We start from the raw sequence: 57,671 nt of genomic DNA, 5'->3' as shown, positions 1-57,671 counted from the left end.
TGCGTTTCGACATTGACGGACTGACGATTATGCGTTGTACCGCTTAATGAAAATTGTGCTGCTTTCTGTTCGGTTATTTCGTAAGTCGCATTTACATTTGAAAGCTCTTCACCATAAAAACCTGCAAGGCTTGCGATCGACGCATGCACAGAAATAGCCGTTTTTCCACCTGAATTGGAATTTTGCGTTTTACCCAATTGCTGGATTAGCGCACGCCCGTCATAGCTCTTTCCGGATGCCTCTATATGGTATGATTTTCCTGAACTTATAACTTTTAGTGTGAGATCATCGTTTCGACTTAAATTGGCTTTGGTAAATTCTGCTCCGAATAGTTGCTTATCCTTGATATGGATTTGCCCTGCCACATCCAGATTTTGCCCTGATAACGAAAAATTTTCGATCGTATAATCAGGTTTGTCTTTTATATTGGACGGCATATCGAATTGCGCATGGGCAGCCATGCCCTTACCCTTTTTCCATCCTGCCCACGAAAATTCGAGATCTGCATTGGTTAAATCGGCGTTGAAATGGCGTTTACCGTTATTGTCTTCACCAACCTCGACATTTACAGGACCTGTGAGAAAATTGTTGAGAAACGCAAAATGTTTCGAGCGAATACTGTCATCGAGATTGAGAGTGATTTTCTCGCTTTTTTGCAAATCGGAATTTTCGAATGGCTGAACAAGTTTTATCTGCGCTGGAAGCTCATTGAGTAAACCGTTTGCTTGCAGGATAATTCCCGATTTATCAACGTCTGCAGTACCAGAAGCGTTGCTCACTATGTTGTTTTTAATTGGATCCGGCATAGAAAAATCGCTGAAATTAACGTGGGCACTATAGGTAATTTCTCCTTTCGGCTCGTCGTGGGTGACGGGAAAGCGAAGTTTTATATCCGCCTCGACATTCCCGTGCGCCTTATCCGTGTTGAAAGGTAAGCGATGGCGAGCATTTATCGGCGAATATCCGATCATTTCTCCGGCTGCATCTATCTCTCCGCGAGCAACCAGATCCATATCGGCAAAAACTGGTCTTTGCGGGCCCCACGGAATCACCAAAGTTCCTTCCACTGCTTCTACTTTGCGTCCATTGGAAAGATAGCTCGCTCCACTATCAAGCGTTATGGTGGTTGTCATGCCATCTATCGCAACATTTCCCGATGCGTCGCGTAAAGCCGGCAACTCTCCAACAAGGTCCGAACGCGTATTGACGATATCCGTTCGTATTTTTACTTCATTGCCGGAAAGTGTGCCTGCAGGAATTCCCGATTGGAAATAACCTTGCGGCAAGGCAATTTCGATCGAACCATTTTTTAATTGTCCACCAAAAATATGCGATGCAACCCATCTTCTCGCGCCAGGGGAAATATTTACCGGCCATAGTTGCTTGGCCTCAGCAACGTCCATTTGCGGAACATGAAGAACGAAGATGGTTTCCGGACTCCCTGCACCAAATTTCAAGCTTCCCTGTCCCATCAGATTCCCATGTGGCGTGTTGATGGTGATTTCATCCATTAATGCTTTTTTATCGGCGAGGTTATATTGGCCGGCTAGTTTCATCTCGAACCGGAGAGCTACATCCGGCACTTCATTCGAAGCACTCACCGCATGTTGGGCAACAATTTCAAAACGATAATCATTAACCGGTCTACCTATTTTCGGGTCTACCGGTGTTAACCCTAGAGCTCCGTTAAAAGGAATGACCAAGCCGCCGATTTGAATAAGCGAAGTCTCGAATTCGATCTTGTTGCTGTGAGGCGTGTGCAGCAAATTGAAGTCAATTTTTGACGGTATATTCTGCTCTGTGCCAAAATCCATAATGCCATCAGGCATCGTAAGCTGGGTACGTACTATTGGTTCATCGTCTGTATTGCTACGGTGTGCCTCGACAATGAAATTGGCTTTACCTTTTAATCTGAAATGCCCGTTATTTGTATGACCGTTTGGCAAAAATGGTGAAACATCGTCAGCCGCGCCCAAATGAAGCGGAAATGATTTTACATTAAGTGTTATATCATTGGCACGCCGATTGGCGTAATTTGCGTTGGCTTCGACACCGATTTTCTCGCCGTTCCAGGTTAAAGAGGATATGAGCGTTGCCGTTTTCCAGCGCATACGCAAATCTAGATCTTTTATGCCAAGAATGGTTCCATTTTCACCCGGCATGTGGAGCGAAATATTTTTCAAAACAAGAACGTTGATCGACATTGAGCGCAATTTTTCCGCGCTAGTATCGAAAGCCGGAAATAAAATATTGGCTGTCGCATCCGGATCAATCCGTCCGTATTCATCTTTTGGTAGCTGGTCTAGCAGGCCTGGCCCTTGCGACTGAGGTAATAACACATTCGCATCGTGGAGTTCGATCTGCGCAATCTGGAGTTTTCCAAAAAGCAGAGCCCATGAAGAAAAGCCAACACGAAAGACACCGATTTGATCGACTTTCACGCCATCTTTAATATCGTCCAACATGACGTTCTGGGTTTCGAGAGCAAGATGATAGTCTTCATCCAGCGAAAGTCGTGCGTCGTTTATTTTTACGCGTGCGTAATCTCCCAGTTGTTGGGATAATGTCGCCTGCATTTTTCGCGTGAGATATTCGCCGCTAATCCCCACTTTCAACAGCGAAAACAACACTCCTAACACTATGACGACAATCAATATTGCCCAGAATACTATATGGAACAGATGTCTTAGCAGTCTTTTACGCCGACGCGGGGTATCAACTTTCACCCCGTTCCCGTCTCGGGATGACGGAAATTGGTCGAGGCTTTTTATTTCGCTTTTTTTAAAGCGAATCTCTTCATGCGGATCTGTCAAATTACAACCAATCCCGTTTTTGCTCGCTGCATCAAGCGCCGTAAGTTGAATAATATGAGACTCGTTATAGCACCAATCAATATTGATTCCTGTGCTTTATGATGTCATTTTATTTGTTCCCACAGAAGAAAGGTATTTCAATGACCATGTTAAATAAAGGGGATATCGCTCCCGATTTCAAATTACCGGGCGATAGTGGAAAAACACAAACACTGTCCGAACTTCGCGGACACCCTGTTGTTCTCTATTTCTACCCGAAGGACGATACTAGCGGCTGCACTCTTGAAGCTCATAATTTTTCAGAGTTGAAGCCCGAGTTCGACAAGATCAATGTTACAATCGTCGGAATGTCCCCTGATAAACCGGAAAAACACGACAAATTCAAATCCAAACATGATCTAAGCATCATTCTGGTTTCCGACGAAGAAAAAACGACTTTGCAGCAATATGGGGTATGGGTAGAAAAGTCGATGTATGGCCGAAAATATATGGGGGTCGAGAGAAGTACATTTCTGATCGACAAAAACGGTAAAATTGCTGAAATCTGGCGCAAAGTTAAAGTGCCGGGGCACGCAAAAATTGTGTTGGAAAGCGCAAAAGCAATAGCTTGATTTTACGTGGTTAGGAATTTGTTAACTTTTTGGTGTGCTAATAGTTGCCATAAAGGACGTATGGCAAAATGAGAAATCTGGTAAAAATTTTTGTTTTATCATTTGTTTGTATAGCTGGTGGCACCGCTGCACCTTTTGCCAAGGATACTGTCAACACACATGCCCTTAGCACATCATCTGTTCGTCAAACGCTTCCTTCTATGCCTAAATTGTCTGCTCCAACAACAGAAAACATCGTCTTCAAACCCTATGCTGGCATTGACCCGATTGTAACAGGTCCTCGCGGTTAATCTTAGTCAAAACAGTTTTTTGAAGGTTACTCGGACTGCGAATAATCAGTCCGGTTTTAAGCTTCACCCCAAAGCCGCCATCGGAGATGTACAAAGGGTGAAGCAATTTATTATTTTGTTTGATAAGATAAGTGAGAAAGCCTGTAAAATTCGAAAAGTAACGGGCTCGACACAAAACATTCAAGTTCTTAGGTGACATCTTCCACGTGTTCAACGCCGCCTTTAATCTTTTGAGCAAGAGCTGCCTCCATGAATTGATCAAGATCACCATCAAGAACTGCTTGCGGATCTGTATTTTCGACTCCCGTACGTAAGTCCTTCACCAATTGGTAAGGCTGCAAAACGTAGGAGCGTATCTGGTGTCCCCAACCTATTTCGGTTTTTGAAGCTTCAAGCGCATTGGCTTCATCTTCGCGACGCTTCAATTCTTCCTCGTAAAGCCGGGCTCTCAACATAGCCCAAGCTGTTGCGCGGTTTTTATGTTGCGATCGTTCCGCCTGACATTGAACAACGATGCCCGTTTTAAGGTGCGTGATTCTTACTGCAGAGTCGGTGGTGTTAATGTGCTGACCACCCGCACCCGACGAACGGTAAGTATCAATTCTCACATCCGCTTCCGAAACGTCGACTTTGATATTGTCATCAATCACCGGATAGACCCAGACACTGGCGAAGGAAGTGTGGCGCCTCGCGTTAGAATCATAAGGCGAAATTCGAACCAGACGGTGCACTCCGGATTCGGTTTTCAACATGCCATAAGCATTGTGCCCTTTAACCAGTATCGTTGCCGATTTTATCCCGGCTTCTTCACCGTCATGGACTTCCAATACTTCCACTTTCATAGAATGTTTTTCCGCCCATCTTATATACATGCGCAAGAGCATCGACGCCCAATCCTGACTTTCCGTGCCACCGGCACCGGCATGAATTTCAAGATAGGTATCGTTACCGTCGACTTCGCCCGATAACAGCATTTCAATCTGGCGTTTATCAAGTTCACCCTTCAATGCATGGATCGAGGCTTCTGCATCTCTGACGATATCGTCATCCCCCTCTTCTTCTCCCATTGCAATGAGCTCGACACTATCATTAAGTGTTTGTGTCAAATGCTTGATATTATTAATCCCGTCATCCAGCTGCTGACGTTCGCGCATCAATTCCTGTGCTTTCGCAGCGTCATCCCAGAGGCTTGGATCTTCAGCCTTTTCATTGAGATATTCCAGACGTTTTACCGACTGATCCCAGTCAAAGATGCCTCCTCAGCAAGGCAATAGCTTGCTTGATTTCTTCGACCAAAGTTTCAATTTCTGCTCGCATAACTGTATCTTTTTCCGATTTTACTAATCTAAATTTTCATAGTTGGCATGGAAATTTTCGCGTCGTGTAACGTTTCCAATTTCTGTCAATAGGCCTTTTATCAATCTATAATTTTGTTGCAATATTCACTTCTCGTTTTTTTGACGAAACTCGAATTTTAATAAAGGCCACTGGAACCGCTTTGAATGGCTTTGTTAACCTGAGGAGAGGTCGGTGCAGTTGGTACACCTTCTTTGAATGAAGTCGTTCCACCGATAACCTGATAAACGTCGGCCGGTCCGGTGCCGGGTTTAAAAGCCTCTACAATTACATTGCTATTTCCGGGTTCTGCCCGCATACCGGTTTTCCGATCAATTGCAATCTGCATCATACCATCAGGAATTTTGAAGTCGACATCCGGAACGCCTTTCATGGCATTTTCCATAAACTCTCCGAAGACCGGGACTGCAAGTGAACTACCAGTGCCGCCATATCCCAAAGTTGCCGGTTGGTCATATCCGATAAAGACACCAACAACGATATTGGGTGTAAATCCCATGAACCATGCATCTTTTGAATCATTTGTCGTACCCGTTTTGCCGGCAATATGACGGTTCAAATATGAAAGTCGTGCAGCTGTACCTCGCTGAACCACGCCTTCCATCATGGACGTAATCTGATAGGCTGTCATCGGATCAAGCACTTGATCGCGCTCGTCTATCAATGTCGGCTCGGGTTGGTTATCCCATGCTTTGACATTGCAACCATCGCATTTACGCTGGTCGTGACGATAAATCGTTCTGCCATAGCGATCCTGAATTCGGTCAATCAACGACGGTGAGATGGAGCGACCACCATTTGCAATAACCGAGTAAGCGGTCACCATGCGCAAAACTGTTGTTTCGCCTGCTCCTAATGCCATAGGAAGATACGGTTGCAATTTATCATAAATTCCGAAACGTTCAGCATATTCGGACACAATCGGCATACCAAGATCGTTTGCCAAACGTACTGTCATCAAATTACGCGAATGTTCGATACCGTAACGTAAAGTCGACGGTCCGGCAAAAGTCCCGCCGTAATTTTTCGGCCGCCAGACTTCCCCGTTCGGCTGTTTGATTTCCACAGGCCCGTCAAGGACAACCGAAGCAGGCGTATAGCCATTATCAAGTGCTGCTGCATAAACAAACGGTTTGAATGAAGAACCCGGTTGTCTATAAGCTTGGGTTGCGCGATTGAATTCCGATTCGGAAAATGAAAATCCGCCAACCATAGCAAGAACGCGGCCGGTTCGTGGTTCCATGACCACCATCGCCCCTTCGATCTTCGGCGGTTGACGTAACAAATAGCTACCCTCGCTGCCGGCTTTCTTTTCGACAAAAACAACATCGCCAACTTGCAAAACGCCAGCGGGACTTGTCGCCGAAGAATGTCTGTCATTTTTACCAACCATGCGATAGGCCCATCGCATATCGCTAGCATTAATTGTTGCAACATCACGTTCCGCCGAGAGTGCACCGGAAACTTCCCGCTTCGGTTGTAAGCCGATTTTCACTTTATCCGACGCAACGTTGAGCACAACAGCCAAACGCCATTCCGGAACATCGCTAAATCCGCTAACATCACCAAGTGCAACACCCCAATCATCTGCAATATCGATGTGTTTATACGCTCCACGCCAGCCGTGATTCTGGTCGTATTTGACCAGACCGTCTTGCAAGGAACGGCGAGCCATAACTTGTAAATTCGGGTCAAGCGTGGTGCGAACCGACAAGCCGCCTTCATAAAGTGTTTTCGAGCCATAGCGATTGATAAGCTGGCGACGGACTTCCTCGGTAAAATAGTCGGCAGCAAAAATATAGGTATCATCACCACGCAAAGTTACACCGAGGGGCTTGACTTTTGCCTGCTCGCCCTGAATTTGCGTTGCATAACCGTTTTCGACCATCCGGTCTATCACCCAATTACGCCGGTCCAGCGCACGTTGTGTGTGTTTGAACGGATCATAGTTGCTTGGTCCCTTCGGGAGAGATGCAAGATAAGCACATTCTTCCAATGTAAGTTCATTTACGGACTTATTAAAATATGTAAGAGCAGCGGCAGCAATGCCGTAAGCGCCGCGCCCGAGGTAAATTTCGTTCAGATAAAGTTCGAGAATGCGATCCTTCGAGTAAGCCCTCTCGATACGCATCGCCAGAATTGCTTCTTTGATTTTGCGTTCCATTGTTGCGTCGGAGCTCAAAAGAAAGTTCTTTGCAACCTGTTGGGTAATTGTTGAAGCCCCCTCGGGACGGCGCCCCGAGCCAATATTTTTGACGTTGCTCACCAATGCACGGGCAAGGCCTTCCGGATCAAGCCCGAAATGGCTATAAAAATTTTTATCTTCAGCTGAAATAAATGCTGATTTTACGAGATCCGGAACAGATTGGATAGGCAAATAGAGACGACGATTGGTCGCAAATTCTGCCATGAGACCACCGTCGGCGGCGTGAATACGAGTCATCACCGGTGGTTCATAATCAGCGAGCACCTGATAATCCGGAAGTTCATCATCCTGCTGTTCATTTTCGGCTATTGCCGACCCCATCAGGGTTACACCAAAACCAACAGCAACGCCGGCGGCTAGAAAAAAATTAAAAAACTTCATCATAATACCCGGATATCGCTTTCTCCCGAACTCGCACAATGCGAGAGATTCCAATGGTGAGCCTCGTTGCGTGTGCACCGGAATTGCGATAGAAACAAGGCTAAATTGCAATATTTAGTATTTTAATGTCAAAGTTAAGACTGGCGATACAGTTTTTCTCATACATTTTTCAAGGCTGTGGATTACTTCCACTTCCATTCCGGTATTTTGCAAATTGCTGCACCGCATTTGAAATCGCCACTGCGGCTTTTTTACGCCATAACGGATCGGTAACAAGCCGTTCGTCCTCTTTGTTCGATAAATACCCGATTTCGATAAGCACAGAAGGAATGTCCGGTGCTTTCAAGACCTGAAAACCGGCGTAGCGATGCGGATTTTTGATGAGATTGATGTCACCTTGAAGAAGGCTGGAAATCACTCTATCGGCAAAATTAACCGAGAAAGACAGAGTTTCTCTGCGAGCAAGATCAATCAGAATGTCTGTAACTTCCGGCGATTCATCAGGAGGTAACCCATCAACAAGATCAGCCTTGTTTTCGCGATCGGCCAAAGCCTTTGCCAGATCATCCGACGCCTGATCGGAAATCGTATAGACTGTCGCACCACGCATTGCAGCCATATTGATTGTGTCGGCATGAATTGAAATAAACAGATCCGCACCATAACCGCGCGCTTTTTGCACACGTTCGTTAAGTCTTAAAAAGACGTCGGAATCACGGGTCAGAAATACCTCAAGATTAACATTTTTTTCCAGTTCATCGCGCAATGAACGGGCAAATGCCAAAGTGACATTTTTCTCGAATACTCCGGAAATACTTTCTGCCCCGCTGTCAATGCCTCCGTGTCCGGCATCAATCACAACACGGAAAGGTCTTTGTGCGATTGGTTTAGTATCTGTTTTTCGCGTGTTATCTACGTTCTGATTGTTTATTGTTTTTTTAAAATTCTGTTCATTGTCTTTTGTGAGGTCGATAACCAGTTGCCAAAGTCCACTATCCAATTGTTCAATGTTGTTCTTTTCGATCGAAAAAGGAACCTTGGCTGTGAGGATAATTCTTGATGAGCCTGGACCGGATGTACCATAGCGCAAATCGGAAACCATTCCGAACGTTTGCGGCTGCTGTTTTTGAGAAGAAAAATCGACACTTGGAAGATTAATGACCAGACGATACGGTCGATCAAGAAATTGGATAGAATAAGCAGGATTTGCTGAAAATACGGCAACGAGCCTTGTACGGGTGTTGTCCCCGATCGCCCGTATATTTATGAGTTCCAAGGTACCGGCTGCTTCAACATGCGAAGCAACAAAACCCGAAATACACATAAATAGTGAAACGAGAAAAACAATCCATCTTGTATTACGTATTGCGGCAATGAACCTTATATTTTGTCTTTGTTGATTCATTGCAAAAAATCCTCGTTTTCCAGTGATTTTAAATTCAACGACCTGCTGAGCGGTAAAATGGTTGTTTGGCAATTTTAAGATTGCATAAATGCCACATGATTGAAATCCGCATAAACCGGCAAAATCGTCTTTTTCAAGCGAATAAGTCAAGTGCCCCTATAAAGTTACTTGTGTTAGACACAATATCGACTTAAAAGCGTAAATGTCTTAAATGGTCAGAAAAGAAAATGGACAAAAGTTCTTATAAACAGGTTCATTCAAAAATTTCTGTCCAAAAAGTCTACAAGCGATGCGCTTTCTACATCATTTTACACATGAGAAAAGTGGAGTGGAAACGAGCTTGTAACAGTTAAGTTTCGCTGGTTCGGTCATCCGGACTATTTCAAAAACGTTTTGCCGGAGACTCGATGAATATGAGTCAAACAAAACTGACAATGGAAAATATTTCAATAGCGGCACATGCAAGCGGGAATATGCGCGCCCATTCCACTTATAGTTCGTTGGCAAAACCTATTTTCATCGGCAGACAGTATTTTTCGACTTCCGGAGGGCTTTCAAAGCTTCTTATCGGCTCTACGATACGTGTCGCCTGCAGGATTTTCTATAATGTCAAACAAAATGCTTATCGATGCCTCCCACCCGGAGGAAACGCGAGTTGTCGTTGTTCGCGGTAATCGTATTGAAGAATTCGATTTCGAATCCGAACACAAAAAGCTGTTAAAGGGGAATATTTATCTCGCCCGTGTAACAAGGGTAGAGCCGTCGCTGCAAGCAGCTTTTGTGGAATATGGCGGCAATCGTCATGGTTTTCTCGCGTTTTCGGAAATACACCCCGATTATTATCAAATTCCTGTTGCTGACAGGCAAGCTCTGTTAGAGGAAGAAGAAAAAGCGGCTCTCGTTGACGAAGAAGAAGATCAGGAAAGCGAGAAAATTTCCAAAAACAACCATCGAAAAAAAGTTAAATCGGCACCAGCAAATGTCGAAAATGAAACGACCGCCGAGGCGGCCGATGATGAAGATGATGTAGAGCAAGCCGTAGAAGACACTGAAGATAGTGTAGAGCTCGTCGGTGCTGAAGATGCATTGGAAGAGGTGCCAACTCGCGAACGTTCGCCTCGTCGCCAATATAAGATTCAGGAAGTCATCAAACGTCGCCAAATTCTTCTTGTTCAGGTTGTAAAAGAAGAGCGTGGCAACAAGGGCGCTGCTATGACAACCTATCTGTCTCTTGCGGGCCGATATTCCGTACTTATGCCGAATACAGCGCGTGGAGGCGGTATTTCCCGTAAAATTACCAATATTCAGGATCGCAAACGCCTCAAGGAAGTTGTCAAAGATCTTCACGTTCCAAAAGGCATGGGCGTAATTTTACGCACTGCCGGTGCAAATCGCACAAAAGCTGAAATCAAGCGTGATTATGAATATTTGATGCGTCTTTGGGAAAATGTCCGTGCGCTGACGCTTGAATCAGTGGCACCTTGTCTTGTTTATGAAGAAGGTAGCCTCATCAAGCGGTCCATCCGCGATCTCTATAACAAAGACATTAGCGAGATACTCGTTTCAGGCGAGCAAGGCTACCGTGAAGCCAAAGATTTTATGCGTATGTTAATGCCCAGTCATGCAAAAGTTGTGCAGCCATATCGTGAGCAGTTGCCAATTTTTGCACATAACGGCATTGAAGGCCAACTTGACGCAATGCTTCAACCTGAAGTTACACTGAAATCCGGCGGATACCTCGTCATAAACCAAACCGAGGCTCTCGTTGCGATCGACGTGAACTCGGGTCGCTCGACCAAAGAACATTCCATTGAAGAGACTGCCTGCCAAACCAATCTTGAGGCAGCAGAAGAAGTGGCCAGACAATTGCGATTACGCGATCTTGCCGGTCTTGTTGTCATTGATTTCATTGATATGGAAGAAAAACGCAATAACAGACTGGTCGAGAAAAAACTCAAAGATTGTCTGAAAGACGATCGAGCACGCATACAGGTCGGACGTATTTCGCATTTTGGGCTTATGGAAATGAGCAGGCAGCGTATTCGCGCTTCCGTTCTGGAAAGCACGATGCAGCCCTGCCCGCACTGTAACGGGACGGGTTATATACGCTCCGACTCTTCGTTAGCGCTCCATGTTCTGCGTTCAATTGAGGAATATCTTTTGCGTAACCCGCATTTCAACATCATTGTGCGGACATCGGTTGCAACTGCGTTATATGTGCTCAACCACAAACGACAAGCTTTATCGGATTTGGAAAATCGTTTCGGTCTCACAATCAACATTGAGGCTGATGACGAAGTTGGCGCACAAAATCTGGCTATCTATAAAGGTACAGCCGCAGAAGGAACTCCTGCTGTTATTCCTCAGTTGCCACCCGTTGAGGAGACTGAAGAAGACGACATTGCCGAAGATGAAGTTGTTGCAGAGACAGACAACGAAACGAAAGACGACAATAATAACGAGAACAATCAAAGACGCAGAAGGCGTAACCGCGGTAAATCAAACGACCGCAATGAAGAAAAGCCTCAACGTGTCCGTAATGATGATGAAGTTGTACATGGCGAGGAAGACAACAGACGTCGGCGCCGTCGCGGACGTCGTGGCGGCCGCCGCTATCGTGATAACGATTTCGAACGCCGTAGAATTCCCTATGCTGAACCGGTAGGTGATTTTGCTGAACGCGCATTGGCCGAAGTCATTGCTGCAAGGCGCCAACGCCGTGTTCCTCATGCAGAACCGGTCGGTTTCTCAGCAACCGAAATTGCGGTTCAGGTCACGCCCGTTGCGATAAAAGAGCAGCAGGAACCAGAAACTTCTCCGGAACCGGAAGTTTCTAACGAAGAACAAAAGATAGAGCAAAAAAAGCCCGCAAAAACTCGCAAGAGACGGACGAAAAAAGCTTCTACCGAGGAAGACAAAGCAGTTTCCGAAACGAATGTGGACACAAATGTCGAAAGTACAGAAGTTGAGAAACCGGCAAAACCTGCTTCACGTGGACGCAAGCGGAAAACAAAAACGGCAGAAAAAACAATTGAAACCGTTTCGGATGATACAGAAAATGCTGTAACGTCGACAGAAATTGATATGCCGCAAGAAGCTCAAAAACCCGCTAAAAAGACTACAAGGCGCTCACGGAAAGCTAAAGTCGAAGAACAATCAAACGAAACGGCGAGTGGAAACGCAGCGGTCAAAGCGGAAAAACCGGCAAGAAAATCTACGCGTAAAACAACCCGGGTAAAAACAACAACAGCTAAAAATAACGAAACGGCTACGACAGAACCGGTCGTGACATCTTCGGATGAAAATGAAGATAAAAAACCGAAACGCGTCGGTTGGTGGCAAAGAAAAGGATTTTTTTGATACCTTGAAAACTGAAATTCTTTAAATTTAATGTCGAGCCCCATAATGCGATCGAAATTTCTGCATTATGGGGTTTTTACTCAGTCATAAAAACTTGTTTTCGGCACCATTTACGATCCGGTCTTCGTGCCAGAATTCATGCTCCGTCAATTTCAGCCGAAAATTTCTTTCATTTTGACTACGCGTCAATTTTTGGAGATTTAAGTCTGATTCCCATGAACCATAATCATCAGACATAAATACCCTGACGTAATTCACTAACTTTTTCGTACCCTTTAGCCGGTCCACTTTGAGCAGTCAGATACCTAATTAAAAAAACTCATTACCTACTTTATTCATAAAATTTTTCTGTTCTCAATGTAATTTATGTTAAATGAGAAATAGGTATTGAATTTATTTTATATAAATGGATTTCGGATTAACCACTTTAATTAACAGTAAAACAATACTTCAGGATCGTTCTTATATATGTCATTAATAAATATCAATTATTACAATTTAAATAAATTTTTTATAATATTAAAACATAAATTTTATTTTTTTATTATTTAATAATATGAATTATAATTCTAATATATCTGACTAATATTAAAACTTTCAATATTCATATCCGTTCTAATAGTCAACAAATTTCCTTCTATTTCATAGAAAGTGGAGCTACTGTACATCCAATTTCCAGTACCTTTCTCCCATTCAAAGTATACTTTCGAACGAACATTCCTACAATAATAAATATAACCTGACTCACTTTGATATCCCTGATAGCCTTCTCGTGTTAACGACTTCATATTCTTCGGATATTTATTTAAAAAGAAATAAACTTTCATTGACGCTTTACATATTTTATCATTCATCTCTTGGTCTTCCAGCTGAGCAGATACTGCACACTGAGAAAAACAGATAAAGGAAAAAATGGAAATCAACCCTACCAAAAAAAATTTCATAATTTTCCTCTTCAAACTGTCCGCATTATTTAATGGACCCTACTTATAGTACAATATAATAAGCAGAAAATTATGCAATTTAGTCAATATTTCTATATTATTTTTTCTAAGTTTTCACCTTAATTTATTTTATAAATATTTTATTTTAAAAACGTTTTAATATTTTTTATTTTAAAAAAGTTATTTTTTTCATTGATACCCATATATTTAAAATTAACTTTTATGTTTTTCTGAAGCATTATTGTTCAATAAAATCAACTAAAAGCCATATACTTTCAATTCGTTTTTAAAACCATCCCCCCGCTCTGTTATGTGGACCAACAAACAATAATCTTCGAGGTTAAAAATCAATTTTTTCAAGGTGGTGCTAAATTGTCACGCGGATTGTAGCAACGGAAAAGTGTCTTCCCATTGGTATTTTTCAACTAAATAGCTTTTGCGTGCATCTCACACAAGAATATTAATCCTATCGGAAGTCCATAAGTACAAATTATAACTAAAGAACTTCTTTGAAAACAACATGGAACGTGCACTGAAATTTTTATATTAATTTTATAGAAGAGTATTATTTAACATTACAATTGTGTTTTTTTAAACAATACATATCATATTTTTATTTTTTGTAATAAACTGTTTTATTTTTAACATTATTAATATATATATTTATTTTTTATTATATTAATATATTAAAAAATAAAATCTACATAATGCAAATTTTCAAACAGTTTTTCTAAAACAAAACTTTCTTTTACATAACGCTTAAGGTTCATAACCTAAAGCGTCTATGCTTAATAAGTTCATAACAGATATCGTATATTTATAGAACAAATACAAAAACGAATTCGATCTTTTTAAATTGGCTAATTAATCGCAAAAATGGCGCACCCGAAGAGATTCGAACTCTTGACCTCTGCCTTCGGAGGGCAGCGCTCTATCCAGCTGAGCTACGGGTGCAAACCTGAATTGAATAAAATTCGATTTAATTGTGCGTTTTCTAGCCGATCACAATGAATGGTTCAATGGTGAAAAATATTTTTTGCATTCAATAAACGGAAAAATAAAAGAAAATGAGAAAAAGAATTTTTCTTAACGGATTGATCGGGACGCCTCTGCACGTCCGATTAAGTCTTATCCATCATTCCAGCTTTCGCTTTTAAAAAATTCATGGATTTTTAAGGGCAGGCGAATTGCTTACAACAAGCAATATGTCCATCAGTAGCCTACCACGCACGAGACTCGATTAAAAATCGGCCGATTTTGAAGCATGTTTGGGTTCGGAATAATGTCAACAACAAAAGAAATTGGCAGCGTCGCACAATTATGATGGGGTAAATATAGAGCGGATTGACAACAGTGGAAAAAATTATAGTTCAAACGCCATTTTTAATTTCCTCAACGTGCCGGCACTTACATCTATCGGGATTTTTTGCAGAGCTTGTTAAAATGTTCCTGCTGAATAACCAAGTGAAATCAAGAAAAACAAAATTGATTGGCATTTTTGGATTTCATCTGTTGAATTGTGTAAAAATCTGTAGTCGACCGGCTAAAAAATCTCGCCTTTCCAAGCCGCAGAAAATACCTCACTATTTATGCGGGTTTTATCAAAATTGCCGATATTCCGTTCAATAATAACTTTTTAGTCGTTATGCCAGCACGTTGCCATTTTACCCTGATGACAAGTCATAGGTAAATTCCGAAGTGACGTTTTTCGCAAGTAACAAAATAAGAGAAGACCAATTCTCCCACTCGGCTATTTTCTCAATTCGTCTTGAGCGTCCTTCAGCTCTTGTTTTGCCTTCTCCAACTTCTCTTTCTTACGGGCTATTTTGTTCTGATCGCCTTTAGCTTTGGCGTCGTTAAGTTCCCCTTCCCTTTCAGAGACCTTCTTCATTTTTTCTTCTATTTTTTGTTTACGCTCGGATGCAAGTTTTTCGTCATCGCAATTTTTGATATTGTCTTGAAGTGCTTTTTCTAATCCTTTTATTTGACCATTGTTATTATATTTTCGCGCATATTCGAGCTGTGTTTCGATGCTATGTTTTTTAGCGGCACAACCTTTCAATTTCGATTCTGCATAGGCAGATGAAAAAGAAAAAAATACGATAGGTAAAATTAAACAAAGCGTCTTTTTCATGAATACACCTCCACAATAACTGGTCCGAATACCTTGCACGACCGGATGTTTCAACGGACATTAATTAAAACCTGCCATTATTCATAATCTTTGTCAGCAAAAATCTTCAATGATTGAAAAAAGCCTTGTTAAAGATTAGATATTGGATGTTTTATTTTTAACGTCGGATAATAGCGTGCGAACTTCCAATTCATACACTTCGAAAAGCGGTTCCCCTGAAAAGCGGGACGACTTTGTAAATACGTCTATCGAGCGGTTTCATTTTATTGCTTCCAAGACCGAACAAGCCCGAAACTCTTTACAAGCACTGACCGACCGTTATGGGCAATCGACTGTTGATGAAGCTGATGTCATTGTTGTTCTTGGTGGCGACGGGACGATGCTTGAAGTCCTTCATAACTTCATGAATTCCGGTAAACCAATTTATGGTATGAACCGCGGTTCCGTCGGTTTTCTTATGAATGAATATCGAATTGCCAATTTGCCACAACGTATCGCCAAGGCACATAAGGAAGATATAAAGCCGCTTAGAATGATTGCAGATTCCACCTGCGAAGGCCATGTCGAAGCATTGGCAATCAATGAAGTATCGCTGTTTCGTCAATCCTATCAGGCTGCAAAAATCAAGATCAGTATTGATGACAAGGTTCGAATGGAGGAGCTCAATTGTGACGGGGTGATGGTTGCAACCCCCGCTGGCTCGACTGCTTATAACCTTTCTGCACAAGGGCCTATTTTGCCGCTTCTTGCACCGTTATTGGCACTGACGCCTGTCAGCCCGTTCCGCCCGAGACGTTGGCACGGTGCTTTATTGCCGAATTCGGTTACCGTCCGTTTTGATATGCTTGAATTGGATAAGCGTCCCGTGAATGCTGCAGCAGATAACGTTGAAGTAAAGTCTGTAAGTTCAGTCATTATTTCCTTGGCACACGGCGTAAAAGCCTCCATTTTATTTGATTCCAACCATTCATGGGATGAACGTATATTGTCGGAACAATTCCGTTATTAAGAGCAATACAGGTGAAAACACCTATCAAAAGACGGTTTTTGTTGACTTTTTTGTCAATGCACCTTAACGCCTTTATGAGTGGTGAAAATTGGCTGACTTGTCCTGACCATAGTCATAAAAGTTGGGCGAAATAGAGAAAGAGTGATAGCGCCTTTGACCAGTTTCAGTGATTTGGGCCTTTCTGAAAAGGTTCTCAAAGCAGTAAAATCCGTTGGATATAAAGAACCGACACCAATTCAACTTGGAGCAATTCCTCACGTCTTGAAGCGTGAAGATGTGTTGGGTATTGCCCAAACCGGCACCGGTAAGACGGCGTCTTTTGTGCTTCCCATGCTGACATTACTCGAAAAAGGACGTGCAAGGGCGCGGATGCCGCGAACTCTTATCCTTGAGCCGACACGGGAACTTGCAGCGCAAGTCAAGGAAAATTTCGATCAATATGGTGTCAATCATCACTTGAGCGTGGCACTACTCATCGGCGGTGTCTCATTTGAAGATCAGGATCGCAACCTTGACCGCGGCGCGGATGTTCTGATTGCCACCCCGGGACGTCTTCTTGATCATTTTGAGCGTGGCAAACTATTGCTGACAGGCGTCGAAATTCTGGTTATCGATGAAGCAGACCGGATGCTTGATATGGGGTTTATTCCTGATATCGAGCATATTTGTAAGCTTATTCCGTTTACTCGCCAAACTTTGTTTTTCTCTGCAACAATGGCACCGGAAATTACAAAATTGACCGAACAGTTCTTACACAATCCGGTCAGGATTGAAATTGCCAAAGCTTCTTCGACTGCGACCACCATTACGCAAAAGCTTGTTGCTTCCGGACGAAAGCCGTGGGAAAAACGTGCCGTATTACGTGAAGTCATTCATAATGAGGGCGATGACTTAAAAAACGCGATCATATTTTGTAACCGGAAAAAAGATATTTCGGAACTCTTCCGCTCGCTTGAGCGGCACAATTTCAGTGTCGGTGCACTTCATGGGGATATGGATCAACGTTCCCGCATGACGATGCTTGCAAATTTCAAGGACGGGAAAATTGCTTTACTGGTTGCATCGGATGTTGCAGCCAGAGGTCTTGATATTCCGGATGTAAGTCACGTTTTTAATTATGATGTCCCCACTCATGCAGAAGATTACGTACATCGTATCGGGCGCACCGGCCGCGCGGGAAAATCTGGCAGAGCTTTTACGATTGTTACAACGGCAGATAAAAAATATGTCGATGCTATCGAGAAGATGAGCAACCAGAAAATCGATTGGTATAATGGAGATCTTTCTTCGCTTCAACGTGACACCGTAGAAGGTGATACAAAACCTCAAAGAAAGAATACAAAATCTTCATCTTTTCGATCCGGAAACAGTGACAAGGAGCTTGCAGCATCTTCGGATAGCAAACAAGTTCGTAAAAACCCCGGGAACGCACCTGCCGACAAAATAAAGAACAAAGGCTCGGAAGGCCAGCGTCCTTCTACTGTTGCCGATCGTTCGTTAGAGCCTCAAAAGAAATATCCGGACAAATATGCCAAGGAACAGCCTTCACCAAAAGGCTTTGGAAATGACATCCCTGCTTTTATGCTGATTGATACGAGAGGCTAACTCACGAAGATCATCGCCGGTTCATTCATCAAAAATTCGTAGGATAACGCAGCGGTGTCGCAATAGCTAATCTCCGGTCAGACGGGTAAATTATCGAGCAATGTTCGCATTTTTTATGAACAAAAGGCAGGCCACCATCTTGCGACCTGCCTTTTTTAGCAGTTTCTCAGTGAATAAAAATTCACGATTGCAAACGCTGAAGAACCTTGGATCTACCCAAAAGCGGCAATAATGCTGCCATTTCAGGCCCATGATCTAGCCCTGTTAATGCCTGACGCAAGGGCATAAAAAGTGCCCTGCCCTTTCGGCCGGTGGCTTTTTTCAATGCGTCGGTCCAGACTTTCCAGCTTGCCTCATCAAATTCACCCTCCGGCAATAATTTAGCAGATTGCCGGACGTAATCCCGGTCTTCAGCTGGAACGGGTTTGAAGGCTTCATCTTTTTCCAGTCTGCACCACCAATCTTTGGTGTCGTTGACTTTATCGATATTGCCTCTTACCGCATACCAGAATGGTGACGCATCCTTTCCCTTGATTCCCAACTTATCCAGCCGGTCTTTTACTTCGTCAAATTCAAGCGTATGCACAATATGCTTGTTTAGCGTCAACAAATCGGCCGGATCGAATTTTGCAGAAGACTTTGATGCGGATGCAAGATCAAAATGTTGAAGGAGCTCTTGTTGATTCCGGCATGCTGTCACATTTTCCGAAGTACCTATCAAAACGGCGAGCGATTCGACAGCCATAGGTTCGAAACCTTCTTCTCGCAACGAACGTATAGACAAATCACCTTTACGCTTTGAGAGCCCCTCACCTGAAATCGTCGTGAGAAGATTGATATGGCCGAATGTCGGTGCTTTTGCACCAAGAGCCTCGAAAATCGCAATTTGTACACCGGTATTGGTGACATGGTCGTCGCCGCGGATAATATGGGTGATTCCCATATCAATATCATCAACTACAGACGGTAATGTATAAAGGTAACTTCCATCCTCGCGAATAAGAATCGGATCCGACATTGAGGCAAGATCAATTGTTTGAGGCCCGCGAACCACATCGTCCCAATGGACATCCGTACGTTTTGTTTTGAACGGATCAGTATCAAAATTGGGAAGCTTGAAGCGCCAATGGGGCTTACGTCCTTCCGCTTCAAAAGCTTTAATTTCCTCCGGCGTAAGTTTTAAAGATTCACGTCCATAAATCGGAGGAAGTTTACGTGACAGCCGAATTTTACGTCGTCTTTCAAGTTCGTCCTGCGTTTCATAACAAGGATAAAGCAGACCTTGTTGTTTCAAATTTTTGACCACGTCATTATAGCGATCAAATCTTTTGGATTGATAATAGATCTCGTCCGGTTTGATCATCAACCAATCAAGATCAACGCCTATTCCATCAATATATTCCTGCTTGGACCGTTCGATATCTGTGTCATCGAAACGTAGAACGTATTTGCCTTTTTTTGCTTTCGCAAACAACCAATTGAACAAGGCAATTCTCGTATTTCCGATGTGTATGTAACCTGTTGGTGATGGTGCGAAACGAACTTTTATCATAAATATAACTCAATTTTTATCGCGGAAACGATTGGTAATAGGATAGCGGCGATCACGACCGAAATTCTTGTGACTGATTTTCACACCAGGGGCCGATTGGCGTCTTTTATATTCGGATACATAAAGAAGATGTTCGATCTTTTGGACCAAATCCCTTGGATGTCCACGTTTAACGATCTCCGAAATACTCATCTCTTCATCAACAAGACAACGCAAAATATCATCCAGTACCGGATATGGCGGAAGTGAATCTTCGTCTTTTTGGTTTTCACGCAATTCAGCCGTAGGAGCCTTATCTATGATATTTTGAGGGATAACCGCTGCTTTCGGCCCCAAGCCATTTGCAGGAAAATGATTATTGCGCCAGTTTGAAAGCCCATAAACCTGCATTTTATAGATATCTTTTATCGGATTGAACCCGCCATTCATATCACCGTAAAGCGTAGCGTAGCCGACAGACATTTCGGATTTATTTCCGGTTGTAACAACCATTGCGCCAAATTTGTTGGATATAGCCATCAAAATGGTGCCGCGTGCGCGACTTTGCAAGTTTTCTTCGGTAGTGTCAGCTGCAGTTCCTTGAAAGAGCGGCTTCAAGGCTTGTTCGAACCCTTCGACAGGTTTCGCAATAGGTACCGTGTCATATCGACAGCCAAGCAATTTTGCACATTCTTCCGCATCTTTTATAGACTGAGAAGACGTATAATTATAGGGAAGCATGATAGCATGTACCCGTTCTGGTCCAAGTGCATCCGTTGCGATAGCAGCGCATAAGGCTGAATCGATGCCGCCTGAAAGGCCTAGCACCACGCTTTTAAAACGATTTTTATTGACATAATCGCCAAATCCCAAGACGCAAGCCTGATAGTCGGCTGCGGTTTCATGAAGCAACTTTTCTTGCGGACCTGAAACACAAGACCATTTTCCATTCTGTTTCTGCCAATGGCTGAATGCCAACTCACTTTGGAAATGTTTCATTTGAAAAGCGGGTGCGCCGTTTGCATTAAGTGCAAAAGAACCACCGTCAAAAACAAGTTCATCCTGACCGCCTACTTCATTTGCATAGACAATCGGTAAAGATGATTTCAGCACTTGTTTTTTAACAACTTCATATCTCAATTCCGGTTTTTCACGATCATAAGGAGAACCGTTGGGAACAAGTATAATTTCGGCCCCCTTTTCTGCAAGTCGTGCTGCAACTTCGTCGTCATTCCAGATATCTTCGCAGATTGGCAAACCGATCCTAACCCCGCGAAACTCTACCGGTTTCGGACGAGGCCCCGCCGAAAAAACACGCTTTTCATCAAATTCGCTATAATTCGGAAGATCGAATTTCAAGCATTCCGCAACGATCTTTCCAGCGTCAAGCAGAACAGCCGCGTTGTAGATCCGGCCTTTCCGACATATAGGTACACCGACGATAATGCCGCTCCCCGTGGTCGTCGCCATGGCAAGTTTAGCCAATGCATTTTCACAAGTTTCAATGAAAGAAGGCTTTAAAACCAGATCTTCCGGAGGATAACCGCTGATAAAAAGCTCGGTGAAAAGCAGAAGATCGGCGCCCTCTACACTAGCCTGTTCATGTGCACGTAAGGCAAGATTCAAATTGCCTTCTATGTCGCCAACAACAGGATTAAATTGTGCCACAGCGAGCGTCAGATCATTTTCTATCAGCTTTTTGGTCATGTTCCTGATTTAACCTGTCACGGTTCTACTTGCAACGTCATATATTAAATGAAAAACAACGTTTTTAAAATGACAGCTATCCATATACATATCGTTAAAACTATAGATAGAAGCACTGCCAATGAGCCTGCATCCTTGGCAATTTTGATATCTTCCCTATAATCTCGAGTAACAGCATTGCAACAAGCTTCGATAGCTGTATTAAGCACTTCTACAATAATAACAAAAAGGATAGATCCGATCAGCAGAAGAAAGTTTCCCCAATCTTTTGTTACGAAAAACGCAACCGGAATAGAAATGACAAAAAAAGCGGCTTCTTGAATAACCGCCTTTTCATGCGTCAATAAATATTCAAGCGCATGAAGGGAATTCAGAAATGCTTTGAATATTCTCTCCATGCGCTCACCATTCAGTTTTAAAAACTACTTTCACTCTCAATTATGAGTGGAAGCTTGTTTTGTCTCGGCATCCCGTTCTTTCTTCAATAATTCTGCAACAAGAAATGCTAATTCAAGAGCCTGATCGGCATTCAGTCTCGGGTCACAATGTGTATGATAACGATCAGAAAGGTGATCAGCCGAAATAGCGTGCGCTCCGCCTGTACATTCGGTCACATCGCGACCGGTCATTTCGATATGGATACCACCAGGATATGTTCCTTCAGCATGGTGAACAGCAAAGAAATTTTCAACTTCTTTCAGTATCCGTTCGAACGGACGAGTTTTGTAACCGTTCGCCGTTATTGTGTTCCCATGCATAGGATCACATGACCAAACCACTTTTTTACCTTCGCGTTCGACAGCGCGAATAAGTTGTGGCAAGTGTTCTTCAACTTTATCATACCCGAACCGTGCAATCAGGGTGAGTCTTCCCGGCTCGTTTTCGGGATTAAGAATATCGATCAGCTTCAATAGATCATCAGGGTCAAGTGATGGTCCGCATTTCAGACCGATCGGATTTTTGATGCCCCGACAATATTCGACATGGGCATAATCGGCTTGACGGGTCCGATCTCCAATCCAGAGCATATGTCCCGACGTTGCATACCAATCGCCGGATGTTGAATCAACACGGGTCAAAGCCTCTTCGTAGCCGAGAAGAAGTCCTTCATGGCTTGTATAGAATGATGTTTCGCGTAACGAAGGATTTGTTTTGGCTGTTATACCGATCGCCCTCATAAAATCCATGGTTTCGGAAATACGTTGTGCAAGCTTGCTATAGCGTTCACCCTGCGGGCTATTGGCAATAAAGCCCAACATCCATTTGTGAACATTGTCGAGATTGGCATAACCGCCTTGCGCAAAAGCACGCAACAAATTCAATGTTGCAGCCGATTGCCTGTAGACTTCTGACATACGCTGCGGATCGGGCGTACGGGATTCTGCATTGAATTCTATCCCGTTGATAATATCGCCGCGATATGACGGCAGCGTTACACCATTCTTTGTTTCCGTATCAGAAGACCGCGGCTTTGCAAACTGGCCGGCAATGCGTCCCACTTTCACAACCGGCTTCGAGGCGCCGAATGTCAAAGCAATTGCCATTTGTAAAAAGACACGGAAGAAATCGCGGATATTATCCGCTTCATGTTCTGCGAAGCTTTCCGCACAATCACCGCCCTGCAACAGAAATGCCTTACCTTCTGCAACTTGAGCCAGTTCATGTTTCAGATTACGTGCTTCACCGGCAAATACCAAAGGTGGATAACGGCGCAGTTCGCCCTCGACATGAGCCAACGCGACAGGATCGGGATAGGTCGGTACCTGCTTGATCGGTTTTGATCTCCAAGATGCAGGCGTCCAGTTTTTAGTCATTATTATCTCACTTCACAGTATAAAATATAGTTCCGGTGCTTAGTTCATGCAGAACAATGGTCATTCGGCATGAAATTCACCCAACCGGTTCTGATATAAACAGAAATGCTATTCAAAGCCAAGTTGCTGCTTTCAAACACGACACAATAAATGTGCTTGAAAAATTATACAACTTTCGGCCCATGAATTTCATATTTTAATTCAACTTTTTCCCATTTTCATAGACATAACTCGGCTGATACATGGTGACCAGTTCTTCCGAAGCAGTCGGGTGAAGTGCCATGGTTCTGTCAAACACATCTTTTGTCAATTTGCCTTTCAGCGAAACACCGAGAAGTTGAGCCATCTCGGCGGCACCGTGACCTAATATGTGCGCCCCAACAACAATCCGGGACTCGCCATCGACAATAAGCTTTGTGAGCATTTTTTCACTGTTTCCCGAAAGCGTATTGCGCATCGGCCTGAAAAGAGCCCGATAGACTTCAACGCGTTGAAATTTCTTTACCGCGTCTTCTTCGGTCAACCCTACTGTGCCAATTTCCGGTTGAGAGAATACAGCCGTCGCAATCAGTTCATGATCAGGTGCAACAGGATTATTTTTGAAGACTGTTTCAATAAAACACATCGCTTCATGGATAGCGACCGGGGTCAATTGTATGCGATCTGTTACATCGCCCACCGCCCAGATATTATCTGCTGTGGTTTTCATAAATTGATCAACAATAACCGCATGACGGGAATTGCAGTTCACTCCGGCTTTGTCGAGATTTAGCCCTTCAGTATTGGGTGAACGCCCCAACGCCAACATCACTTTGCCTGCCTTCAATATCTCTCCGGAGTTCAGTTTTACACTGAACGCGCCACCTTGTTTTTCCACGCTCTCGATTGTTGAATTATAGATGATGCGGATACCTTTTTCCTGCATGGCATCATTCAACAATTGTCGCAAATCGGCATCAAACTTACGCAAGATAAGATTGCCACGATAAACGAGCGTAGTATTCACACCAAGCCCATGAAAAATATTGGCAAATTCGACCGCAATATATCCGCCGCCAGCAATTACAATCGATTCCGGCAATTCATCAAGATTGAAAGCCTCGTTCGAGCTGATACAGAATTCATGTCCGACGATCTCCGGATGACTCGCAACATGTCCACCTGTTGCGATAAGTATTTTGTCCGCCGTTACATGCTCGCCGGTTTTTTCGATCTTCAATGTGTGTCCGTCAACGAAAACAACGCGACTTTCAAACACTTTAACATGATTATTATCAAGACCCTTCCGATATAGTTCCTCGAGTCTTGATATTTCGTTATTTTTTGCGTCCAGAAGTTTTTTCCAATCGAACCGAACCTTATCAACGCTCCAGCCAAATCCTTTGCTATCCTTGAATTCTTCAGAATATTGAGACGCATAAACAAAGAGCTTCTTGGGCACGCAACCGCGAATGACACAGGTCCCGCCCATTCTGTATTCTTCAGCAATAGCCACTTTTTTTCCGAGGGCTCCTGCCAAGCGTGCTGCACGAACGCCACCCGAACCACCACCTATTACAAATAAATCAAAATCATATGATGACACAGGCTGTTCCTTTCGCTTTAACTTCTCAGACACTTATTTTAACCGTTCAAACTTCAATATGGTGAAAGCCTACCTGAATTTTAAGCCAATAAAACGTGATCCGCTTTCAACAATTGAAGGAATACTCGAATTTAAAAATTTTGCAAAAAAAATGGCGGCTCACTATGCCGCCATTTTTAGAAATCACCAAAACGTTATTATTGTGCAGGAACCGGTGCTTTCGGTTTTGCACTTGAAGGCGCTGCCGGTGCGGCCGGAGCAGCATGCTTTTGAGGGCCAACCTTTTGTGCCATTGCTTTACCAACGTTTGTTGCCAGGTCCTGGGCAACTCCCTGACGCCATACATCATAGGCCGAAAGGATATCGCGCGCAGCAACCGGACCTTCTGTCAGCAGTTTTTTACCGGTTTCCGATGAATAGAAAGCGGTAATCTGGTCAAGTTCGGCTTGAGAGAAGTGCTTGGCATATGCACGTGCAGCTTCTTTTTCAAGATCAGCGCGACGTTTAACCAAGGCCATTGCCTGTTCGTCGACGGTATCAGAAATGACATTCGCAAGATTAGGATCTTTGCGCATCAATTCGTCCTTGAGATCACGAGCCGTACTTGGCAAAAATTCGTCAAATTGGTCGGTTGCGTGGATTGCTGCAATTGCTTTTTGAGCTGATTGCAACTGGGCATCGCTAATATCATCAGCATAGGCCATATTGACGCCCATACTAAAAATTGCGACTGTTCCCAAGGTTGCAGCAAGGCGGCGGATGGAAAATGCCGTGTTCATTCAGTGATTACTCCATAATTGTGGTCAATTATTCTTAGCCCTTTTTGTCGTCAAGAATATACCGATAAAAAGACATTTACTCTAAAAATCCGACGGTTCCAAAACTTTTATTTCACCATTAGCCATAGCAACCACCGATTTCTTTGCCAAATTCAAAAACAAACCGTGTTCGACGACACCCGGTATCGAAAAAAGTGCTTCGGAAAGTCTTTCTGGATCAGAAATGCGGCCAAATGATGCATCAACAATAAAATGTCCACCATCGGTTACAAAAGTTTTGTCATCTCTTACGCGTAGCTTAATATTTGCCGGAAGCTGAAGACGGTCTGCTACTTTTATAATTGCTTCTTTAGTTGCTTCAAGCCCGAAAGGATTAATCTCGATCGGCAGAGGAAAAGCGCCAAGTGTTTTCACCAACTTCGAGCTGTCGGCAATAACCAACATTTGTGAAGAGGCAAATGCCACAATCTTCTCTCTGAGCAATGCCCCACCACCGCCTTTAATAAGGGCAAGATGAGGGTCGATTTCATCAGCGCCGTCAATATCGAGATCAAGATGAGGTGTTTCATTAAGTGTGGCAACAGGTATTCCAAGGTCACGACACAATTTTTCGGAGCGTTTCGAGGTTGCAACGCCCGTAATGTGCAATCCAGCTTTGACCCGCTCTGCTAGAAGACGGATAAATTCATTGGCAGTAGACCCCGTACCAATTCCCAATTTCATCCCGTCTTCGACAAATTCGACAGCTTTCGCTGCGGCGGCTTTTTTTAACTCCAATGAATCCATCGTGATCTGTTTTCCAAGAAAAATGTTCCTACCTCTTACGTGTTGGCTAATAAATTGCAATTGTCATATGCGTAAAAACCGACATTTTTACCAGAATTATAGCTTTATACCCCGATTTTATAGTTGATAAAAAATATCTAGTTTCAGGTTGATTTTCGATTTAAAGCTTCATATGTTTGTCATGTTTTATATGAGTCGTATGGATTAATTGCATTTGGTTATCGATAATGATTGTTTGTTCGTGTAACGTGATAACTCAATCAGAGATCGAAGACGTTATCAATTCTCTGTTGGAAGAGGATTGTTGGCAATTGATTGTTCCCGGAAAAATTTATAAGGTTCTTGCCAAGCGCGGCAAATGTTGCTGTTGCTTTCCGAATATACTTGAAACCATTATTCGGGTATCGGAAAACTATCACCGCCTACATAATCGGGACGAGGCTGAAATTATCTCCTATCTTGATCGTGTGCGCGCATTGCGATTGAAATATAGGAGAATAGGTCAACATGAAAGGTCACGAAAAGGTCATAGAGCGGCTTAATCAAGCACTCTTTCTGGAACTCGGGGCAGTCAATCAATACTGGATTCATTATCGCCTGACTGAAGATTGGGGATATACGAAACTGGCCAATAAGGAACGTGAAGAATCCATTGAAGAAATGGGACACGTTGACAAGCTCGTAAAACGTATCGTTTTTCTTGAAGGTCACCCCAATCTACAAACGCTTGCACCTTTGCGCATCGGGCAGAATATCAAGGAAGTTCTTGAGTGCGACTTGGCCGGTGAATACGAGGCAAGAGAAGCTTACCGTGTTGCCCGTGAGCTTTGTGCGGAACTTTCCGACCATATTTCGAAAAAATTGTTTGACGAATTGTTGGAAGACGAAGAAGGGCATATCGATTTTCTGGAAACACAACTTGCTCTTCTTAATAAGATCGGCGAAGAAAAATATGGCCAGCTCAACGCCGGATCGGCAGAGCATGCAGAAGCCAAAGAATAACTTTTTATTTCGTGAGCCAGAGCGGGAACCGCAATCCTGCGCTGGCTATTTTATTTTCTAATATTTTGATTTTGTGTATGAATTTAAGTTTCGGAGATATTTTGAAGACAGGTTTCACCCATTCATCTAAAGATACCGAGATTCGAAATTTTAAAATATTGACTTCTAACATCTGAAAATACATATAGGCTGATATTTCATCCGATGAGTAAAAACTTAAGCTGCATTCTGGATATTGAATTCTGCGTGTGAACTTTTGTCGTTTCTCACATGACACATTGTTAACGGAAATTGAGGCCTTGATTACCTCGTCACGTGAATAAACCTGAAATGCGATTTACAAAATCGCCGCTATGGCATTCGTCGCATTTTATGCGAATTAACACAGGTTCGCATGACCAATCAAAGAGTTATATAGCAAGACACATCAATTGAATTCAATTCGATTTTTTTAAATGCTCATCTTAAAGCTTGCAAATATCTTCGATGTTCATTCCATGGACGTGACGATCCGGATTTTATCGACGATATAATTCTCCCATCCTCGGTTACCAGTATACTTCCCTTCCATGCCAACAGACTTTCATTGATAATTTTTTGTCTCGGATGACAATTGGCTATATGGATATTGGGTGACAACACGATAATATCGCCATCCGGACAAGAAAGATCACCATTCACCTGTTTTTCAATAACAGCTACTTTCAAACCATTGGTCTTTTGCGCCACACAAATGCCGTTATCGCAGAGAAATTGCCCGTCTCTTTGCTGACCGGCTTCGGCAGGGCCGACGATTTGGTCTAATTGATAGGAACGCATCCAGACTGTCGCAGTAAATTGTGTGGGTTTATTATCAGTTATATTAAGTGTTCTATCACTCACCAATCCGACTGCGCCTTTATCTTCGGAGATAAGCAGAAAAGGCGTTTTTTGAACCGCGATAGAAAATACCCCCATTGAGAAGAAAATTATTGAGCACAGACACCATCTCGTTTTGCAAAATAAGAGGATAACAAGCCCGAGCGAGAAAAAAATCAACGCGATAGGAGGCATCAAGCCAGGATTAATGTCTGGAGAAATAGCGGCAACATCATAAGCAATTTTCTCGACTATTTTGACCCCTGCCCCCATAATTTGCAATGGCCACCATTCGAGACCAAAAGGCATCGCCAATACCGCCACCAAGGCAAAAGGCATGACGACTAAGGACATTACAGGAAATGCCAAAGCATTACTGATAATGCCAAGCGGAGCCGTATTTGAAAAATGGTAGGCAGAAAAAATTCCGCTTGCAAGTCCGGCAACAAGGGAAGCAACTGCCGTCGAGATAACGGGAAACAAAATGACGCGGATAATTCCAGCGCCAAAAAACATCGGTGTAGTTTGCGAATGGGATTTGTGCCTCCTGCTCCACCAACCGAACACAGCTACCAGAGCGGCAGTTGCTGAAAACGACATCTGGAAGCTTGGTCCCAACACTTCATGGGGAACCACAACCAAAGTGATAATTGCCGCGATAGCAAGATTACGCATGGTGATTGCTGAACGGTCAAAAATGATTGCAATGAGCATAACGGCAACCATTACAAAACTGCGTTGTGCGGCCACGTCCGATCCGGACAATAAGAGATAGAAGGCAGATACGGCCAATGCAGCTGCGGCAGCGATTTTCTTCGATTGATAAAGTGAAGCAAATGACGGGAATAATGCAAGCATTGTTCGGATAACAATCAACACCATGGCGGCGACCATTGCCATGTGCAAACCGGAAATTGACAATATATGGGATAGTCCTGCCACACGTAACGCATTGTTGGTTTGCGGAAGAATTCCGCCCCTTTGACCGGTAATAAGCGCAGAAGCGATGCTACCTGTTTCCCCGCTTATTGCATCGGTTATTCTTGTCGTCATCGCCAGACGCAGACGCGAAACAGCAAGAGAAAAACGCTCTGTCAACGAAGACGGCTGTTCAACGCGGATTTTTGTGGGTTTCCCAACAAAATATCCTTGTGCACCGATTGATTGAAAATAATTGGCAAAGCTGAAATCATAGCTGTCAGGACGAATTGGCCCCGACGATGCGCGCAATTTTGCTCGGCCTTCAATGCCGTCTCCAGGTTCCAATATGATATTGTTTATCGGGGCGCTCAATTTCACCCGATCCGGAGCGTAATTCAAATGTGGCTTTTCCGTCGACAACAAATCGACAACAAGAACAGATTTCCCTTTTGTTGCTTTTTCAATCGAAACGACGCGGCCTTTGATTGTTGTGGAAATATCGCTGCCAAGCATTGGGGTGGCGGTTCGCCATGTTTCTACCTTTGAACAAAAAGCACCAAGGAAAATACAGGTCACCAAACCTGTCGAATAGAAGACCGGTCTATAATGGCGCGATAAAATAAGAAGACCAGTCATCAAACCGCAATAGGCTGAGATTCTTAAACCGTCAGGTTCATAATCAAGGGTAAAATAAATCACCGCACCAATGGTCATGAAGACGGGGATTAATAAAAACAATAATCCTTGTTCAAACTCGAAAACAAATGACGCGTGGGCGTTAAAAAATACATCGGAGAGTTTTTTGTAAAACCGTTTTATCCCTGTTCTATAAGGATCGATAAATGGTATATCATCCGGCAGACTCACAACATGCCGTTCAAGCGGACTGTAAAGCTGCGCAGCAGACGTCGTCTTGAAATTTCTGGATTGGCTGATCAACCCTTGCGCTTTTGATTTGCTTTCTAATGCATTTCTCTGCTTTATAATTCTATCTGTCCCCGTTGGCATGGCTAGCGCATGAAACTGAGTCTATGCTAATGGTTCGACGCCATGCTGACAATGGAATACTTGTAGAAATCTGGAGACATTATGTCCACGCCCGTAGTTACACGTTTCGCCCCTTCACCAACCGGTTTTCTCCATATCGGGGGGGCACGTACCGCTCTTTTTAACTGGCTTTATGCCAAACACACTGGCGGCAAAATGCTGCTGCGCATTGAAGACACTGATCGCGAAAGATCAACAAAAGCAGCAGTCGATGCCATCATTGACGGATTAAAATGGTTGGGATTGACATGGGATGGTGACCCCATTTCCCAATTTTCACGTGTTGATCGCCACCGTGAGGTTGCGGAAGAACTTGTCAAGAAAGGTCAGGCTTATTATTGCTATGCAACGCCGGAAGAATTGACTGAAATGCGCGAAAAAGCGCGCGCTGAAGGAAAGCCGCCGCGTTATAACGGTATATGGCGCGATCGCGACCCTTCCGAAGCCCCAAAAGGTGTGAAACCGGTTATCCGTATCAAAGCCCCGCAGCAGGGAGAAACGGTTGTTCATGACCGTGTTCAAGGGGATGTTCATTTCCCGAATAAAGATCTGGACGATTTTATTATTCTCCGTTCGGATGGAACTCCCACTTATATGCTTGCCGTTGTCGTCGATGATCATGACATGGGAGTCACCCATGTCATTCGTGGCGATGACCACTTGACCAATGCAGCGCGCCAAACAATCCTTTTTAAGGCTATGGGGTGGGATGTTCCTGTTATGGCCCATATTCCGCTTATCCATGGCGCAGACGGTGCAAAACTTTCAAAGCGGCACGGCGCCCTTGGCGTTGATGCCTATCGGGCTATGGGGTATTTACCTATTGCATTGCGGAATTATCTTGTCCGCCTCGGCTGGAGCCATGGCGACGACGAAATCATGTCGACAGAAGATATGATCTCTTGGTTTGATATTGACGACATCAATAAGGGTGCAGCACGGTTTGATTTTAAAAAGCTTGAAGCGATCAATGGTCAATATATGCGCATGAGCGATGATAAAGAGCTTTTCGACGCAGCACTCTCTATTCTGCCTGAAATTGAAGGCGGCAAAGAACTTTTAGCAAAACTTGATGAGAAAAATCGTGCTGAATTCCTGAAGGCAATGCCGGAACTGAAAGAGCGCGCAAAAACCCTTGTCGAGCTTATTGATAACGCAGCGTTCATTTTTGCCAAACGGCCATTGAAGCTTGATGAAAAAGCCGCGAACCTTTTGAATGAAGACGGTAAAGCCGTTTTAAAAGCTCTGTATCCGACCCTTGAAAATTCTACCGACTGGAACAAGGAACAGCTTGATAAAATCATCAGACAGTATGCCGAAGATGCCCAACTAAAGCTTGGCAAAGTTGCCCAACCGTTACGCGCGGCATTAACGGGCAAAGCAGTTTCACCCGGTGTTTTTGACGTTCTCGTTATTCTCGGACGTCAAGAGTCGCTCGGGCGAATTCATGACCAGATTGATTGAAAAACGCAGCTGAATAAGCCTGCCTGATAATTTACATTATGTGCCACAGCTTTTTCTGAATAAGCTGTGGCATTTTTTATCAAAAAAGTTTGAATGCCGGCGAACTCTCTTTAACAAAACTGTCTGTTAACCGCAATACTTCCCTGCTTGATCACGTCAGTCCGTTTGAATCACACAAGCCTGAATCACACAAGATTGACACCGGTAACGCAAAAATAGACAACTTAACGATTGCAAGACTCTGCTTTTCGGATAATCTGGAAAATAACACAGGCATTGGACATGAGCCGCAGTCATTACCTGTAATATGAACGCGGTACCTCATCGTTTGTGGGGTGGAGGGTCTGAAAGGGAAGACACATGAAAGATAATAAAGCACATATAACCGTTGATGGTAAAAGCATCGAACTTCCAGTTCGTAAAGGTACTATGGGACCGGATGTCATTGAAATTGCTCCGCTCTATAAAGAAACCGGAACATTCACTTACGATCCGGGTTTTACATCAACAGCTTCTTGTGAATCCAAAATCACCTATATTGATGGTAATGCAGGCGTATTGCTTTACCGTGGCTATCCGATTGACCAGCTCGCCGACCAGGGCGACTTCTTGGAAACCTGTTACCTGCTTCTTTATGGTGAACTTCCAAGTAAAAAACAAAAAGAATATTTCGACCGTACGGTACGCGAACACACTATGGTTCACGAACAGTTTTCGCGCTTCTTTCATGGTTTTCGTCGTGATTCACACCCGATGGCTGTGATGGTTGCATGCCTTGGTGCAATGTCGGCTTTCTATCATGATTCACTTGATATCTCTGATCCGCGTCAAAGGATGATCGCATCAATCCGGTTGATCTCGAAAGTGCCAACATTGGCTGCAATGGCTTATAAATATTCAATCGGCCAACCGTTTGTATACCCGCGCAACGATTTGGGCTATGCGGCCAACTTCCTGCGCATGTGTTTTGCTGTTCCTTGTGAGGAATATAAAGTTAATCCGGTACTGGCACGCGCCATGGACCGCATCTTCATTCTTCATGCCGACCATGAACAGAACGCTTCGACATCGACTGTTCGTCTTGCCGGTTCTTCGGGTGCCAACCCGTTTGCATGTATCGCCGCAGGCGTTGCCTGTTTATGGGGCCCTGCTCATGGCGGTGCGAACGAAGCCTGCCTGAAAATGCTTCAGGAAATCGGTTCGGTTGATAGAATTCCGGAATTTATTGCCCGCGCCAAGGATAAAAATGATCCTTTCCGCCTGATGGGATTCGGGCACCGCGTCTATAAAAACTATGATCCGCGCGCAAAAATCATGCAGAAAACATGTCATGAAGTTCTAACCGAACTTGGCATCAAAGATGATCCGCTTCTCGACATCGCTATGGAACTCGAACACATCGCTCTTAACGACGAATATTTCATCGAGAAGAAGCTCTATCCGAATGTTGATTTCTATTCCGGCATTACATTGAAAGCTTTGGGATTCCCGACCGATATGTTCACGGTTCTGTTTGCCTTGGCACGGTGCGTCGGCTGGGTTGCTCAATGGAAAGAAATGATCGAGGATCCGGCACAGAAAATTGGCCGTCCGCGTCAGCTTTATACCGGTGCTGCACGCCGCGACTATGTTCCTATCAACGAACGCAAATAGTTTTCAACGAAATAGCCGTTGAATTAAAAATTAAACGCCCATCGCAATGTTTTGCGATGGGCGTTTTTTTGGCGATCAACAATCGCAATCTGAGTAATGTGAAAATTGATAAATAACTATACTTCTATTCGTTAAAACCTCTAAACTCTAAATCGGGTGCATGTCGAAAAGATCTCGACATCCTTGTCATCAGCCTTGGAGGCTGCTCCATCAAAATAAGCATAGAATTCTCGCCACGCGACAGACTATTTTATTGAGCAGTATAGCCGCCATCAATAACCAGTTCCGAACCGGTAACAAAACCCGATTCATCGGAAGCAAGATAAAGAATGCCATAAGCAATATCATCAGGCGTACCCAATTTTCCGATCGGGTGAAGAGCAGTCAAGGCTGCTTTTCTTTCCTCAACGTCGCCACTTTCTTTGGCACTTTCTTCTACCATCGGCGTCCAGATATAACCCGGATGGACCGAATTGACGCGTATACCGTAACCGGACTTTGCGCAGTGTAATGCTGCAGACTTGGTGAACAATCGAACCCCGCCTTTACTTGCATTATAAGCAGCAAGCGTCGGATCTCCTACCAAGCCTTCGATCGACGACAAATTGATAATCGAACCGCTCTTTTGAGATTTCATCACGCGTATAGCTTCACGGGTGCCAAGAAAAACCGCATCAAGATTGATCGACTGCAGAAACCGCCATTTTTCGAGCGTTTCATCTTCTGCTGAAGCAGAATGCCCGACACCGGCGTTATTTACCAGAATATCTAACCGACCGAAGAGACTGACTGTGTCGTCAACGACCTTTTTCCATTGTTCTTCCTTGGAAACGTCGTGCTTCATATATTTCGCGGTACCGCCGGCTTTTTTGATTGCCTGTTCAACCTTCAAGCCTTGAACTTCATCAAGATCGGTTAAAACAACCTTTGCACCTTCTTTGGCAAGAAGACGTGATGTCGCCTCGCCCAAACCTTTTGCACCACCGGTGACGATTGCAACTTTGTCTTTCACCCGCATGATTATTCTCCTCATAGCCATCAATAACTTGTTATTTTATTTCAAATAACAGCACTTAATATTTATCAGAAGAAGTGATTATCTTACAATTGTTAATTGTTCTGCTGCACGGGTAATTGCCGTGTAGAGCCAACGTTCGCGTGTATCACGAAAGGCAAAACTTTCGTCAAACAATACAACATTATCCCATTGAGAACCTTGGGCTTTATGAACGGTCAATGCATAGCCATAGTCAAAATCATCATAACGGCGCTTCATTTGCCATGATATTTCGCTTTCCGGATCATCAAAAACCGCTTTCAACAACTTTATCTTTGCAACACCACGATCGTCATCTTCCGGAGTTACCAGCAAACTGATTCCGGGTTTTACAGTTTCCTTGGATGCAGTCATCACTTTCCACAACGATCCGTTCAACAGGCCTTTTGCAGGATCATTGCGCAAGCAGACAAGTTTATCGCCCGATTGAGGATAGTCAGCTGTAAATCCTTTAAGCTCCCGTAGCCTTTTATTATAAAGGCGACGTGTTCTGTTGATGCCCACGAGAACCTGATCAGCTTCGAGAACCAGCTTCTGGTCAACCTGTTTTCTTGTTATGACTTTGGCCGCACCATAATCGCCATAATCAATATCGCGTCCTTCACGAACATCCATTGCAAGACGGATAATCGGGTTATCCCGCGCCTGACGATGAATTTCCGTCAAAAGAAAATCCGGTTCATGTTCGGTAAAAAATCCTCCCCCTGATATCGGCGGCAATTGCCCCGGGTCGCCCAACACAAGAATCGGAGTTCCAAAACTCATGAGATCGCGCCCGAGTTGTTCATCGACCATTGAACATTCATCAATGACCACAAGTTTTGCCTGCGCAATCGGACTTTGGCGATTGAGTGAAAACATCGGCGCCATTGATGTTTTTCCCGTATTTTCGTCGGCAACTTCTTCTTCACCCCTTGGGCGATATATCAAAGAGTGAATAGTTCGCGCATTACTTGCGCCTTTCGAGCGTAACACCTGTGCCGCTTTACCGGTGAAAGCGGCAAATTGAACCGTGCCGTCAACGCTTTCAGCAAAATAGCGTGCCAAGGTCGTTTTCCCCGTGCCCGCATAGCCAAACAAACGAAAAACTTGAGACTGACCATTTTTAAGCCACGTTGCTACGCTGGTCAGTGCTTTATCTTGTTGTGGTGAGAATTGCATAATTTATCCAAACAGGATTCGACGGCTCAGAGCAAGTCCATTATAGTCCTTTTAAAAACAAAGCTCGTGTTTTTAGGGAGGAAGACATGTCCTATACCGATTTTTGTCATCGTTTCAATATCAACATGCCGCTTATTCAAGCTCCCATGGCCGGAGTTTCTACGCCCGAGCTTGCCGCAGAAGTCTGCAACAATGGTGCAATCGGCTCTCTGGGCTTGGGCGCATCGTCGCCAGAGACTGCATCTCATGCAATCGAAGCATTGAAAAAAGTAACCAAGCGACCTTTTAATATCAATTTTTTTTGCCATAAGCCTATCAAACCCGACAAACAAATTGATAACGCGTGGCTCTTGAAGTTAAGCCCGCTATTCCACCGTTTCAATGCCGATCCACCTCAAAACTTAAGGGAAATTTATAGCAGTTTTTATATGAACGACGAACTGTTTCAGCTCGTTATGAAAGAAAAACCGGCAATTGTCAGTTTCCATTTCGGACTTCCTGAACCGGATAAAATCTCGGTGATGAAGCAAGCCGGAATATATCTCATAGCAACAGCAACCAATCTTGATGAAGCTGTCGCAATTAAAAAAGCCGGTTTGGATGCAATCATCGCCCAAGGATATGAAGCCGGCGGGCATCGCGGGGTGTTTGATGAAAATTTAGCGGACTCGGGTCTTTCGCTCAAACAGCTTTTAAAGATAATTTTGGAAAATCTTTCTATCCCTGTCGTTGCAGCCGGGGGATTAATGGATGGTCAGGATATTGCAGAATGCATAAGAGCAGGTGCAAGCGCCGTGCAAATGGGAACAGCTTTTATTGCTTGCCCCCAATCACAAGCCGATAAAGGGTATAAACAAACTCTCGCCAGTCAATCCGCATATCATACAGTCATGACCCGTACTTTCTCGGGACGGCCAGCGCGTGCACTTTATAATTCTTTTGTCGATTTTACCCGACATCTGCCGGATAAAGACGTGCCTCCATATCCTTATGCCTATGACGCGGCAAAACAAATTGCCGGTCTTGCCAAAGAAAAACACGACTTCGGATTCGGTGCTTATTGGGCAGGACAAGGTGCTCCTTTTTCCCGACCGATGGACGCAAAGAAATTAGTTGCTTGCCTCAGAAAAGAATTTCTTCAGGCTATGCAATTGTCTTAAAGATCACGTTTTAAAAATCAAAAAAGGCCGCCACCTTGCGGTAGCGACCTTCAATTTCATTTATCGGTTGGCTTTTCGTTATCACATACCTTCCGGACCACGGTTCATAGCCGAAACACCGGTACGGCATATTTCAACCAATCCCAATGGTTCCATAATCGAGATAAACTGATCAACCTTTGCGGAACGGCCGGTAATTTCGAAAATAAAATGTTCAACTGTCGCGTCAATCACCTTGGCATGAAAGGCCTCGGCCAAACGCAAAGCTTCCACACGATCGGCACCTTCTCCCGCCACTTTGATAAGCGCCAATTCCCGCTCGATAGGCCCGTCTTGCCCCTGTTCGCGTGCACGAACAGTAAGATCGACCACACGATGAACCGGTATAATGCGTTCCAATTGATGACGAATCTGGTTAAGGACTTGTGGTGTCGCCCGTGTCACAACCGTAATACGGGAGAGCTTTTCAGCGTGTTCCGTTTCGGAAACTGTCAAGCTTTCAATATTATAGCCGCGTCCCGAAAACATCCCGATAACACGGGCAAGCACGCCCGGTTCGTTATCAACGAGAACTGCAAGCATATGTGTTTCCATCGGGTCATTATTCGGCTCGATAAAATAAGCCGAGCCAAAACTTAAATTCTGTGCGTTCATCATCTTATCCCTTATACGAGCGAGCGACCTTTTGCATCAATGGCATTCTGAATTGATTCATCATTGGCTTCATCAGGAAGAAGCATATCGTTATGAGCCCTACCCGATGGAATCATCGGGAAACAATTTTCCTGCTTGGCAACTACACAGTCAAAGAAAACCGGCTTATCGCATTCAAGCATTTCTTTGATTTTCCCATCGAGTTCTTCCGGTTTTGAACATCTGATACCGACGGCTCCATAAGCCTCGGCGAGTTTTACAAAATCCGGCATGGCATCAGTGTAGGAATTCGACAACCTGTTTCCATGGAGAAGTTGCTGCCATTGACGCACCATTCCCATATAATGGTTGTTTAGTATGAATACCTTGACGGGTGTTTTATGTTGCATTGCTGTTGCCAATTCCTGAATGTTCATCTGAATTGACGCATCGCCCGCAACACAAACAACCAATGCGTCGGGATGGGCAATTTGCACACCGATCGAAGCGGGAAAACCGTAACCCATAGTACCCGATCCACCGGATGTCATGAAGTGGCGGGGTTCCTCAAAACCATAATACTGCGCTGTCCACATCTGGTGTTGGCCAACTTCTGTAGTGATATATGCCTTCTTGTCTTTTGTCAGTTCATAAAGCCGCTTTATCGCATATTGCGGCATGATGACATCGGACCTGTGCTTATAAGCCAGGCAATTGCGTGCCCTCCAGTGGTTGATTTCATCCCACCATGCTTTTCTTGCCTGTTCGTCTGGTACCGGCTTTACAGCACGCAAACCGATTACCATATTTTCCAAAACATGTGCGACATCACCAACAATCGGCACTTCGACCTGCACGGTTTTGTTGATTGATGAAGGATCGATATCAATATGAATAATCCTTGCATTTGGTGCAAAAGCATCAAGACGACCGGTAATACGGTCATCAAAACGTGCACCGATTGCCAACATTACATCGCAATCATGCATTGTCATATTGGCTTCATAGGTTCCGTGCATGCCAAGCATGCCAAGCCAGTTCTTTCCTGATGCAGGATAGGCTCCCAGCCCCATAAGCGTTGATGTAATAGGGAAATCTCCAAGAGCAACAAGCTCACGGAGGAATTTTACAGCATCATTTCCTGAAGAAATAACCCCGCCACCGGTATAGATAACCGGCTTCTTCGCTTCAGCAAGCAATGATACGGCGTATTCAATCGCTTTTCTGTTTCCATCAAGCTGAGGACGATAGCTCTGACGTGGCATAGAACGCGGTGCGGTATAAATTCCCGACGCAAATTGAACATCCTTTGGAATATCAATGAGAACCGGTCCAGGTCGTCCCGTTTGGGCAATATAGAAAGCTTCATGAATAATGCGGGCAAGGTCGTTTACGTCTTTTACCAACCAGTTATGTTTCGTGCACGGGCGGGTAATTCCGACAGTGTCGGCTTCCTGAAAACCATCTGTACCGATCAGCGTTGTGGGCACTTGCCCCGAAAAACAGACAAGCGGAATAGAATCCATCAAAGCATCTTGCAATGCCGTAACGGTATTTGTAGCGCCCGGACCGGAAGTCACCAACATAACGCCGGCTCTACCGGTACTGCGGGCGTAGCCCTCTGCTGCATGACCAGCGGCTTGTTCATGGCGAACGAGAATATGTCTAAATGAACCTTGCTGATAAATCTCGTCAAAAATCGGAAGAACGGCTCCGCCCGGATAGCCGAAAACATGCTTGACGCCTTGATCGATAAGCGCTTGCACTACTATTTCCGCACCAGACATTGCTTTTCCATCGAAACTGTCTTTTGGTTTTGGTTCTTCTTTCATTTTTCCTACTCGTCGACTGCATTCAATAAGGTAATAAAAAAGGCCCCCGAGGGAGCCTGTTTCGCGTATGAGTGGCTATTAGCCGAATGGTTATACCATTTGCCCCATACGCGTTCGCACTACTAGAATAATCTGTTTCATGGCGGCAACATTATTATGCCGAAGAGACATCGTCAATCCAAAAATTTTAAAATTCAATGACAGAAGTTTAGAATTGTAACTTTGAAATATTGATCAAGACATTTCGAACGCAATTTTGTAAAACTCGAAACCGTAACGAAATGGAAAGCCGTCACCCCGATCCGACAATTCGTTCCAAACGCTGTTTTAGACATTGGAACATCTCGGTGCTTTGCAGTATTCGTGGATTTCCTTGCCCACTACATTCGGAAACCCGTGTGAGAAAAGTTCGGGTTCTTTTGTTTCCATCAAATCTTTTAATGTTCGCCGGTTTATCGCCCGCATTCATTCAAGACAATAACCAATAATTCAACGATCATACCCACGAAAACACTGATGCTTGCGAAATTGTCATTTGGGAAAATAAAATTCCGTTCTCATCCCATCATCAATCATGCATCATTCGTGACAAAAGCATAATAGCTTATCGAGAGCCTTCAGAGTGATGAAGCTCATGATCTCTTTTGCGCTACAAACAATTGCCCGTGTACAGGTTCTCCCTGCTCGGCGCGAACAACAATGTTATTAACGCTCACGCATTCCATACCGTTTTTTACCAGTTCTTTTCTGATGTAATTTTCATGATGTGCAAAACGTTGGTGCGGCCCTACTTTATAGTCACTCCCGTCAAAGGCTCTGTCAGTGAGTGTTTCTGTCGAAAAGCCGAAAATGCCTTTGGGGGCAAGGCGGTGGGATAGTTTGTCAAAAAACACATTGATATCGCCCATATAAGGCAGAACATCGGTTGCAATAATCAAATTCCACTCTTCATTGGAACGTGTAACAAATTCTACGGCATCGCCCACAAACAAATGTTGGTAATCGCCCTTTTCATGGGCAATCTCGATCATATTCTCGGAAAGATCAACACCCGTCTTGTCGCTTGTCAAGTCATCAAGAGCATCTGCTGAAAGACCAGTACCGCAGCCTAAATCAAGCATCTTCTCATAAGTCACATCAGGAAAAACTTTTAAAAGCTGTTCGCGTAACTGCAACGGAACATCATAGCCTAGTTGATCAACAAGAATATAATCGAACATATCGGCGTTTTGATCAAACAAGGTTGTGACATAAGCTTTGGAAGCGGTTTTCGGCGTTTCACCGCGATTGATAGAGGCAAGCCTTACTTTTATACCGCCAAAGTCATCGGGATCTGCTTCGAGTGCCTGCCGATAAGCTTCGGCAGCCTCATCGAACTTGCCTTCCTTTTCGAGTGACAATCCTAGATTATAGAACTGTTCCAACTTGGCTTTATTCGTCTTCGCCACTTTGTTTTCTTCTTTCTGATAAATGACGGGCAATAATCGTACATACCATCAATTGTATTTGGTGAAACAACATAAGTGGCAACACGATTGCACCAATTGCACCACCCGAGCCTGCAAAAATTGCATTTGCCATCGGTGCACCGCTTGCAAGGCTTTTTTTCGAACCGCAAAACATAATTGTTATACAGTCTTTTTCATTGAAACCTAAAAGCTTTGATCCATACCATGTTACAGCGAGCACAATTGCAAGCAGAACCACATCAATCACAATCATCACAATCAGGTCGTGCCAGCTTGTAGTATGCCACAACCCGCTAGTCGTGGCCTCGCTGAATGCGAGATAAACGACCAGAATGATTGATCCCCGATCAACAATAGAGGTTAAAGCTTTGTGGCGGATTATAAAATTTCCTATAAAGCGCTGGCATAATTGACCGAGAACAAACGGAATAAGCAACTGCACAAGAATGCTTTCGAACGCAGTCGCTGATATGACTGCTTTACCGCCTCCTGTGGAAAATAATAGCCCAACAAGGAGCGGCGTTAAAAACATGCCAAAAATATTGGATGCAGAGGCCGAGACAATTGCGGCAGGTATATTACCAGAAGCAATAGACGTAAACGCAATCGATGATTGTACGGTTGATGGCAACACACACAAATAGAGAATGCCTGCATAGAATGCGGATTCTTTTAATCCCGGAACAATAGCACCTGCAAGGACACCCAGAACCGGGAACAGAACAAAGGTTGCGAGAAACACTGTCAAATGCAGTCGCCAGTGAACAATACCGGCAACCACCGCTTGCCAAGGCAATTTTGCACCGTGCAAAAAGAACAATAACCCGACAAATATCTGCGTAAGCAAAGAAAACCACTCTGCCGCTTTGCCGGATATAGGAGCGACGCTTGCAATGATAATTGCAATGATGAGCGCACATAAAAACTTATCTGGCAAAAACTTCATCGTCGTTATTCTTCTTCAGGAGTTTAAACGAAACAATCCGGCTAAAATGCAGGAATTTACACTATCATTATAATTGTTCAGGCAATGAAAGGCGGATAAGACTATTTTTAAATCTCCGGGCATTGGCATAATAATGGGCAGCAGATTTATTGATATTCCCGACTTCCTCATCACTCACTTTTCTGACAAAGCGGGCAGGATTTCCAAGAAGGAGTGACCGGCTCGGAAATTGTTTTCCTTGTGTTACCACCGCACCGGCACCAACGATAGATTCTTCTCCTATCATAGCATGGTTCATGATAATGGCTCCCATTCCTATCAAAGTGGTGTTGCCAATAGTGCAACCGTGAAGGATAACCCTGTGCCCGATAGTGCAATTTTTGCCAATAGAGACATCAATGCCGGCATCTGTATGAACAACGGTCATATCCTGAATATTCGTGCCCTCACCAATAGTGATCATTTCATTGTCCCCGCGCAAAACGCTTCCGAACCAAACACTCGAACGCGGTTTCAAGGTCACTTTCCCGATAATTTCAGCACTCTCTGCAACCCAGATTTCGGCTGTATCTTCAATAACGGGATCAATACCATCAAGTCGATAAAAAGCCATTCCCGTTCCACTCCGCAGTTAGTATCTGTTAATCGTGATGTTTTGTCTTGATGATATTATCGAAGCGGTCGTTCGCCTGACCGGTCAAGTTTGCCGAAACAACAACCGAACCGTCATCTTTTGACGTCTTGTTGATGACCTCACCATTTTTATAAAGCCAATCAAGAAGCCCGTATTCATCCGGCTTAAGAGTTATCTGACGTTTGACCATTTCGCCGGATATTTGTTTTTCAATAATTCCTAGAAGTTTATCAACGCCCTCACCGGTCAAAGCAGAAACCGCGACCACCGGATTAAGGGATGCACGAGCTGAATCCTGTAAGGCAACAAGCGAAACGTCATCAAGCAAATCGACCTTATTCCAAACCTCAATGATATGATCCGGATCGTCAACATTCACTCCGAGACTTGATAAAATGTTCAATACATCCTGCGCATGGGCATGGTTTTCTGCGTCCGACATATCCCGAACATGAAGAATGATATCCGCCTCGACAACCTCTTCCAGAGTTGCTCTGAACGCCGCGACCAAATGAGTTGGGAGATCGGAAATAAAACCTACTGTATCCGACAACATAACCGTTTGCCCATGTGGCAAAACGATCTTGCGCAGTGTCGGGTCGAGTGTTGCAAACAGCATGTCTTTTGCGAGCACGTCTGCACCTGTCAAACGGTTGAATAATGTCGATTTACCGGCATTTGTATAGCCAACAAGTGCAATAACCGGATAAGGGACCTTTTTCCTTTTTGCTCTGTGGAGAGCTCTCGTTCTCACCACCGTTTCCAGTTCACGTTTGATGCGGACAATTTTCGACTGTAAAATACGCCTATCGGCTTCTATCTGGGTTTCACCCGGTCCGCCGAGAAAGCCGCTACCGCCACGTTGTCTTTCCAAGTGTGTCCAGCTTCTGACCAATCTACCTTTTTGATAATTGAGATGCGCAAGCTCGACCTGAAGGACACCTTCTTTTGTCCTTGCTCTATCGCCAAAAATCTCGAGTATGAGCGCTGTACGATCAATAACTTTGCAGCTCCAGGCTTTTTCAAGATTTCTTTGCTGAATTGGCGTTACAGATGAATCAATGATCGCAAGATCAATCTTCTCATCCGCTATAATATTGCCGATTTCTTCAACTTTGCCCTGACCTAACAGCGTTGCCGGACGCGGCTTCTCGATATTGATCGATAATTTTTCAATAACATCCAACCGGATAGCTTCAGCAAGTCCTACAGCTTCTTCGATCCGCGAACGGGACGATGCCTCGTAATTCTTTTGTGAGCTCTCCCTGTCATAAATAATAGGAACAATTACGATTGCTCGTGTTTTAACTGTCTGTCTCGAAATCAGTTTATGAGCCTTGTCATCATCGTCCATCATGGCAAACAAACCGTGAAGCTAAACAGTAAAGGACAACGACCTGACGTTTCCACTTTTCCCCGGCAAAAACTCTTTTCCAACAGCAAATACCTTTGTCGAGCAAAATCATTCGTCGTCAGTCTCGATATCCTCTTCATCATCCAACATTTGCACCGGCTGGCTTGGCATTATGGTTGATATTGCATGTTTATAAACCAATTGGGAGTGCCCGTCTCGCCGGAGTAAAACACAAAAATTGTCAAATGATGTTACAATACCGGTAAGCTTGACCCCGTTTACCAAAAAGATTGTCAGAGAAATTTTCTGTTTACGTACTGCATTCAGAAAGAGATCCTGCAGATGCTGCGATCGTTCTGTCATTGTTCTTATACCTATATTTCGAACCGCATAAAATTCTGTTCTGTCCATATCGAACAAAAAACTATCGATTGTCAATGTGTAACTACCAGCGCACCCACAGCTTTAAGTAGCGGAAAATCAAGCTTCATTCACGTCTTGCGAGCAATCATCATCGTGATTGGTAACGCACCACGCCATACATGGAAATTTCCCAACGGTTCTGCTTCGGCAAGTGAAATATGTATAAGCCGAGCCCCGATTTTACGCGCTTCCGATTGAAGGATGGCATTGGTCTCAAGCGTCACAGCATTCACAACAAGCCGCCCGCCGCTCTTCAAACTTTGCCAACAACAATCGAATAAATCGGGTCGGGTAAATCCACCACCGATGAATATGGCATCAGGTCTTTCAAGTCCGCTCAAACAGAGCGGCGCCTCGCCCTTTATCAAATGAAGGCCGATAACGCCAAATTGATCGGCATTTTTTGAAATAATATCCTGTCGTTCAGATTTTTTTTCAATCGCATAGGCACGCGCACCTTTCGTTGCGCGCAACCATTCGATTGATATCGAACCGCTACCTGCACCGACATCCCATAGGACCTCACCCCACTTTGGCGCAAGATGTGCCATTGTGACAGCCCGAATGTCCTGCTTCGTCAATTGCCCGTCATTTAAAAAGTTTTTGTCCGCCAAAGCGGCATAGCAAGGATATCCGGCATCACAATTATCAGCTATACACTGGACAGCTACAAGAACGAGATTCTCACATTCATCGAGATGAAAAGTATCGGCGTTTTGCGTACGGATCTTCTCTTTTTCTCCGCCCAAATGTTCCATAACTATCATTTTGCTTGCGCCAAACCCTTGCTCGGTCAAAACTTTGGCAAGCAAGGCCGGACTATCTTTGTTTTTGCAAAGAATAATAAGCCGGCTTGATGGCTGCAAGTGACCGATAACCGTGCGGATAGGACGACCATTGATTGAAAGACAATCAACGTCTTGCAACGCCCAACCAAGGCGTGCAGCCGCGAGCGAAAATGAAGATGGATGCGGTAGAACCAGCACTTCATCAACTGGTAAATAGCGAAGAAGCGTTACACCCGCCCCGAAAAACATAGGATCTCCACTGACGAGCGCAACAATGCTTTGACCTTTTAACGCTATGATCTCGCTTACACCTTCCGAAAATGGAGTGGGCCAAGGCTTTAACTCCGCTTTCAAAGTTTCAGGCAGGAAATCGAGATGCCTTTTTCCGCCGAAAATATATTTTGCGGCAGTTATAATGTCCTGCTGACGGCGAGCGAGGCCATTCCAGCCATCATCCCCGATACCGATAATTGTGAGCCAAGGTTTTTTGTTCATTCAAGTTGATCAGTAAGCTGTTTGTACCTATGTTGAACTATTAGAATCCGCCTACTCCGAGAGCAAGCAAAATGATGACTCTTCCTGCCACAGAAAATAGACGCCAGATCAAAGCCGTTCAGGACAGACGTTTTGCCTGCCCTGGGTTGTTCCGTATGCCTCTAGCGAATGATGGCGGTATTTGCCGGATAAAACTTCCTCTTGGTTGCCTTACAGGCGAACAAATAGAAGGTATAGCAGAAGCTGCCCAAAATTTTTCGACTGGCTATGTCGAGCTTACAACACGGGCTAATTTGCAAATACGGGCGGTTAAAAAGACCAGTGAACAAAAGTTGATAAACAAGCTTTTGAAGCTCGGCCTCGGCCCTCTCAATCCTGAAGGTGATGATATAAGAAATGTGATGGTTGCACCGACAGCCGGTATAGATGTGAATATGTCGTGCGATACAACACCACTGGGAAACAAGCTTCTCGAAATATTACAACTGAATAAGGAGTTTGCCTCTCTATCTCCCAAATTTTCTTTTCTTATCAATGGTGGTGAAACCACACGCGTTCTCGACCATGTTGCTGATATCTGGTTTTCCGCTGTGCCGGGCGGCGTAGCTTATAATTTCGGTTTCGCCTCTCCAGCCCTTGATACTCCCGACAACGGAAACAATGCGATAGGCAGCATACCGGCGCAAGAAGCACTGGAATTTATCAGATGTTGTCTCGACGCATTTATCTTTTTATCGAAGTCTGATCCAACGATAACACGCATGAAACATCTTCGCAGCCATCAGAGATTTGATGAATTTCTGGCTGAATTGAAAAAGCGCTTTAACCACAAAATCTCGAAACCATTATTGTCGTCCGGAATGCATCAAAATGAGTCACCGCTTGCTGGCATTTTTGCACAAAAACGGAAGGGACTTTTTTACGTCGGCGCACGACCCGAACTCGGGCGATTATCGTCGAAAGTGTTGTACGGCATTGCAAAACTGATTAAAACTCGTGATATCAAAACGCCGATACGACTTACCCATCATCAGGGGTTGATTATACCGGATTGTACAAAAGAAGAAGCAGTATTAATCCGCGATAGTCTGCACGAATTCGGTTTGGCAACTGATAAAAATGCTCCGGCCTTTTATGTTTTTTGTTGTGCCGGCGCTCCACTTTGTCATTCGGCACTTTCAAACGTTCAACGTGATGGAAAATATCTTGTCAATCACTTTGCATCACCACCAAAAGCCCTCATTCATCTGACAGGCTGCCCGAAATCTTGCGTTGCAACAGTCCCTTTTCCTTTTACCGTTCTTGCAATCAAAGATGGCGTTTATAATCTTTATCGTAAAAATCCGGCAGAAAAAAACAAATTCGGCCAACTTTTATGCGAGAACGTCGGCATATCGGACGTCATGCGCTATATAGAAGAACTACAACAACCAATCAGATAAAAGGCGCGAATGAATGTTCGATTATATCAAAGACGGTCAAGAGATTTATAACCGGTCTTTTGCCACGATCCGCTCGGAGGCCGATTTACGTAACATACCGGCTGACCTCGAAAAACTTGTTGTTCGTGTCATACATGCTTGCGGTATGATTGACATTGTCAAAGATCTGGCATTTTCCGATAGTGCCGGAACAATCGGGCGTACAGCCCTCGCAGAAGGCGCGGCAATATTATGCGACGCAAAGATGGTCGCCGAAGGAATTACTAAAAAACGCTTACCAGCAAACAATCAGGTAATCTGTACACTTAATAATGAAACTGTTCCGGCTTACGCCAAGAAAATTCATAACACACGTTCAGCCGCCGCCGTTGAATTCTGGAAGCCTTACATCAAAAATTCTGTTGTGGTAATCGGAAATGCGCCAACCGCCCTCTTTCATCTTCTTGATTTGATCGAGCAAGGTTTTGAAAAACCACGATTAATTATTGGCTGTCCGGTTGGTTTTGTCGGTGCAAAAGAATCCAAACTCGCGCTTTCAAACAATCAATTTTCAATTCCCTATATCGTTGTTCACGGAAGACGCGGTGGCAGTGCTATGGCAGCAGCAGCGATCAATGCTCTAGCGAGTGAACAAGAATGAACAGGAAAAAAGCAAAGCTCACAGGCGTCGGTGTTGGCCCGGGAGATCCGGAACTTGTCACTGTCAAAGGGGTAAAGGCCATAAAATCTGCCGATGTGATTGTTTATCACGAAACAGAAACACATAATAGTAATGCACTGAAAATAGCACGCCAGTGGATCTCTGAAACTGCACGGCTGCAACCACTTACCTATCCTGTAACGATGCAATCCGATAGTCGATCGGAGGAATATAGGCGGAGGTTAAAGGAATTCTACAACAATTCTGAACAACTCATTGATTCGTTTTTAAAAAATGAAAAACATGTTGTTGTTTTAGCGGAAGGTGATCCCCTTTTTTACAGTTCGTTTATGTATATTTATGACCGACTTGGAAAACTGTATGACACTGAAATTATCCCCGGTATTTCGTCAATTTTCGGCGCTGCATCTACTCTTCAGGTTCCATTATGCTATCGAAACCAGAGTTTTACCGTTCTATCCGGCGTTTTGGAAAAGCCTGAACTTGTTGAACGTCTAAAAAACGGCGATGCTTTCGCGATACTCAAAGTTGGCCGTAATCTCGATAAGATCAGAGACGCGCTTGAAATAACCGGCCTTCTTGGACGCGCTCTATACATTGAGCGGGCGACAATGGAAGAACAGAAAATTCTTCCGATAGACGAAGTTGTTAGCGACCAATCGCCATATTTTTCGCTGATATTGATACCCGGTGAACCTCACGGGAAGAAAGGTTAATGTGATTGTTAAATATTTCTTCTCAACATATTGCAATATTTGTGTTTTCAAATTTTTGTTCTGAATTTGCGATTGCTTTAAGTAAGTGTTGTAAGGCGGCCACAATATATCGTACAAATCGGGTTGCCCGTGAAGACTTCATAATTGTGGATGAAGTATCCGAAGCGATGAAAAATGCATTCAAGTCTGGCCGACCAATTATCGCATTTTGTTCTTCCGGCATCGTTATTCGCATTCTTGCACCATTGTTGAAAAATAAATTTAATGAGCCTCCTGTTTTGTGTATTGCCGATGACGGTTCATCTATTGTGCCACTATTAGGTGGCAATGCGGGTGCAAACGAACTTGCTGTGGAAATCGCCGATATTCTTCACGGGCATGCCGCCATTACCACAAGTGGATATTTACGGTTCGGAATAAATCTGCTTTTGCCGCCAGATGATCTGGAACTCGTTAATAAAGAAGATGCTTCAGCTTTCATTTCCGCGCTTTTGAACGGAGAAAAACTCGAACTGGTAGGAGACCATCAATGGTTCCATACCGGATCCCTTCCTTTGGACCACGATTCAAGACTAAAAATTATAGTCAACGACAATGTCGGACATATAAAAGGTTCTGCAACCTGTCTGATTTACCGGAAGCGCGACACACATAATGAAAGAAACGCAGGGAAAACGGGGCTTCTGACCATTATCGGACTGGGGCCTGGTAACGAAGAAAATATTACTCTTGCTGCACGACATGCTTTGGCCGAGGCAACCGACATTTTTGGCTATGACTATTATATCAAATTGGCGTCACCTTTGCTGGATGATCAGGTTTTGCACCCCAGCGACAACCGGCAGGAAATCTCGAGAGCAAAGGAAGCGCTTGATCTGGCTGCATCCGGCAAAAGAGTAGCGATGATCTCTTCGGGCGATCCCGGAATATTTGCTATGGCAGCCGCGATTTTCGAAACTTTGGATCAACATTACTTGCCACTCTGGGACAAAGTAGAAATCAGAGTCGAAGCAGGCATCACCGCTGCCCAGTCCGCCGCAGCTCGTCTTGGCGCACCTTTGGGACATGATTTCGCGATTATTTCGTTATCTGATAATCTGAAACCCTGGGCAATCATCGAAAAACGATTAATCGCCGCAATAACCTCAGATATGGTTTTAGCTCTCTATAATCCGGTGTCTCGTGCACGCCCCACAAAAATTATGGACGTAATCGAAATCGCAAAGCGATTTTGCCCTTCTGACAGGATCATCATGATCGGTACAGATATCGGGCGCATTGGAGAGAAAACAGTAGTGACAACAATTACCGATTTCAATATTCAAGACGTGACGAGTCGGTCTGTAGTCATAATCGGTTCAAGCCAAACCCGCACATTCAAACGGTCAGGTAAGTCATGGTGTTACACGCCCCGTTCTTATCCTGATGAAGCTAATTCATAAGCGCGCAATTCGCTTAATCACACTATTGAGTAAAATGTCAGTAGAGCGATTGACCTGAAGAAGCCGTCGCTTGTGAACGCTTTTTAACGCCACTTGATGTTTTGGTTGTAGATGCCGATTTCCGCGTTGCTCTTGCAACCGGATTTGCTGTAGCTGTTTGTGATGTCGTTTTAGGAGCTGCAGCAGCTTGTGCTTCTGCGGCTATCTGGTCAGCACTTTTCGGGGACGTATCAATAACCGATTTCACGACACCTCCTGCACTGACTGTGCAGACAGCGTCACGCAAATCAACTTTCAGAATAACCTGTGTTGAACCATCTCCGGGTTTACGAGAATCAACCGCTTTGATAACCCTTGTCGGCAAAAAGTATTTATTTGCGGCGCTGTTGATACATGCTTGTGCAAGGTCCGGTGCGACACTGCGTGCGGGTGAGGTAAACGAAGGAAACTTAGGCGCCGGATTGCTTGCCGCAGGAGTTGTCAAAGCATTCGCAGTTGCCGGTTTTGTCGATGTTGTCGTCGTGCAACCTGATAAAACAAGTGCCAGACCGGAAACGGCAAAAAAGGATTTTAGTAAAACGCGTGACATACGACCACCTCAGCTAGACTTCTCGACAACGCTCGCAAAGTTATCAAATTATAATGCCCTTTAACGATTTTTTTCCCTCACGTCATCACTATAATGAAAAATCGACATCATCTGATCCCGAAGTGTGTCGGAAGTACCACAATACCATCGTCGTTGCAGGCTTTTTTCCAATCTCTGACCGTGCGTCCATTAATCTTGAGGTCGGGTGCTATTTCGTTTAAAGGATCCAATACAAAGGCACGTTCGGTCATCAAAGGATGTGGAAGTGTCAGAGTCCGAGAATGATATTGATCAATATCTTCAAATGCTAGTAAGTCGATATCAAGGGTTCTGGGGCCCCATTTGATTTTTCGTAAACGTCCATAATTCTGCTCGATAGCTAAACAGATTTGCAGCAGCTTTTCAGGAGACAATCGGGTTTTGATTTCGCAACAGATATTCACGAATTCATTCTGATCGGTTTTTCCCCACGGTGGCGTGCGATAAAATGAAGACACGCGAATGAGCTCGACATCAGCCGAATTTTCGATATCTTTTAATGCATGCTCAAGCGTTCCGATGACATCTCCGACATTTCCTCCCATTCCTAGCCAGGCTTTTTTCCATACCCCGTTTAGGGCTTCTTTACGGTTCATTTCTTTCCTTCAATAACACTATTTTCAACATCCGAGAGCGCATCAACAACAGCCAATGCATCTCTATTGGCTGCGATGTTGTGCACCCGGAAAATCGAAAAACCGGCTTTTCTCAAAAGAACCGAAGTTGCCGATGTCGCTATATCTCGCATTTTTGGTTCACTATGCCCCGTTATAGTCCCGAGAAATCGTTTACGCGAGGTTGCGGCCAACATTGGAAAGCCGAACATAGCAAGCTCCGAAGCGCGATCAAGGAGTGCAAGGTTTGTTTGAAAATCCTTGCCAAAACCGAATCCGGGATCAAGTACGATGTTGTCATCTGGAATTCCAGATTTTTTGGCTATTTCCAGAGACTTATCAAAAAAGAACTTCTGGTCTTCGATAATATCGGGGTGAACATTCCGGTGACGTGAATTATGCATGATGATGATGCCGGCCCTCTCCTCGGCGACGAGAGCTGCCATTTCCGGTTCTTTCTGCAATCCCCATATATCATTGATAATATTGGCACCTTCCATCAGAGCAAGACGTGCCGTCTCTACATGATAAGTATCGATTGATAAAAGAACGTTTTCCATCAAATTCAATTGTTTGACAACCGGCAACACGCGTTCTTGTTCATCTTTAAGTGTAATTTCGTCAAATCCGGGGCGGGTTGACTCGCCCCCTATGTCGATAATTTTTGCGCCTTCACTGAACATTTTCTGTGCATGCGAGATGGCATCTTGTAAAGAATTGTGTTCCCCCCCATCTGAAAAAGAGTCCGGCGTTACATTCAAAATTCCCATTAAAACTGCTGTTTTGCCGAGAGAAATAGATTTATTATGGCCAACCGACCAGGAACGTTCCATGTTAAAATTCGCTTCTACCCAGATTATCCGATTTTGTAGACGTTTTTTTAGCATATTCATGTAAATGTCTAGAATAACTTACAATATCCAACGACAGAGATTAAAATGTTCAAAAAAACGATCAGTACTTTAGCTGCTACATGTTTTTTCTTGATACCGTTTTCCTTGAGCCCGTTTTCTATGACGGCCAATGCAGCAAAAATCTACAAAACTGTCAGCTATTACACTTTGTCGGGTACAACTCCAGCCCAGCTCGACAAAGCACTTGCACATAAGGGGCCCTACCTGAAAAGCACAGGTAGCCATCATCCCGGCGCCACAACTATTTCTTTTGATCCGCGGCTAAAGCTTGTACAGAACGGCCGCTATTGCAAGGTCGATTCTGTTAGCGTCGACGTGCACGCAAAAATGTCTCTGCCGCGCTGGAAACAACGTGCAACTACAAAATCAATCGAGATGGCACTCGTTTGGGATACATTGTCGCGCGACATCCAGCGCCATGAAGAAAGCCACATTGTGATTGCAAGAGCCCACGCATCGAAAATTGAGAGAGCAGTCAAGAGCCTGCCCTACAGAACCGATTGCAACCTGTTAAAACAGGATATCGAAAAAACAACCTATAATATATTGACCGACCACGAAAATGCGCAAAAGCAGTTCGACCGGGCGGAAGCTGTCAATTTCGATCACCGGTTTATCAACTTGCTGGTCGCACGATTGCAAAGGCTTGAACAGGCAAAACACTAACTGTCAGCTTTGGCGTTCGGGAATATGGACAACAAGGCCATTCAGACTTTCATTCAGTACAATCTGGCATGAAAGTCTTGAATTTTCCCGTCTATCATAAGCAAAATCGAGCATATCATCTTCCATCGGATTAGGCTCTCCGACAGCAGATTGCCATTTCTCATCAATGTAAACATGACATGTAGCGCAAGAACATGCGCCGCCACATTCGGCAACGATACCGGGGACATTATTGTCCAATGCTGCCTCCATCAGTGTCATACCTGAGGGGCTATCCACAGCAAATTGCCGGTTATCACGTTCACTTTTGAATAAGACATTTACCACTTGTTTCACCCTATCTTATTGTTTTTTATTATTTTTATGGAATATGTTCCATCTTTGGCAAAGCGCCGTTAACTTTATCTTAAAACTTTTCAAACTTTAGCCAAGAACGTATTCCTTTCTAATTCCTTAAAGGTTAGGATAGGCACGCTTTTATTGAAAGTACCACCGTCTTTCAATGTGTATAGAGTAAAGAGGCTAAGATGGCACGTAGAACCAAGGCAGAAAAAATTGATGTTGAAGTTGAAGAAGCGCTCGAGCAGGCTTTGGACTTTAATTTCGATAATGCCACGACAAAAGACAGTGCTGCACAATCGACTAATGGCCTGATAGATCTGGACGAGCTTGCCGAACAGATTGCACAAGCAACCGAAGAACTTGCAGCCGAAAACGCTCCGGTAGCAAAGCGCGACGAACTCAAAGGTCCTGCTGTTGATGAATCGGTGGCCGAAAGCCTATTCGGCAAAAAGCCGGTTAGAGAATCGACGGGTGGTACGGTTCACGATACCCTCATTGCAAAACAGCCTCGTCCCGCCAATGATGACCTCAATCTGATTAATGCATCAGGTAACTACAAAAACAAACCTTCACGTATTTACTGGAGCACAACTGCTTTAAGTGCACTTTGGGCAGCAGGTGGTGCTTATGTTGCAAACACATTGGCACCGGCAAGCCTCGCCGCTTTTGCCGCGACACCGGCCGGTTTGGCAGTGGCCGCCGGAACAGCTGTTCCGATTTTGATGTTCTGGGGGTTTGCACAACTATCAAAACGTTCAACCGAACTCAAAAACATTGCTGCGGCTGTCAGTGATGCTGCTTCACGTCTAAGCCACCCTCAATCCTCGGCAGAACATGCTGCTTCGCTTGGCAAGACAATCCGTCAGGAAGTGTCGGCCATGAACGAAGGTATTGAACGTACCCTTTCGCGAGCTGTCGAACTTGAGGCCCTTATCCAAGGTGAAGTTCAAAATCTTGATCGGGCTTATAGCGAGAATGAAACACGCATTCGTAATCTTATCAGCGAATTGAGCACCGAACGCGAAGCGATCCTTGGTCACGCCGACCGCGTCCAGTCGACTATCCGCGGAACTCAAAACGAATTAAGCAAAGAATTCGGGGCTATTACCTCCAATATTTCTGCGAACGTCGAAAACGTCACAAAAACGCTTACAAAAACTCTTGAACAACAAGGTGAAGAACTGGTTCAACGTCTTGGTAAAGTCGGTGAAGGTGTAAGCGGCGATCTTGCAGAAAAATTCCGTCAAACAGCTGAAGAATTGCAGAGGCAAAATTCGGAACTGTACAACAACCTTGAACAAAGTGTGAATGTTGCAACCGAGCGTCTGGAAAATAACAGCGCGAAAATTTCAACAAGCTTTAATCAGGGGGCTGAGGAAGCCGAACAACGGGCCGAAGAGCTTAGCCAGCGTATGCAGGCGGCAACTGAACGTGCACTATCGGATTTCGACGCAAAAATGTCCAAACTGGGCGATCATGCCAATACATTATCGGCTCATTTTGACAATGCGACCACAGCCGCAATTGCAGCATTCGAAAAGCGTCTCGCCGATGTTGATAAATCATTGGACGAACGAGGCAACACAGTTATAGATGCGTTTATCAAGCGCGCTCAGGAGCTTGAAGACAACACCGAAAAACTCGGTGGCATACTTGATGCAAGAGCAACGCAAATCAACGAAACGCTTAAAGCGCGGACGATTGAAATTGCCAATACATTCACTGCAGGTCGCAATAATTTACTGACGACTGTTGATGATGGCAAGAAGCTGCTTGCCGATCAGGTCAACGGTCTTGATATCTCGCTCAATGATATGCTCAAAAACCGGGCTGAAGATTTCAGAGCGCAGATCGCTGAAGGTCGTGATCTCATCACCAACATGCTGGATGGCGAAACCGATAAACTTACCGCAACAGTCAAGGGGCAAATTGATGTACTGTCAGAGCATGTAAGCAATATCGAACAGGTACTCGTCAAGAACGTCGAAATGCTTGATCAGCGTTCCCAAAATTATGTTGAAGGGATTGAGAAACGCACCGGTTCATTGCAAGCAGCCATCGAAAAGAGCTTCGAAACTGCTAACGAGCTGATGGATACCCAGACAAAGAATATCGAAACAAGAGCGGATGCACTGAGAGACTCGCTCACTGTTAACAGTTCGGCATTGAATGAAGTTCTGGCAGATCAGGCACGCGTCCTTGAAGAACGCATTGATTATATCAAAGAAGTTATTGCAAAGGGAGACGCGACATTCAGTGAAACAGTCGGCAATCAGGTTGCAATTGTTAAAGAAGCTGTTACGAGCAACAGCGAATCGCTGAAATCAACGTTTACCAACCATCTGGATACACTAAGAAACCATACGGAACTGCTTGAGAAAGCGCTGACAGCCTCGAATGATTCATTATTGGCATCTGTCGACGAACGTATCGGATCAATGAATGAAAGCTTGACTACAAGCTCCAATACCATAACCGAACAAGCCAAAGAGCTGGAAAATAGCCTTACAAATACATTGGGTGAAGTAACACGCTCCCTTGAAGTTCAAAGCAACTTGCTCGGACAACGTTCAAACGAATTGAAAAATATTGTTACCGAAAACAACGAAGGCATAAAGCGCTCATTTTCTGAACAGACCGCCATATTGGATGAACGCACCCAGACGATGCAAAAGGCACTGGAAGTCGGCGTTCATAATGTAAAGTCGGCACTGGAAGACTCGGCTGTTTCAATTGCCGGCGACCTTAGAACCAATATCACCGCTGCATCCGAGATTTTCAGTGGTGAAGCGAAAAAGGCCGCCGAACTGATTTCTCAGTCGAGTGGTAACCTTGTTACAAATCTTTCTACAGAAACGGATAGGGCAACCTCTTTATTGAACGAAACAAGTGACAAACTCATTTCCGGATTGAACAGCGCAACCGAAAAAGCCTCGGAAATTATTTCAACAACCGGCAATGGTTTGACAACTTCGCTTGCAGATGAGGTCAGCAAAACACGATCGGTTCTAGAAAACTCCAATGAAGAGTTGAAAGTTTCCCTTAATGATGTTGCTGACAAAGCCTCTGCCCTGCTCTCTCAATCCGGAAACCGCGTTTTGTCGTCGTTTAATGACGAGTCGACCAGATTGCAATCCACACTTTCCGATATCAGCGAAGGCATACTTTCCAGACTGAATAGCGAGACCGATAAAGTCCATGAAAAGATTATGGGCGTCGGTCAGGAAGTCGTAACGTCATTTGCCGATGTTGCGGTGAAAGCAGAAGGCGTCCTATCAGCTTCCGGACAACGCGCTGTCGCCAACTTGACTGCACAATCGGAAAATATCGGCAAGGCGTTGACCACCGCCGGGGATAATATTCTCTCTTCGCTCGATAACAAGGTCAACGAAGCTGCGACCCGCTTCAATGAAGCTGGTCAGACGCTTACAACGTCCTTTGATAGCGAAATATCGAGAGTCGAAGGCGTAATCAACCAACAGGCAGAGCGCTTCAATTCCGTTATTGAAACATCGGCTCAGGCAATTGAACAATCTTTGGCTGACCGTTCGAACTTGCTCAATGAAACAATGCAGCAATTGCAGGATAACATCGGTAACCAGCTAAATAGCATTGGTGAAAACGTCAATAACGTTGTCGGTAACGCTTCAAACCAGATAGCGAGCGACGTTCAACAACTTACAAGTGTTACCGAAAATCTCGGTCAAGCGGCACAACAAGCCACTCAATCACTTGGCAGTCTTGCCACCCAGTTCAATGACCAGTTAAATGCCGCAACGCAAGATGCCGGACAACGTATGCAGGAACAAAATGATGCATTGTTGAATGCATTGGCACAACGTACTTCGGAAACCTTGCAAGCAGTTTCCGGTGTCAAGGATGATTTTGTCGGCAATGTAACCGGATTGCTTGGTCAAATGGAACAATCGGTGCAAAATATTAATGCCAATGCCAACACGTTGATCACATCAATCCAGAATATTGACGGCCAATTTAGCGAAACGGCCAACGCGTTTTATCAAAACAGCAATCAGATTGCTGAAAATCTGAATAATTCAAATCAGATGCTGAACAGCAATTTTGAATTATTGCAGGGGCTATCCGGCAATACTTTGGAACAGATCAATCAGATGTCCCAAAGCCTTAATCAGCATGCCAACGTCCTTAATCAGGCTGTCCAGATGCTCGAACAATCACAAAATTCGTTCAGTGGCACGGTTGAAGAAAAACAGAATGCACTGACCCAATTGAGCAATGCATTGATGGCAAAATCGGAAGAAATCAATCAGGTTATTGCTCATTATGAACAAACCATTGGATCTGCCCTGAAAGAAACAGACGAGAGTACCCGTGATTCGGCTTTCCGTCTCCAGCAGAGCCTGAATGAAATAGTAGATGTCGCCTCTTCCAAATTCTCCAATGCGACAGATGAAATTCGACATGCAACGCAGTCTATAAAAGCCGAACTTGAAAAGACAAGTCAGGGTCTCAATTCGACTATCCGTCAGCTGCCGATGCAGACAAAAGAATCTGCCGACCAAATGCGCCACGCGGTTTCCGATCAGATAAAGGCCTTGCAAGAACTGTCGGTTTTGATGCAACAGAGTGCCCAAACCAACAATTTTTCACGCCCGATGTCATCGTCGACACAGAATATGAGTGTAAATCCCCCGTTGTCAGCTTCTCAATCTTATGCGGAACGACCACGCGCGACGCCTGCCTATAAGCCGGAGTTTACCGTAAAACCTGTTGCAACGGCAAAAACGGCCACACCTGCATCAAGAGATGGATGGGTATCAAACCTTTTGGCACGCGCCTCTCGCGGTGACGAACCGGATGTTGCAACGCTTACGAAGGTCGAACAGCCTCGCCCGGCAAATCACGTTATCGATTCGTTGAATTCGTTGTCGGTCGATATTGTCCGCGCAATTGATCATAACGCAGCCGTTCAGCTCTGGGATCATTATCGCCGAGGTCAACGGAATATTTATACTCAACGCCTTTACACAATCAGTGGCCAGAAAACATTTGAA

General features: G+C 44.4%; 43 protein-coding genes and 1 tRNA gene (2 of these 44 cut by a window edge). 16 read left to right on the top strand and 28 right to left on the bottom strand.

Going from position 1 to position 57,671, the window contains the following annotated elements:
* On the bottom strand, positions 1-2,726 hold the 5' portion of the coding sequence (locus PEB0122_RS09900; protein WP_143238835.1) for a YhdP family protein. 613 nt of this gene lie to the left of the window's left edge; the window shows 2,726 of its 3,339 coding nt (coding positions 1-2,726); the start codon lies at positions 2,724-2,726; the stop codon falls past the left edge of the window.
* A 227-nt stretch (positions 2,727-2,953) separates the two neighbouring features.
* On the opposite strand from PEB0122_RS09900, the gene bcp reads away from it, so the two are divergent.
* Positions 2,954-3,424: a thioredoxin-dependent thiol peroxidase gene (bcp, locus tag PEB0122_RS09895; RefSeq protein ID WP_075870733.1), complete on the top strand. Its 471-nt coding sequence runs from the start codon at positions 2,954-2,956 to the stop codon at positions 3,422-3,424.
* Positions 3,425-3,492: 68 nt separating this feature from the next.
* Entirely contained in the window at positions 3,493-3,714 is a 222-nt protein-coding gene (locus tag PEB0122_RS09890; protein WP_075917037.1) for a hypothetical protein, read from the top strand.
* 188 nt (positions 3,715-3,902) lie between these two features.
* Here the strand turns inward: PEB0122_RS09890 and prfB are convergent.
* The 3 genes from prfB to PEB0122_RS09875 form a co-directional block, all read right to left on the bottom strand.
* Positions 3,903-5,031 (bottom strand): peptide chain release factor 2 gene (gene prfB, locus PEB0122_RS09885; RefSeq protein ID WP_143238540.1). Its coding sequence is split into 2 segments (ribosomal slippage): positions 3,903-4,961 and positions 4,963-5,031, totalling 1,128 coding nucleotides; the frame shifts between segments, so codons are not numbered across the junction.
* 157 nt (positions 5,032-5,188) lie between these two features.
* On the bottom strand, positions 5,189-7,660 hold the full coding sequence (locus tag PEB0122_RS09880; protein WP_075917035.1) for a penicillin-binding protein 1A: 2,472 nt from the start codon (positions 7,658-7,660) through the stop codon (positions 5,189-5,191).
* Positions 7,661-7,826: 166 nt separating this feature from the next.
* Positions 7,827-9,062 carry an N-acetylmuramoyl-L-alanine amidase gene (locus tag PEB0122_RS09875; RefSeq protein ID WP_075917217.1) on the bottom strand — a complete coding sequence of 412 codons (1,236 nt, stop codon included), beginning with the start codon at positions 9,060-9,062 and terminating at the stop codon, positions 7,827-7,829.
* A 606-nt stretch (positions 9,063-9,668) separates the two neighbouring features.
* On the opposite strand from PEB0122_RS09875, the gene PEB0122_RS09870 reads away from it, so the two are divergent.
* Positions 9,669-12,422, top strand: coding sequence for an Rne/Rng family ribonuclease (locus tag PEB0122_RS09870; RefSeq protein WP_075917033.1), 2,754 nt, complete (start codon positions 9,669-9,671; stop codon positions 12,420-12,422).
* Positions 12,423-14,243: 1,821 nt separating this feature from the next.
* Here the strand turns inward: PEB0122_RS09870 and PEB0122_RS09855 are convergent.
* Both PEB0122_RS09855 and PEB0122_RS09850 read right to left on the bottom strand, forming a co-directional pair.
* A tRNA-Arg gene (locus tag PEB0122_RS09855) sits at positions 14,244-14,320 on the bottom strand.
* A gap of 796 nt (positions 14,321-15,116) precedes the next feature.
* Entirely contained in the window at positions 15,117-15,500 is a 384-nt protein-coding gene (locus PEB0122_RS09850; RefSeq protein WP_075917027.1) for a DUF1090 domain-containing protein, read from the bottom strand.
* Positions 15,501-15,747: 247 nt separating this feature from the next.
* On the opposite strand from PEB0122_RS09850, the gene PEB0122_RS09845 reads away from it, so the two are divergent.
* Positions 15,748-16,509, top strand: coding sequence for an NAD kinase (locus PEB0122_RS09845; RefSeq protein WP_075870883.1), 762 nt, complete (start codon positions 15,748-15,750; stop codon positions 16,507-16,509).
* Between the two features lie 141 nt (positions 16,510-16,650).
* A complete protein-coding gene (locus PEB0122_RS09840; RefSeq protein ID WP_075917025.1) occupies positions 16,651-18,114 on the top strand; it encodes a DEAD/DEAH box helicase in 1,464 nt (487 codons plus the stop codon).
* A gap of 181 nt (positions 18,115-18,295) precedes the next feature.
* On the opposite strand, the gene gltX (PEB0122_RS09835) is transcribed toward PEB0122_RS09840, so the two are convergent.
* From gltX (PEB0122_RS09835) to rpiA, 7 genes are all read right to left on the bottom strand, one after another.
* Positions 18,296-19,666: a glutamate--tRNA ligase gene (gene gltX, locus PEB0122_RS09835; RefSeq protein WP_075917023.1), complete on the bottom strand. Its 1,371-nt coding sequence runs from the start codon at positions 19,664-19,666 to the stop codon at positions 18,296-18,298.
* A 9-nt stretch (positions 19,667-19,675) separates the two neighbouring features.
* Positions 19,676-21,352, bottom strand: a complete 1,677-nt coding sequence (locus tag PEB0122_RS09830) for an NAD+ synthase (RefSeq protein ID WP_075917021.1) — start codon at positions 21,350-21,352, stop codon at positions 19,676-19,678.
* A 44-nt stretch (positions 21,353-21,396) separates the two neighbouring features.
* Positions 21,397-21,750, bottom strand: coding sequence for a diacylglycerol kinase (locus PEB0122_RS09825; RefSeq protein ID WP_075870743.1), 354 nt, complete (start codon positions 21,748-21,750; stop codon positions 21,397-21,399).
* 36 nt (positions 21,751-21,786) lie between these two features.
* Positions 21,787-23,166, bottom strand: a complete 1,380-nt coding sequence (locus PEB0122_RS09820; protein ID WP_075914398.1) for a class II 3-deoxy-7-phosphoheptulonate synthase — start codon at positions 23,164-23,166, stop codon at positions 21,787-21,789.
* Between the two features lie 196 nt (positions 23,167-23,362).
* Positions 23,363-24,751 carry a glutathione-disulfide reductase gene (gor, locus tag PEB0122_RS09815; protein ID WP_075917216.1) on the bottom strand — a complete coding sequence of 463 codons (1,389 nt, stop codon included), beginning with the start codon at positions 24,749-24,751 and terminating at the stop codon, positions 23,363-23,365.
* Positions 24,752-24,948: 197 nt separating this feature from the next.
* Positions 24,949-25,530: a DUF2059 domain-containing protein gene (locus tag PEB0122_RS09810; RefSeq protein ID WP_075870745.1), complete on the bottom strand. Its 582-nt coding sequence runs from the start codon at positions 25,528-25,530 to the stop codon at positions 24,949-24,951.
* Positions 25,531-25,611: 81 nt separating this feature from the next.
* A complete protein-coding gene (rpiA, locus tag PEB0122_RS09805) occupies positions 25,612-26,316 on the bottom strand; it encodes a ribose-5-phosphate isomerase RpiA (RefSeq protein WP_075917019.1) in 705 nt (234 codons plus the stop codon).
* Positions 26,317-26,543: 227 nt separating this feature from the next.
* On the opposite strand from rpiA, the gene PEB0122_RS11820 reads away from it, so the two are divergent.
* Both PEB0122_RS11820 and bfr read left to right on the top strand, forming a co-directional pair.
* Positions 26,544-26,858, top strand: coding sequence for a (2Fe-2S)-binding protein (locus tag PEB0122_RS11820; protein ID WP_075870747.1), 315 nt, complete (start codon positions 26,544-26,546; stop codon positions 26,856-26,858).
* Positions 26,824-27,318 carry a bacterioferritin gene (gene bfr / locus PEB0122_RS09795; RefSeq protein WP_075870748.1) on the top strand — a complete coding sequence of 165 codons (495 nt, stop codon included), beginning with the start codon at positions 26,824-26,826 and terminating at the stop codon, positions 27,316-27,318. The genes PEB0122_RS11820 and bfr overlap by 35 nt, the downstream gene beginning before the upstream one ends.
* 459 nt (positions 27,319-27,777) lie before the next feature.
* On the opposite strand, the gene PEB0122_RS09785 is transcribed toward bfr, so the two are convergent.
* Complete coding sequence (locus PEB0122_RS09785; RefSeq protein WP_075917015.1) at positions 27,778-30,105, bottom strand: ComEC/Rec2 family competence protein; 2,328 nt, start codon at positions 30,103-30,105, stop codon at positions 27,778-27,780.
* Positions 30,106-30,186: 81 nt separating this feature from the next.
* Between PEB0122_RS09785 and gltX (PEB0122_RS09780) the strand changes: the two genes are divergently transcribed.
* Positions 30,187-31,608 carry a glutamate--tRNA ligase gene (gltX, locus tag PEB0122_RS09780; protein WP_075917013.1) on the top strand — a complete coding sequence of 474 codons (1,422 nt, stop codon included), beginning with the start codon at positions 30,187-30,189 and terminating at the stop codon, positions 31,606-31,608.
* A 360-nt stretch (positions 31,609-31,968) separates the two neighbouring features.
* The gene (gene gltA / locus PEB0122_RS09775) at positions 31,969-33,261 is read left to right on the top strand and encodes a citrate synthase (RefSeq protein ID WP_075917011.1); all 1,293 of its coding nucleotides are present in this window, start codon (positions 31,969-31,971) and stop codon (positions 33,259-33,261) included.
* Positions 33,262-33,511: 250 nt separating this feature from the next.
* Here the strand turns inward: gltA and PEB0122_RS09770 are convergent, their stop codons facing one another.
* Together PEB0122_RS09770 and PEB0122_RS09765 are read right to left on the bottom strand one after the other, a co-directional pair.
* Positions 33,512-34,279, bottom strand: coding sequence for a glucose 1-dehydrogenase (locus tag PEB0122_RS09770; protein ID WP_318655617.1), 768 nt, complete (start codon positions 34,277-34,279; stop codon positions 33,512-33,514).
* Positions 34,280-34,357: 78 nt separating this feature from the next.
* Positions 34,358-35,479, bottom strand: a complete 1,122-nt coding sequence (locus tag PEB0122_RS09765; RefSeq protein WP_075870752.1) for an ATP-dependent DNA helicase — start codon at positions 35,477-35,479, stop codon at positions 34,358-34,360.
* 86 nt (positions 35,480-35,565) lie between these two features.
* Between PEB0122_RS09765 and PEB0122_RS09760 the strand changes: the two genes are divergently transcribed.
* The gene (locus tag PEB0122_RS09760; protein WP_075917009.1) at positions 35,566-36,639 is read left to right on the top strand and encodes an NAD(P)H-dependent flavin oxidoreductase; all 1,074 of its coding nucleotides are present in this window, start codon (positions 35,566-35,568) and stop codon (positions 36,637-36,639) included.
* A gap of 81 nt (positions 36,640-36,720) precedes the next feature.
* Here PEB0122_RS09760 and ilvN read toward each other — a convergent pair whose 3' ends face one another.
* The 8 genes from ilvN to PEB0122_RS09720 all read right to left on the bottom strand — a co-directional run bounded on the left by ilvN (position 36,721) and on the right by PEB0122_RS09720 (position 45,213).
* Positions 36,721-37,293, bottom strand: coding sequence for an acetolactate synthase small subunit (gene ilvN / locus PEB0122_RS09755; RefSeq protein WP_075870886.1), 573 nt, complete (start codon positions 37,291-37,293; stop codon positions 36,721-36,723).
* 11 nt (positions 37,294-37,304) lie between these two features.
* Positions 37,305-39,104 (bottom strand): acetolactate synthase 3 large subunit, encoded by a 1,800-nt coding sequence (locus PEB0122_RS09750; protein WP_075914391.1) that lies wholly within the window; start codon positions 39,102-39,104, stop codon positions 37,305-37,307.
* 632 nt (positions 39,105-39,736) lie between these two features.
* On the bottom strand, positions 39,737-40,552 hold the full coding sequence (locus PEB0122_RS09745; protein WP_075914390.1) for a methyltransferase domain-containing protein: 816 nt from the start codon (positions 40,550-40,552) through the stop codon (positions 39,737-39,739).
* The gene (locus tag PEB0122_RS09740; RefSeq protein ID WP_075870755.1) at positions 40,536-41,519 is read right to left on the bottom strand and encodes a bile acid:sodium symporter family protein; all 984 of its coding nucleotides are present in this window, start codon (positions 41,517-41,519) and stop codon (positions 40,536-40,538) included. Before PEB0122_RS09740 ends, PEB0122_RS09745 begins: the two co-directional genes overlap by 17 nt.
* Positions 41,520-41,586: 67 nt before the next feature.
* On the bottom strand, positions 41,587-42,132 hold the full coding sequence (locus PEB0122_RS09735; RefSeq protein ID WP_075917007.1) for a gamma carbonic anhydrase family protein: 546 nt from the start codon (positions 42,130-42,132) through the stop codon (positions 41,587-41,589).
* Between the two features lie 28 nt (positions 42,133-42,160).
* Positions 42,161-43,510 (bottom strand): GTPase HflX, encoded by a 1,350-nt coding sequence (hflX, locus tag PEB0122_RS09730; RefSeq protein WP_075917005.1) that lies wholly within the window; start codon positions 43,508-43,510, stop codon positions 42,161-42,163.
* Between the two features lie 105 nt (positions 43,511-43,615).
* Positions 43,616-43,870, bottom strand: a complete 255-nt coding sequence (gene hfq, locus PEB0122_RS09725) for an RNA chaperone Hfq (protein WP_075870888.1) — start codon at positions 43,868-43,870, stop codon at positions 43,616-43,618.
* Between the two features lie 128 nt (positions 43,871-43,998).
* Positions 43,999-45,213, bottom strand: a complete 1,215-nt coding sequence (locus PEB0122_RS09720; RefSeq protein WP_075917003.1) for a bifunctional cobalt-precorrin-7 (C(5))-methyltransferase/cobalt-precorrin-6B (C(15))-methyltransferase — start codon at positions 45,211-45,213, stop codon at positions 43,999-44,001.
* A 71-nt stretch (positions 45,214-45,284) separates the two neighbouring features.
* Here PEB0122_RS09720 and cobG point away from each other — a divergent pair, with 71 nt between their 5' ends.
* From cobG to cobJ, 4 genes are all read left to right on the top strand, one after another.
* A complete protein-coding gene (gene cobG, locus PEB0122_RS09715) occupies positions 45,285-46,655 on the top strand; it encodes a precorrin-3B synthase (protein WP_083650315.1) in 1,371 nt (456 codons plus the stop codon).
* 13 nt (positions 46,656-46,668) lie between these two features.
* Positions 46,669-47,295: a precorrin-8X methylmutase gene (locus PEB0122_RS09710; protein WP_075917001.1), complete on the top strand. Its 627-nt coding sequence runs from the start codon at positions 46,669-46,671 to the stop codon at positions 47,293-47,295.
* On the top strand, positions 47,292-48,032 hold the full coding sequence (locus tag PEB0122_RS09705) for a precorrin-2 C(20)-methyltransferase (RefSeq protein ID WP_075916999.1): 741 nt from the start codon (positions 47,292-47,294) through the stop codon (positions 48,030-48,032). The genes PEB0122_RS09710 and PEB0122_RS09705 overlap by 4 nt, the downstream gene beginning before the upstream one ends.
* A 146-nt stretch (positions 48,033-48,178) precedes the next feature.
* On the top strand, positions 48,179-49,474 hold the full coding sequence (gene cobJ, locus PEB0122_RS09700; RefSeq protein ID WP_225867843.1) for a precorrin-3B C(17)-methyltransferase: 1,296 nt from the start codon (positions 48,179-48,181) through the stop codon (positions 49,472-49,474).
* Between the two features lie 37 nt (positions 49,475-49,511).
* Here the strand turns inward: cobJ and PEB0122_RS09695 are convergent, their stop codons facing one another.
* The 3 genes from PEB0122_RS09695 to folP all read right to left on the bottom strand — a co-directional run bounded on the left by PEB0122_RS09695 (position 49,512) and on the right by folP (position 51,549).
* Positions 49,512-50,063: a hypothetical protein gene (locus PEB0122_RS09695; protein ID WP_075870762.1), complete on the bottom strand. Its 552-nt coding sequence runs from the start codon at positions 50,061-50,063 to the stop codon at positions 49,512-49,514.
* A 107-nt stretch (positions 50,064-50,170) separates the two neighbouring features.
* Positions 50,171-50,698, bottom strand: coding sequence for a 2-amino-4-hydroxy-6-hydroxymethyldihydropteridine diphosphokinase (folK, locus tag PEB0122_RS09690; RefSeq protein WP_075870763.1), 528 nt, complete (start codon positions 50,696-50,698; stop codon positions 50,171-50,173).
* A complete protein-coding gene (gene folP / locus PEB0122_RS09685) occupies positions 50,695-51,549 on the bottom strand; it encodes a dihydropteroate synthase (RefSeq protein ID WP_075870764.1) in 855 nt (284 codons plus the stop codon). The genes folK and folP overlap by 4 nt, the downstream gene beginning before the upstream one ends.
* Before the next feature lie 105 nt (positions 51,550-51,654).
* Here folP and PEB0122_RS09680 point away from each other — a divergent pair, with 105 nt between their 5' ends.
* A complete protein-coding gene (locus PEB0122_RS09680) occupies positions 51,655-52,296 on the top strand; it encodes a DUF922 domain-containing Zn-dependent protease (protein ID WP_075870765.1) in 642 nt (213 codons plus the stop codon).
* A 3-nt stretch (positions 52,297-52,299) separates the two neighbouring features.
* Here PEB0122_RS09680 and PEB0122_RS09675 read toward each other — a convergent pair whose 3' ends face one another.
* Entirely contained in the window at positions 52,300-52,623 is a 324-nt protein-coding gene (locus PEB0122_RS09675; RefSeq protein WP_075917213.1) for a 2Fe-2S iron-sulfur cluster-binding protein, read from the bottom strand.
* A 200-nt stretch (positions 52,624-52,823) separates the two neighbouring features.
* Here PEB0122_RS09675 and PEB0122_RS09670 point away from each other — a divergent pair, with 200 nt between their 5' ends.
* Positions 52,824-57,671, top strand: partial view of an apolipoprotein A-IV repeat region-like domain-containing protein gene (locus PEB0122_RS09670; RefSeq protein WP_075916995.1) — the 5' portion only. 192 nt of this gene lie beyond the right edge of the window; only the first 4,848 of its 5,040 coding nucleotides appear in the window; the start codon lies at positions 52,824-52,826; its stop codon lies beyond the right edge, outside the window.

This window comes from Ditibartonella apis, from assembly GCF_001952075.1.
GTDB classification, from domain to species: Bacteria; Pseudomonadota; Alphaproteobacteria; order Rhizobiales; family Rhizobiaceae; genus Bartonella; species Bartonella apis.
The sequence above is the reverse complement of the archived record's forward strand: the minus strand, read 5'-3'. Positions and strand labels throughout refer to the sequence as shown.

Excerpts from the sequence above, each read along its gene's own strand:
- PEB0122_RS09680 (WP_075870765.1), top strand. The coding sequence starts at position 51,655 with ATGTTCAAAAAAACGATCAGTACTTTAGCTGCTACATGTTTTTTCTTG.
- PEB0122_RS09760 (WP_075917009.1), top strand. The coding sequence starts at position 35,566 with ATGTCCTATACCGATTTTTGTCATCGTTTCAATATCAACATGCCGCTT.
- gltA (WP_075917011.1), top strand. The coding sequence starts at position 31,969 with ATGAAAGATAATAAAGCACATATAACCGTTGATGGTAAAAGCATCGAA.
- PEB0122_RS09850 (WP_075917027.1), bottom strand. The coding sequence starts at position 15,500 with ATGAAAAAGACGCTTTGTTTAATTTTACCTATCGTATTTTTTTCTTTT.
- PEB0122_RS09770 (WP_318655617.1), bottom strand. The coding sequence starts at position 34,279 with ATGCGGGTGAAAGACAAAGTTGCAATCGTCACCGGTGGTGCAAAAGGT.
- ilvN (WP_075870886.1), bottom strand. The coding sequence starts at position 37,293 with ATGAACGCACAGAATTTAAGTTTTGGCTCGGCTTATTTTATCGAGCCG.
- PEB0122_RS09830 (WP_075917021.1), bottom strand. The coding sequence starts at position 21,352 with ATGACCAAAAAGCTGATAGAAAATGATCTGACGCTCGCTGTGGCACAA.
- PEB0122_RS09810 (WP_075870745.1), bottom strand. The coding sequence starts at position 25,530 with ATGAACACGGCATTTTCCATCCGCCGCCTTGCTGCAACCTTGGGAACA.
- PEB0122_RS09710 (WP_075917001.1), top strand. The coding sequence starts at position 46,669 with ATGTTCGATTATATCAAAGACGGTCAAGAGATTTATAACCGGTCTTTT.
- PEB0122_RS09875 (WP_075917217.1), bottom strand. The coding sequence starts at position 9,062 with ATGAATCAACAAAGACAAAATATAAGGTTCATTGCCGCAATACGTAAT.
- PEB0122_RS09785 (WP_075917015.1), bottom strand. The coding sequence starts at position 30,105 with ATGCCAACGGGGACAGATAGAATTATAAAGCAGAGAAATGCATTAGAA.
- PEB0122_RS09820 (WP_075914398.1), bottom strand. The coding sequence starts at position 23,166 with ATGACTAAAAACTGGACGCCTGCATCTTGGAGATCAAAACCGATCAAG.
- PEB0122_RS09880 (WP_075917035.1), bottom strand. The coding sequence starts at position 7,660 with ATGATGAAGTTTTTTAATTTTTTTCTAGCCGCCGGCGTTGCTGTTGGT.
- hflX (WP_075917005.1), bottom strand. The coding sequence starts at position 43,510 with ATGATGGACGATGATGACAAGGCTCATAAACTGATTTCGAGACAGACA.
- gltX (WP_075917013.1), top strand. The coding sequence starts at position 30,187 with ATGTCCACGCCCGTAGTTACACGTTTCGCCCCTTCACCAACCGGTTTT.
- PEB0122_RS09740 (WP_075870755.1), bottom strand. The coding sequence starts at position 41,519 with ATGAAGTTTTTGCCAGATAAGTTTTTATGTGCGCTCATCATTGCAATT.
- PEB0122_RS09825 (WP_075870743.1), bottom strand. The coding sequence starts at position 21,750 with ATGGAGAGAATATTCAAAGCATTTCTGAATTCCCTTCATGCGCTTGAA.
- bfr (WP_075870748.1), top strand. The coding sequence starts at position 26,824 with ATGAAAGGTCACGAAAAGGTCATAGAGCGGCTTAATCAAGCACTCTTT.
- PEB0122_RS09890 (WP_075917037.1), top strand. The coding sequence starts at position 3,493 with ATGAGAAATCTGGTAAAAATTTTTGTTTTATCATTTGTTTGTATAGCT.
- folK (WP_075870763.1), bottom strand. The coding sequence starts at position 50,698 with ATGAACCGTAAAGAAGCCCTAAACGGGGTATGGAAAAAAGCCTGGCTA.
- PEB0122_RS09705 (WP_075916999.1), top strand. The coding sequence starts at position 47,292 with ATGAACAGGAAAAAAGCAAAGCTCACAGGCGTCGGTGTTGGCCCGGGA.
- cobG (WP_083650315.1), top strand. The coding sequence starts at position 45,285 with ATGATGACTCTTCCTGCCACAGAAAATAGACGCCAGATCAAAGCCGTT.
- PEB0122_RS09750 (WP_075914391.1), bottom strand. The coding sequence starts at position 39,104 with ATGAAAGAAGAACCAAAACCAAAAGACAGTTTCGATGGAAAAGCAATG.
- folP (WP_075870764.1), bottom strand. The coding sequence starts at position 51,549 with ATGGAACGTTCCTGGTCGGTTGGCCATAATAAATCTATTTCTCTCGGC.
- gltX (WP_075917023.1), bottom strand. The coding sequence starts at position 19,666 with ATGATAAAAGTTCGTTTCGCACCATCACCAACAGGTTACATACACATC.
- PEB0122_RS09735 (WP_075917007.1), bottom strand. The coding sequence starts at position 42,132 with ATGGCTTTTTATCGACTTGATGGTATTGATCCCGTTATTGAAGATACA.
- PEB0122_RS09870 (WP_075917033.1), top strand. The coding sequence starts at position 9,669 with ATGTCAAACAAAATGCTTATCGATGCCTCCCACCCGGAGGAAACGCGA.
- bcp (WP_075870733.1), top strand. The coding sequence starts at position 2,954 with ATGACCATGTTAAATAAAGGGGATATCGCTCCCGATTTCAAATTACCG.
- PEB0122_RS09695 (WP_075870762.1), bottom strand. The coding sequence starts at position 50,063 with ATGTCACGCGTTTTACTAAAATCCTTTTTTGCCGTTTCCGGTCTGGCA.
- rpiA (WP_075917019.1), bottom strand. The coding sequence starts at position 26,316 with ATGGATTCATTGGAGTTAAAAAAAGCCGCCGCAGCGAAAGCTGTCGAA.
- hfq (WP_075870888.1), bottom strand. The coding sequence starts at position 43,870 with ATGACAGAACGATCGCAGCATCTGCAGGATCTCTTTCTGAATGCAGTA.
- PEB0122_RS09765 (WP_075870752.1), bottom strand. The coding sequence starts at position 35,479 with ATGCAATTCTCACCACAACAAGATAAAGCACTGACCAGCGTAGCAACG.
- PEB0122_RS11820 (WP_075870747.1), top strand. The coding sequence starts at position 26,544 with ATGATTGTTTGTTCGTGTAACGTGATAACTCAATCAGAGATCGAAGAC.
- PEB0122_RS09720 (WP_075917003.1), bottom strand. The coding sequence starts at position 45,213 with ATGAACAAAAAACCTTGGCTCACAATTATCGGTATCGGGGATGATGGC.